The organism is Streptomyces sp. NPDC001920, from assembly GCF_053594495.1.
Map to the genome: position 1 here is coordinate 279,010 of NZ_JBSFEP010000007.1, position 53,276 is coordinate 332,285.

Genomic DNA, 53,276 nt, shown 5'->3' on the forward strand with positions numbered 1-53,276 from the left:
CCCCCTCTCCTCGACCAGGCCGGCCATGCGCGCCACGGCTGCGGGGGGATCCTCCGTCAGGCCGAACGTGAGGGCCAGGAAGAACATCAGCTCGGAGTCGGTGGAACCCTCGATGTCGGGATACAGGGACGGATCGACGGCCAACGCGAGGTCCCGCCGGAGCCGGTGGAACCCGCTGATCGCCCCGTTGTGCATCCACATCCAGCGACCGCTCCGGAAGGGGTGGCAGTTCGTCTGCTGCACGGCAGTCCCCGTCGAGGCCCTGATGTGCGCGAAGAACAGACCCGAGCGAACGTGGTGGGCGACCTCCAGCAGATTGCGGTTGTTCCAGGCGGGACCGATGTCCCGCAGCACCGCCGGAGTGTCCGCGTCCTGCCCGTACCAGCCGACACCGAAACCGTCGCCGTTGGTCGTCTCCACCCCCATGCGGGCGTGCAGGCTCTGGTCGATCAAGGAATGCTGCGGCTTGAACAGGACCTGGCTCAGAAGGACGGGCGTGCCCGAGTAGGCGATCCAGCGGCACATCGTGAGGCCCCGCTTCTTGTGTCGTGAGGCACCGAGACACCGAGAGCCGAGTCGTCCGGCCCGGGACAGGTCGAGAGCGCTAGCTCAGGGCTTGCTCCGGCTCCGGGCTTCCGCCTGGGCCATTGCCTCGGCTTCGGCCTCGGCCAAGGCGATGGTGATGCCGAGTGCCTCGGTGATGTGGGTCGCGGCCGACATGACCCGTGCCGTGCCGACGACCGGGGCGATGGCGACGAGAACGTCCTGAAGTTGCTCGACGGTCAGGTCGGCCTTGATGGCGGGGTCGACGTGCGCGAGGTACGAGATCGCTGGTGCGTCCATGGCCGCGAGCGCGGCCAGGCGGGTGAGTATGAGCGTTCTCTCGTCGAGGCCGCAGCGCTCGATCGAGTCCACCGTCATGGCGGCGAGCGTGTCGAGAACGGGGGTGTCCGACCGTGTGGCCATGTCCGGTCCGCCTTCCGGCACTGTGCGGAGCCGACACGCGTCCTCCCGTCGACCACGGGAACCCTTCACGCGTCGGCCGGTACTCATCCACGGTAGGAGCGACCGGATTCGAGCGCATGTCGGGCTGAGCAGGTGCTTCCGGCCTTCCCCGCAGGGCCGCAGCCTTCCTCGCCGTACCGTCCGTCGCCCGCCCTCGGGCGGCTCCTGACCGGCAACCCCTGGCCCTGGCCCCGGCTCGACAGCGTCGCCTGGCGGCGGCCCTGGTGGAACATCGTGGCCCGCAGCCCGTTCCGGGTGAGCGCGTCGAGCAGGGCCGGGGGTTGCCGGACGGGCCCCAGTCGCAGGTGAGCGGCCTACCTCACCGTGATGTTGGAGCTTCCGCTGCTCTGGTATCCCTCGGTGGCGAGGATCATGTAGTAGTTGAAGCTGCCCAGGCGCATTCCGGCGCGGGCCCAGGCGTCGAAGTGGTTGCCGGTGGTGATGGTGCCACCGGTCCGCCTCGACTGCCGGACGCTCCAGTACTGGTTGAAGGTGCGGATCCCTTCGACGGACGGGGCGTTGTAGCGCGTGGTCTGGTAGATGTCGTACGTACCGCCGTCGCTGGTGACAGTTCCCTTGTACGTTCCCGTGGGCCGGTAGGTGCCCCAGTTGTCGACGACGTAGTACTCGACGAGCGGGTTCGACGTCCACCCGTAGAGAGTCAGGTAGCCGTTGCCGGACGGGTTGAAGCTGCCGGAGTAGGTCACGGTCCGGCGTGAGCCGTTGCTCCAGCCTTTGCCCGCGACGAAGTTCCCGGTGTTCCTCCACGAAGTGCTGTAGTTGCCGCCGGAGTTCAGGGTCATGGACACCGTGCCCTGGCTGTCCGTCCAGAACGAGTAGTAGTACCCGTTGTCGGTTCCGGTCTGGTTCCTGGTGATGACCGTGGCCGCCTCGGCGGTGCCGGGCAGGGCCAACGTCGCTCCGGTGGCCAGCAGCAGGCCGCAGACGCTGCGGCGCGTCGGGTGTGCGGGTCCGTCGTTCATGAGCGTGCTTACCTCCTCGTCCTCGTAAGGCTGACGGGGGCTGGGCAACTTGTATCGACGGGTGGTTCGTGCCAGCCCGCATCGAATTGGTTGAACTCTGCCAACGGCGACAGTTTTGATATGGCCCTGCCAACTGTCAATAGTTTCGGCCTAAATTTCGAAACATTCGATCAGTCCGGAAGTCCTCTCCGGGAACAATTGACCTGGCCACAGGCATGATCCATGAAGTGAATCGATAAGCCCGACGCCGCCCGCGATTGCGAGATCAAACTCCGGGTCCGACTCTTCGAATGTTTCGGAGAGTCTTTCCTCTTACCCGCGATTACCCGCGAGAGGTGTGCAGGACCAGGGCAGGAGGCAGGAGGCATGAGGCATGAGCGGGATCGGATCCGTGCCGGGGGTGCCCGGCGGTGCCGCGCGGTGCCGCGCGGTGCCGCGCGGTGCCGTTCCCCTCGGTGAGAACCGCGCGCCGCGCCACCCGGTTCGGCACGTGCGGCGCTGTACCCCGCCCTCTGCTCACGCACCGCTCACGCACTGCCGGCTGATGAACAGCCTGGAAGCCCAGGTCGGCTCTCTCTGAGGCCGATCTCCACCAGGAAGGGGGCCGCTGCCCCGAGGGCACCGGTGAACACGAGAACGGCTCCCTTTCCCCTGTCCGTGTCCCCCTGGCCGCGCCAGGTGATCAGCTCGAATGGTGACTGGAACGGTCGGACGCTTCGTTCGCGGCACGGCGGTACTCGGCGTTGATGCGCTGAGCTTCCTCAAGCTGGTCCTCGAGGATGACGATGCGGCAAGCGGCCTCGATCGGGGTTCCCCTGTCGACGAGCTCGCGGGCGCGGGCGGCGATCCTCAGTTGGTAGCGGGAGTAGCGGCGATGTCCGCCCTCCGACCGCAGCGGAGTGATCAGACGAGCCTCACCGATGGCTCGTAGGAAGGCAGGGGTGGTGCCGAGCATTTCGGCGGCCCGGCCCATGGTGTACGCGGGGTAGTCGTCGTCGTCCAGACGACCGTTGAGCGGAGTATCTGCTGCCATGTCACCTCGTTGTTGCAACGCGTCGAGGGGCCCTGGTGCCGTACGGCACCAGGGCCCCGAAGGAAATTCAACACCATCCGTCGGCGCTGATGCTCTGCCGACCTACTGTTTCCGCTACCCGGCCCCGCGAGGGGAGGGGTGCGGGGATCGCGGCTGCGTGACCGGGGACCACCATCCATTCCGGGGTCTTGCGGTACCCGGACCGAGAGCTTCCCGGCCGGGCGATCCTGATGGCGTCTGCTCCTCCGTCCTTTCTCTTGACCGACCACTTTGGTGAACGGGTACTGCGGTACTGCTCGGTGATGCGTTCGGCAGCCCCTCGACCTGCGGGCTGCCCAGTGCGGCTCTCAGTCCCGTCACCGCTCTGCGAACACCTTGGCTTCGGAGCTCCAGAGCCGCACTGACCTGCGAACTTACGTACTGCGACCCGCCAGTTCGTGTCTGTCGGGTCTCGCTTGACCGTGTCAACAAGAAAAAGGCTAACCGCGCCAGAGGCCTATGTCTACTCTGGCAAGAGTAGATTTTGATACTCGCAGGACACAGGTCTCCTATGGCCTGCGATGACGGGTGCAACACGTCGCAGTGGGCGGCGAAAGCGCGGCCGGGAGCCCTGCGATCCCGCAGGCCGCGACCGTCTCGGCCCCTGCGGGTATGAGGCGCCGCTTCGTCCCTCCCTCTAGGCCAGGGGCTTCGCCCCGGGCGGCGGCGATACGACGGTGAGGGCCCTGCCGACGCGCGTCGGCAGGGCCCTCACCGGGTCCTTGATGGCGGTTTCCCGCCTGTGTTCACACCTACGGGGTGGCGGTGCCCCCGAGCAGCGCCGCAGCGGTCTGCAGCGGGGAGGGGGCACCCACCGGCGCGGTGCCGGGGCGGGCATGGCAGGTGAAACCGAGGCGGGTCATGGCCCGGACGACTTCGCCGCCGGTGAAATCGCGGTGGTCCTGTCGCGTGACGACCTGGCCCACTTGCTTGACCGGGTAGCGGCGGCGGCCGATGGTCACGGACTCACCCGTGACGAGTTCGGGAGTGATGCCCTTCATCGAGGCCAGCACCCCGTTCTTGGTGAGCTCGAACGGGTACCGGGCGATGACACAGCGCATGATGCCTCACACAGGAGAAGGGGAACGGCCGAACGGGTGAAGCGGATCAGCGGGCGAGGGTGAGAACGCCCGGGGTCCGGCCGTGCTCTCCGACGAGGGCATCAGGCCGAGCACGGGGCGCGGTGAACGGTCCGTCGAGGATGTCCCGTAGCCGGATCCGGTCCGTATAGGTGGGGCTGCCGCGGAGAACGGTGAGCCGGGCCAGGGTGATCAGGCCCGTGCTCTGGTCGTCCCCGTCGCACAGGACGAGGTGGTCGACGCGGGCTCCGGCCATGAGGGACAGAGCCACCTCGACCGTCATGTCGTCACGGACCCGAGGTCCGGACATGTCCCTGCCATCAGCGACGGGCCTGGGGGAGCGATCGACTGCCTGGTGCTGCGCCTGAACCATCGTCATAGGTGCCTCCTACCTAGCGGAAGAGATGGGCTGGTGATCACAGAGGCTCTAAGCGGCCGAGCCGAAGCCGGGCCGCCGCTGCGCCCCGCGGCGCGCCGCTTCGCCGACGGGCCGGACCTGCCCGGCGCGGCCCCTGCGGCCCCGACGGCCCCGGGACGAGGACGACGCGCCGCGGGGACGTTCCGCGTCCGGCGTGGTGATGACGACCGGGACACCGGAAGGGGCCTGGGCGCCTGTGATGCGGCTCAGCTCCGCCTCGCCCGACCGCACCCGGGCGATCCGGGGGGTGATGCCCGCCGCAGTCATCAGCCGGCTCATGCCGAGACGCTGATCAGGGGTCACCAGGGTGACGACGCTGCCGGACTCGCCCGCACGGGCCGTACGACCGCCGCGGTGCAGATAGTCCTTGTGGTCGCTGGGCGGATCCACGTTGACGACCAGGTCGAGGTTGTCGACGTGGATCCCGCGCGCCGCGACGTTGGTGGCCACCAGTACCGTCACATGCCCGCTCTTGAACTGGGCCAGGGTCCGCGTGCGCTGCGGCTGGGACTTGCCCCCGTGCAGGGCCGCGGCGCGGACACCGTTGTTCAGCAGGTGCTTGGTCAGCCGGTCCACCGCGTGCTTGGTGTCGAGGAACATGATCACTCGACCGTCTCGCGCCGCGATCTCGGTGGTCGTCCGATGCTTGTCCGCGTCGTGAACATGGAGGACGTGGTGCTCCATCGTGGTGACCGCGCCCGCCGACGGGTCGACGGAGTGGACGACCGGGTCCGTCAGGTAGCGGCGGACCAGCAGGTCGACGTTGCGGTCCAGGGTGGCCGAGAAGAGCATCCGCTGCCCGCCGGGACGTACCTGGTCGAGCAGGGCGGTGACCTGGGGCATGAAGCCCATGTCCGCCATCTGGTCGGCCTCGTCGAGGACCGTGACGGCGACATCGTCCAGCCGGCAGTCGCCCCGGTCGATGAGGTCCTTGAGCCGCCCGGGCGTCGCGACGACCACCTCGGCCCCGGCACGCAGCGCACCGGCCTGCCTGCCGATGGACATCCCGCCGACGACGGCGGCCATCCGCAGGCTCACGGAGCGGGCATAAGGAGTGAGCGCGTCGGTGACCTGCTGGGCCAGCTCGCGGGTGGGCACGAGGACGAGGGCGAGCGGCTGCCGCGGCTCGGCACGCCGCCCCGCCGTACGGGCCAGTACGGCGAGGCCGAAGGCGAGGGTCTTGCCCGAGCCGGTGCGGCCACGGCCGAGTACGTCACGGCCGGCCAGGGAGTTCGGCAGGGTCGCCGCCTGGATCGGGAACGGTACGGTCACGCCTTCGTGGCCGAGCGTGGCCACCAGCTGTGCGGGCATCGCGAGATCGGCGAACGAACCGACCGCGGGCAGTGCGGGCGTCATCGTCTTCGGCGGCGCGAACTCGCCTTGTACTCGTCCGGGCTGCCGATTTCCGTAGCTCTTGGAACGGCGCGGGCCACCGGAGCGGTTGGCGCCGACGCCTCCTTGGGAGCGGTCATATGTACGGGATGTGCGGGCACGCTGCATGCGGAACCTTCCTTGATGGGGCACGTGGCAAGGAATTCCCGCAGCAGATGAGCGGCGCAGAGAATACTCGAGACGAGCCGAATTCGATGTAGGGCGAGCCGGAGTGGCGGGGAATGTTTCACCGGTCGGTGACGCGACAAAGACTTCCCGTCGCGCGCCCTGAAAATGCAGCGAGCTGGGGCCCGCACCCCAGAGGTGCGGGCCCCAGCTGCGAAGTATGCGTCAGCGCTCGTGTCAGGCGGGAACGATGTTCTCGGCCGTCGGGCCCTTCTGGCCCTGAGCGATGTCGAACGACACCTTCTGGCCTTCCAGCAGCTCGCGGAAGCCCTGGGTGGCGATGTTCGAGTAGTGCGCGAAGACGTCGGCGCCGCCGCCGTCCTGCTCGATGAAGCCGAAGCCCTTTTCCGCGTTGAACCACTTCACGGTGCCAGTAGCCATTTCATTTCTCCTTCGGAGGCGGTATCAGGAATTCACTCTGTGTGCATTCCGTGTCGCCGTGATGATTACCCCGTCGGAAATGAACCTTCTGGCAACCACACCTGCAACTGAGATCGACAGTAGCACGCTGCGACCGGCCTTGCGCGGTCGATAATTCCGAGTCGGCCGAGGGCGGAGGAATACTCGCCGTGCCCGGCGTCTATTTCTCACGTCGCGGGCATAGATATTGCTCCCCGTGGAGCGGCCTTTCTGTCGTGCGCACTTCCGCCCGCAGCCCCATGACCTCCGCCGACGGGAGGTGTGCCGCTGCCACCCTCATCAGCGGATGGCACAGCGCCGACCGCGCCGAAACTCCACTACCGCGATGAAGGTCACATCCCCGCGAAGAGCGCGACGTCCGGTGGCCGGCAGGCGGTCGGACGGGACCGCCCCGCGCCCGCGCCGCACGTCGGTTCTCGAATGTCAGGGACCCTGAGTGGGTGCGGCCGACTCTTCCTCCTCCTCCATGAATCGGATGCCCTCATGGGTCAGCGAGGCAGTGGCGGGAGTCTTGTGCGATGTCCAGTCGACGGTGATCAGACCCGCGCCGGCCAGGTAGGCGCAGGCCGCGGAGAGGTCGTCGTCGGGAAGGTCGACCTCGTCGCGGAGTGTCGCTCCACTGACCTCGGGACGATTGCGTTCGACTGCCCCGTACAGGGCCCGGAGAATCGCTTTGCGGTACGTCTTGCGTTCGCGGAGTGTCGTCATGGCTGTCGCTCTCGGGCTCGTGGCCGACGGTGCGGGCGCTGACGGGGCGGCAGGCTTCGTAGCCGTCGAAGTCTGTGTCACACCTCGTACGCGTTGCGGCCGGGCTGATCCGCTTGATACCGGCCAGGGCTGGGCGGGCTGTGAGGCGTGCCTCCTCGGCGACGCCACGAGCGGCCACGGAACTGCCGCGCGACGAGGCCGACCTAGGTGTGGCCCGCGGAGGCCGACGGTTCGTCATCCATGCGTACCTCCTGCGGGCGGTGGCGCCGGGAGCAGGTGCAACCGGCGCTTGGAACGTCCGGTATCGGTGTCGCCGCGCTTCCGCACGCGCCCTTTCCTGAAGCGTAATGCCGTGAGTGTGGTTCCCGCCGTCGAAGCAGGCCACGCGGAGTAGCGAGGGACAAGGGTGAGGGGAGTCCCCGTTCTCGCGCCGGTTCCGGAAGATGGGCGGTCCCCTATGACCGGCTCGGATACGCCCTCTCCCCGGCGTCTGCCGAGTGGCCTTCACGCGGCCGTCCGGCCGGGGTGCGGAGTCCGGCCGGGGCGCGGAGCCTCGGACATCGCCAAGTGGTAGAGTCCCGCTCTTCGCCAGGCTCCCCTGCGCGGAGTCCCCTCGGCAGGTCGTACCATGTCCGATCCTCTTGACCCCGATCCGTACACGATGTGGCGGCACGCGCTGGCCGAGGCCGACCGGGTCTTCGCGTCACCTCCCGAGCTCGACGGCCCGGTGGACGGCTGCACTTACTGCACCCCGGAGTCGGAGCTGCGCATTCTCGGTGGCGATCCCGCTGACGTACCAGACGATCTCCTCGGGCATTTCATGCGTGAGGTCGTCAGCCACTGGGAGGCGGACCAGTACCCCGTCCTATGGCGGCGTCTCATGCCGCGTGCCCTGCGCTACTGGGGGCCGGAGGGCCATGGCACCGATCCGTCTGAAGAACTCGGTCATCTCGGCCGGCGCGGGGCCAAGTTCGTCGACTGGCCGGCGCCCGAACGTGCCGCTGTGGAACAAGCCTTCCGAGCACTGCTGGCGATCGCTCTGGTTGACGGCCGGTCCCCTTCGGATATCGCCGACCTCTTGGAAGGCATCGCCCACGCGACGAGTGATATGGAGCCGTGGCTGGAGCACATTGCTGGGCTTGCCGGCCCCGAGGCGGACGCCGGGCTTGTCCGCCTCGCCCTCGACTGGGCGACCGACCTGCTCTGGGAGGAACTCCGGTTCACGTGGTGGGACGACGGCGACCCCCAGGTGATCGCCGCCTGGCTGCCCACCCAGCGAGCCCGCATCGCCGCCTTTGCCGCGCGGCATCCGCGCTGCAAGACCGCGGCCGACGCGCTGATCGCGGTCGACCGACTCCAAGCCGGTGACCACAGCCCGTGGCTGTACCCGTACGGCCCCAAGGAACTCCTCAGGCTGGCCTCATGAGCAGCCTGAGGCAGCGTCCCGCGTCGGAGTCGTCGATCAGCTGCGGATTCCCGTCCGCGAGGCCCTCGCCGGGCAGGGGTACGAGCATCAGCTGGCCGTAGTCCTGCAGCAGCACCTGCGGGCGGCGGCCCCCAAGCGCTCCACCACGTCGGCGACCAAGGGCCCGATGAGATGGGGTGGGAGCTCGTGCGCGCGGTCGAGAACCGTTCCCAGCAGCGCTTCCCCGAAGCTCTCGGAGTGGTTCGTGGGTCGTCCGGGCGTCTTCCCGCTCACCCGCCCTGGGCCGCGCGCATCGCTCACGGCGGTGTGGGACGACGATGAGATCGCTCGTGCCATGGCTCCACCGGGCGTCGACAACCGGACCGGTCGGCCGGTCACGTGAGCCCGACCGCGTCGGGCCTCTCACCTGAGTCCGGGGCCTCCTTCCGACTCCCATGTGGCTTCTCCGCCGAGGCCGCTCTCGGCGAGTTCCAGGATGCGCGGAGCCGACAGCAAATTCTCGGGGTCGGCGGCGGCGGTGAGCAGCCGGGCGGCTGCTCCGGCCGGCTCGTCGGGTGGGATGACCAGTAGTTCCCAGTGTCCCGTTGTGCTGCAGTCCAGGGTGATGGCATGCGCTTCGGAGGCGAGGTCGCTCCGGGCCACCTCGATCACGTGGCCGGGCGCCATCACCTGCTGCGGGGCGTCGGGCCAGCACGCGGGGTCCACGGTGACCCGGGTGACGGTTCCGACGGCCGGGTCCAACGAGCCGACCAGAGCGGGCAGCTCCAGTTCCAGCGCGTCACAGCGCGGCCACCACGCTCCGTCCAGCGGGCCGTGGCTGACGCCGGGCGTGAGACTCAGACGGGGCAAGGGCATCCGGTAGGTGTGCGCGTCACCTGGTGGCGTGCCTTCGGCGGGCTTGGTGGTGGCTTCCATCGTGCGATCCCGTCCCGGGCACCCTGCGGCTGCCCGCGGTTGTCACTCGCCGGGAACGGCCTCGCCGCGGTCGTGCGGCCGAAAGCTCTCGGTGACTGCCAGAATACTCCCGGCCGTGGCGGTCGGAGCGGGGCGCAACCGCCGCGCGGCAGGCGCGTCCGTACCGCCGACGACGGGTGGCATGAGCACCGCGACCGGTACGGCCCGCCGGTTCATCGACCACAACAGCCGTCCCGATCAGCGGCCTGCCGGTGAGCGGCTCTCCACAGGCAGGATCAGCACGCGGGGGGCCACCGGGCCCGGCAGCCCGACGACCTCTCCCATGTTCTGCCAGCCCCAGGACTCGAACGCGGCATGCCCGGCCTGGTCGGCCGGATGGAGCAGGGCGACTCCGAGGGTGGTGTGCCGGTCGGTGAGCAGGCGCTGTTGCAGTCGGCGGGCGATGTCGCGGCGCTGAGCGTGCGGATGGGCGACGACCTGTGTGAGGACGACGAACCGTGCGCAGGTGGTGAGCCGTTGGATGCTCTCCCGCAGCAGTTGGTCGAACCCTCGCCGGCCGGAGCCGTCCGGACCCAGCGGAAAGCCGTAGGCACAACCGACCAGCACCGTCGTCTCGGCGACCAGCAGCGCGAAGCCGGGCCGCCTGGCACTGACGGCCAGGTGGCGCAGGAACTCGCCCCGGCCGTGGAACGCCGCACCGGGGGTGTTCGCGACGGACGCCATGGCCAGGTCCGCGATGTCCTGCTCCACTCCTTCGGTCTGCCAACGGGTCAGCCGGCGCAGGCGGATTCCGTCTTTGAGGACCGGTGTGCGGGCGGTGTCCTCACGCGTCCGCGTCCCGTCGGCCGACGGACCAGGGGAGGCCGCCTCCAAGAGGCCGCGGGGCAGCGCGGGCGGCACCGGATCCGTGGGGGCCGCGAGGAGCAGGGGGGTGGAGCCGGTGACAGCGAGGAGCCGGGTGATCTGCTCGCACGGATGGTGCAACCGCAGAGACGTGTGCACCCGGCCGGCGCGACGTGACATCGACAGGAAGACGTCCAGGCCCCTGGCGTCGCAGGAGCCGACCGTGGTCAGGTCGACGTCGATGACAGTGACGCCGTCGCGCAGACACTGCTCCAGCGCGGCCCGCAGCAACGGTGCCGTGGCCGGGCCGATCGCACCGGCGAGCGTGACGAGAGCCCCCTCCCCTCGGTTCCGCCGGTGGATGTCCAGCCGGGGAAGGACCATCACGCCTCCCCTCGGCGGCAGCGCGGGCCGGTGCCGGTACGCGGTACGCGGGCGGCCATGACGAGCGTGCCTTGCGTGCCTTGAGTTGCTTCGACCGCGGCGGACATGATGCCGACCCGTCTCCGCGCCGACCGCTGGGGTGGCTCGGGGTTCCTCACGCGCCGAGGACGACCCGGCGTGGCGGCCGGAGTACGTGATGCCCTCGGTATCTCAACCGTACGCCGCCCGCGACTGGAAGCGGCTGCGCCGGGGGTTGCCGGGAGTACGGTGGAACGAGTCGAGGGTACTTCGTACTCCGGTGACAGGGCTGGTCTCATCCTCGGCGCGCGGCACGGTAGGGCCGCGCGACACGACACGAGCCGTTACACGGCCCGGGGCAGGTGCCGATATGACCACCGAATCCCTGCAGGCGCACTCATCCTCGACCGAAGACCTTCCTGACGACGCTCCCGCCGAGGGCATGGTCGAGGTGCGCATCGTCTCCACGGACGCCGAAGCGGCCCGGCTCGTCGCGGACGCTCTCCGGCTGCTGTTCGCCGGGGGCGAGCAGCGCAGCTATCCGGCGTTCACGTCGGGGCGAGGGACGCGTCTGCACCTCACGCTCGACCCCGCGCGGGGCGCCGGCCCACTCCGCTCCTGGCTGGACGTCAGCAGACCGCCCGTCGACCGGACGCATCCGGGCGAGACCGTGTGACGCGTGCACCTTCCGGGCTGCGGTCGGCGCCCGCCGGACCGGCCACCGCCCGCCGCATCCCCGACCGTGGCGGGTCCACCGTCCGCACCAGCCCAGGAGCTCTCATGACGACCACCTCTTCGCTCCACCAGCCTTCCGCCCGGCTGCGGCTGGAAGCGGAGCGTCGCCCGGGCGGCTCGGCCCGTCGTATCGACGGGGCCTGGTGGCCGCGGTCGTACGACCTGACTGCCGAACTGCCCGGACTGCTCGCCGGGTTGCCGCACCACTGGGGACACATCAGCAGTGTCCTCGTGAACGGGACGATGTGGTCGCTGCCCGGGGACGGGATGCTGGTCGCGGACCGGATGGTGCACGTGCGTCGGACGGACTCGCCGCGAGTCGAACACACCGTCTGCCTGCTCGCTCCGGGACACGGCCGCTGGGACCTGCTCGTCGTGCCACCGGCCGCAACGGAGACGGAAGCCGAGCGATTCATGGATACGGCGACAGCGGCCGACCCGCTCGGGGAGCACACTGCCTGACCGTTGGACAGTTGCCGTGCGGCGGGCGCCGGCTGACGCCTCTCGCGCATGGGATCGCAGGCCGTAGGAGCGCACGCGCACTGTTTCAGGGTCCTCTGGCGGTGGCTGCTCGTGCTCGCCGAACCAGGCAGCGTCGGTAGTGCACCAAAGTGCCCGCGCAGGCGGAGCAGGCATCGAGTCGTTCCTGCCGGAGCTTCACGCGCCGCGTGAACCGATGACTCGGTAAGAGGGCGATTTCGCAGACGCCGGCGCGCGTGGCACCAGGAGTAGCGTGGCAGGTGCGAGGCGGTCCCGTTGTCGCACCTGCCCTACAGACGGGTGGTCCTCATGACCAGCTCGGACACACCTCCTGTTCCCGGGCGTCTGCCCAGCGGTGTCCACGAGGCCGTGCGGCCGGGTTGTGCGCTGCTCCGGCTGGAGACGACCGCATCACGTGAAGGTGTCCTCGATGGCGCGTGGTGGCCGCGCTCGCGCGACATGGGCGCCGAGCTGCCCGCGCTGCTGAGTGCCCTCATCGCCCACCTCGGCCCCGTGACCCGCGTGGGGCTGGACACCGCAGCTTGGGAAAGTCTCCCGACGCGCATCCTCGTGGACGACCGCGTGGTGCACATCGATTCCTTCTCGGTCGGTGACGACACGGTCCTGATCACCCGGGGCGACCGGGACGTCTTCTCGCTCCTGGTGGTCCCGCCGGACGCGGCACCGGAAGCCGCCCGCATCGCGATGGCCCAGGCGGTCCGGGCGGACAACACCAGCCGGGCGGAACAGATCCTCATCGACACCGGGAGCGGGCGCGGTTCGTCGGGCTGACCGGTCACCGCCGGGCTCGACCGGCGCAACGGTGTCGGACGGCGGGGGCGAGGTCAGCCGCGCCACTCGACCATGAGCAGGGTCGCGTCCTGACCCTGCTCGTCGCCGGAATCGCTCTGATCGCCATCGGGGCGGGCATCGACGGCATCCTCTGTCTGTCCTCCGCCGGCGTACTGCTCCTCATCGCCGATCTGCTCTACCTGGCGGCCCGCTCCCTGCGGGGCTCCCCTCGACGCCCGGCCCGCTGAGGCCGCGCCCCTCCCAGTCTCGTCGCACGGAGCAGACGGTCGGAGCCCGTATCCGCGAGCAGTTGTTCGGTCTGCGGGGAGGGGTGGTGCAGCCGCAGGGACGCGTGGGTCTCGGCGGCGTGCCGTGACACGTCGAGGAAGACGCGCAGGCCGCTGCGGTCACAGCGGTCGACGGTGGTCAGATCGACGTCGATGAGGGCGATGCCGTCCTGCAGGCACCGCTCCAGAGCGGCGCGCACCCGGGGCGCGGTGGCGGGGTCGATCACGCCGGCCAGGGTGACCAGTGCCCGCCTGTCCCGGTCGTGCCGGTAGATGGTCAACTGCGGAAGAGTCATGACGCCTCGGCTCAGATGTTGCTCAGCTGCCTCGGTCCACGGATCCCGGCCGCTCCTCGCGCTGCCCAGGGCCCGGGTGTACGCCCCGGGCAGCGTTCGCGTCGCCGCGGACTGAGCCGACGGTTCAGAGGCGCGGCCAGGTGGCTGGTGGGACGCCCGGATGATCACCAGTAGTGCGTGGTGTGTGGTGCGGCGCGCCATGGCCGCGGCGGCCGGGCCGGGGGGCGCTGTACCGGTACGCGGCGATCCTGTCGGCGTGCTGGAGGTTGAGCCGGTGGATCACGTACGCCGCCACTGCGATGAGGACCACGAAGGCGGCGACTGTCAGGAAGACGTCCATGGCGGCACCTCACATACCGATGATCAGCCGGCTGGCCCGGTCGGGCGGACCGCTCTGGTGGGGAACGGCTACGGACATCGCGGAGGCGCCGCCCTCGTACTCCCAGGCCTCGTCCGGGTCCAGTGGCCGGTCGGCCGCCAAGACGCCGTGCCGGGCCTTGTCCGCGGCGATGAGCGCGCTCGCGGTCAGGGGCGGGCCGTCGTGGTCGGACGCGGCAGCCATCAGCCGGGCCGCCGACTCAGCCCCGGTCTCCGGCGGGATGACCAGGAGATCCCAGCGGCCGGTGCCGTAGGAGAGCAGCAGCAGCTTGTGCGGGTCGATCTCCGGGGTGAACCAGCCGACCTTGACGATGTGGCCGTCCACGGGAACCTGGCGGGGGATGACCGGCCAGTGTTCCGGGTTGACGGCGATGCGGGTGACGCGGCCCCACAAGGAGTCCAACACGTCGGTGAGTGCCGGCAGTTCGCTCAGCAGATCACGGGAGCGGGGCCACCAGGCTCCGTCCAGGAGTCCGCGGGAGGTGCCGTCGGTCTTCAGCGCGAGACGCGCGGCCGGGGCTGCGACGGACTCGGGGTGCGGCAGGGCTGGGTAAAAGGTCGCGGACATGATGCGGACCCGTCTCCGGGCCGCCTCTGCGGCGGCCCGGGTTTCATCTTTCGCCGAGGACGACCTGGCGTGGAAGCCGGTGTGCGAGATGCCCTCGGTACTGTCCAAGCTACTCCGCGTTTCGCTGCGGCGTGGAGCAGCGGCCACATGGATTGGATACCGGCCGGATGATCTCCCGGCAAGTGCCTCAGCGCGTGCCGGGAGTCCCCGTCCTTCGGACGCGGCCGGCGCCACGGTGTCGGACGGCGGGGGCGAGAGGTCAGCCGCGCCACTCCACCATGTGCCGGAGTCGCCGATCAGGCAGAGCGGCTGCCCCTTCTTCGCCCATTCGCAGGTGGCCAGGGTGTGCACGACGGCGGCATCGATGTCGGCGTTGGCGTCGAAGTCGAACTCCCGCAACGACTTCTGCCTAGCGAAGGCCGCTGCCTTGATCCTGCGCTCGGAACGGCGCCGGGCCCGGTCGTCACCCCCGGCCAGCAGCAGCTCGGCGAGGCCCACCACGGCCGAGACGTACACGAGCCTGCTCCCCGAGGCCCACCTCGCCACAGCCGAGGCAGCGGCCCGGCTCGTACCGCGCGCCCGCGCCACCTCCGAGAACACCGCCCCCGAAGCGGAGCCCGAGCCCGACGACGCGGAGCATCCCGGCCCGGAGTCCGTGCCGGATGATGCTGATCCGTTGGGAGCAATTCCGGAGATCAACTCTCCGTCCGCTCACGCTCCGCTCACGCAAACGGCCCCGGACGAGGAGTCCAAGGCCGAATAGGAACCCTCCCTGGGGGAGAAACCCCAGGTCAGGGCTGTAAAGCGTTGTGTCCCCGGCAGGATTCGAACCTGCGACACCCGCTTTAGGAGTTTTCTCCGAACGGGCCTGCGACCTGCTGAAACGCTCGCTTCAGGCCGCCTGGCCTGGGAAAACACTCCTCTGTAGTTCTCGTGTGTTCACGGGGTTTCCCGGCCTCATGTGTGCTGGATCCGTTCCGGCTGGGGCCGGTCGGTAGAGGGCGATTTCGGAGACGTCGGCGCGCGTGGCACCAGGAGTAGCGTGGCAGGTGCGAGGCGGTCCCGTTGTCGCACCTGCCCTACAGACGGGTGGTCCTCATGACCAGCTCGGATACACCTCCTGTTCCCCGGCGTCTGCCCAGCGGTGTCCACGAGGCCGTGCGGCCGGGTTGTGCGCTTCTCCGGCTGGAGACGACCGCATCACGTGAAGGTGTCCTCGATGGTGCGTGGTGGCCGCGCTCGCGCGACATGGGCGCCGAGCTGCCCGCGCTGCTGAGTGCCCTCATCGCCCATCTCGGCCCTGTGGCCCGCGTGGGGTTGGACACCGCAGCTTGGGAAGGTCTCCCGACGCGCATCCTCGTGGACGACCGCGTGGTGCACATCGATTCCTTCCCGGTCGGTGACGACACGGTCCTGATCACCCGGGGCGACCGGGACATCTTCTCGCTCCTGGTGGTCCCGCCGGACGCGGCACCGGACGCCGCCCGCACCGCGATGGCCCAGGCGGTCCTGGCGGACAACATCAGCCAGGCGGAACAGATCCTCATCGACACCGGGAGCGGGCGCGGTTCGTCGGGCTGACGGATCACCGCCGGGCTCGACGGCGCAACGGTGTCGGACGGCGGGGCGAGGTCAGCCGCGCCACTGCAGCCGTCGTGCTCTTCGCGGTGCTCCGCGCGGACCGGGGCGTGTCGACGGTGGCCACATCACGGCCTCCGACGGCTCCGGCAGGGTCTCTCAGATGGGGACACGTGCCTGCCGGAGCGGTGCTCCGGCACGGTGGAGACTGGCGAGGGCCAACCGGTAGGAGGCGACCAACCCGGTTTCCACGTAGTCCACACCCAGTTCCTGGCAGTGGCGCCGCACGATGGTCCGGGCCCTGCGCAGGTTGGGGCTGGGCATGCTGGGGAACAGGTGGTGCTCGATCTGGTGGTTCAGCCCGCCCAGTGCGATGTCGGTGAGCATGCCGCCGCGCACGTTGCGTGAGGTGAGCACCTGGCGACGGAGGAAGTCCGGGCGGTCCTCGCCTGTCAGGATCGGCATGCCCTTGTGGTTGGGCGCGAAGAGGGAGCCCAGGTAGACGCCGAACAGGCACTGGTGGACGGCGAGGAAGGCGATCGCCATGCCGGGCGGCAGCAGCCACAGCAGCACGGTCAGGTAGAGCACGAAGTGCGTGAACAGCAGGACGCCGTCGAGCGTGCGGTGCTTCAGCGAACGATTGGCCAGTGCCTTCACGCTCGACACGTGCAGGTTGAAGCCCTCCAGGGTGAGGAGCGGGAAGAACAGGAACGCCTGCCAGCGGCCGATCAGGCGGGGGAGCCCCTTGGCCGCCCGCGCCTGGTCCTGGGACCAGACCAGCAGGTCGGGGTCGAGGTCGGGGTCGAGTTCCTCGTGGTTGGGGTTGGCGTGGTGGCGGGTGTGCTTGTCCTGCCACCAGCCGTAGCCCATCCCGATACCGGCACCGGCGATCCGTCCGGACACCTCGCTGGCCCGGCGTCGGCGGAACACCTGGCGGTGCGCCGCGTCATGGGCGAGCAGGGCGACCTGGCCGAAGACAACGCCAAGGAACGCGGCGACCGCCAGAGTCCACCAACTGTCGCCGATGAGCGCGACGGCGGCCCACCCACTGACGTAGAGCCCGGCCACCACCGTGGTCCGCAGCGCGTAGTAGCCGGGACGGCGCCCCAGCAGCCCGGCGGCGGCGATCTTTTTCGACAGGCGGGCGAAGTCACTTCCGGACGCCTCCGAGGGCGGGGGGCGGACCGCGGTGTTACTGCTCATGATGGTGAAACTCTCTCCGAAGAAGGGCCGAGTGGCCCGGCGCCGCCCCGGGAGCCGCTGGACCGGGCCGCAGGCAGGGCTTTTCGTCCTCCGTGGTTGCGGGACACATCACACGACCACGGAGCTGGGAGGCGTCTGCTTCGTCCGTCAGCGGCTGCTGCGCAGGCCCTCTGTTTCTAGCGGGTACCCCGCCGCAGGCGTCTCACACCGTGTCAGACGGGGCCTCCGGAGCGGTCCGCGTGCATGTCGGCAGACAGAACCGACTCCGGCCGGTGAAGCGGATCTGCTGATCGCTGATGAGTGCTCGACGCCTGTCCGGTCAAGCCGCGGTCTCGGTGATGAGGACGGCAACGGTGACCGGGCCCGGGGCGTCGGTGGTCGCCGCGTCGGCCACGGCGGCCCGGACGGTGCGCGCGACTTCCAGAGGATGGTGTCCAGGGGCGACCGCGAGGTGGACCTCGACACGCCGGCCGGGTGGGTCGGCATGGTCCTCCATCTTGACCGGGCGGCTCCCCAGCACGGTTGTGAGGCCGGCGACGCCCGGAACACCCGTTGCGACGTCCGCCAGATCCCCGGGCCTTCGCGGGGAGCCCGCTCCGGTCACGGGGAGCGAGCTCCGTGCGGCTGCGGTCCTTGCTGCGGCTGTGCTTTGCGGCGTGAGCGTCATGGATCTCACAACGGTCCGCGTCTCCGTAGCTGTCTGCGGGGCCTCATGGAGATCCGTGACGCGCAGGTCGGCTGCCACGGTGGCCAGGCCGAGCCGTCGAGCGGCCGTGTCCAGCAGTCTGCTCCTCAACTGGTCGGCGGTTTCGGGCAGTGGCTCCCCGAGTGATGCCGAAAAGGCGGCTTCGATCCTGAGCGGGCCCGGCGGCATCGCGCTGGCCGGCGGACGGACGGCCGGCTCGGATACGGATTCGAGCGGCGCCGGCCCGATGCGCAGAGACTCCAGCCGCACCCCGGGAATCTCGTTCGCGGCCCGCCTGAGGGTCTGGACGGCCGCTTGCTCGGTGATCCAAGCCCCGTCGGCGGGCCCGCCCAGCGGGAGCAGCCGGCCCAGGCCGAACTGGTGCCGTACCGCCTGCGTCCCTGCTTCGGTCTTCACCGGCCTCGCACCCTCTTTCAGGTGACTTGTCGGACCCTCGTGCCTCGCAGTGTTCAATTCCGGCAATGCGCCCTAATGTAAGTATAATTGTATAAAAGAGAGCCAGGTGGGCCTCTAAGGGAGGAATATCCCGATGACCGAGATCACCGCCGTAAGGCGCAGTGGCGCTCCCGCTTCTCGTGGCCGGACGACGGTCGCCGATGTGGTGGTGGAGAAGATCGCCGGAATGGCAGCACGGGACGTGCGCGGCGTGCATGCCCTGGGCAGCGGATTCGCGCGCTCAATGGGATCCATGCGGGAGCGGATGCCCGGCGCAGGCAGCGGCAAGTCCGTCACACGCGGGGTCAGCGTCGAGGTCGGAGAGAAGCAGGCGGCCATCGACCTGGAGATCGTCGTCGACTACGGCGTCTCCATCACGGACGTGGCCGGTGAGGTGCGGGAGAACGTGATCTCCGCGGTGGAGCGGATGGCGGATCGCGAAGTCGTCGAAGTCAACATCACGGTCAGCGATGTGAAGCTCCCCGACGAGGAGGACGAAGGGGAAGAGCGGCAGCGGATCCAGTAGCCGGGGCGCAGCAGCCCGCGTGAGCGAAGGAGCGCGTGATGAGCAGAGCCGTGGTGGGCCTGATGGCCGGGATGGCGCTGGGTTTCGCCGCGTATTTCGGTGACTTCTGGGCTTTCCTGCTGGTGCTGGGGCTGGGTGTCGTCGGACTCGTGGTCGGGCGGTTCATGGAAGGCGATCTCGAACCGGGCGACTTCGTCCGCCGCCGGGACCGGCAGGAGCGGATCCGAGATGACCGGCGACGGGCACGGGGAGACTGGCGGCAGTGACCGGTGAAGCCAATCGGCGTCCGGGCATTCCCCGTGGGGAGCGTGGTGCGATCACCATCGCCGACCGGGTCGTTGCGAAGATCGCTTCCCACGTGGCGCGCGAGGCGCTGAGCCGGTTCACCGACTCGGTCGACCACGTACCACCCGGCCGCCGGATGCCACGCGTGACCACTTCCGTGCGGCGGGCACCGGAGCGGGATACCGCAGGACGAGGCGCCGAGGCTGTCGGCGGACGGCAGGCGGCGCTCGGCGAGGCACGGATGCGCATCACCGTCGAGCTCGGCTATCCGTCCGACATCGGGGCGCAGTGCGCCGCAGTGCGCCGGGAGGTTACCGAACGGCTCAGGACATGGGCCGGCATGGAGGTGTCCGACCTTGCGGTGTCGGTCGAGAGGCTGCACTCGGTGCATACGCGCCACACGGACCAGGAGAGGGTGAGATGAGCGCGAACACCTGGCGGCAGCCGACCGGTGACAGCGACCTTCCCCCCGAACCCGGACAGGCAGCTCCGTCCGCCGACGGCACCCCGGGGGCGGGCTCGGGCGCGACGGCGGCGATCGATGAACCAGGCCGGTCGGCGCGCCGTTTCTGGTCAACGCGGCGGATTCCCGCGGCCGTGGTGGCCCTGCTGTCCGCCGCGGCCATCGGATTGCTCCTGTACGACGTGGTCTCGGTCCGGGCAGGTCGGTCTGCGATGCGCTGGCGGCTGCGGCTCGCCGAGGAACTGGCCACACGGCCACTGGATGACATCTGGGTGATCGTCGGGGCCGCAGTGGCGATGGCCCTCGGCCTGTGGCTGTTCCTGCTGGCGGTGACGCCGGGACTGCGCAGGCTGCTGCCCATGCGCCAGCCCACCGGTATCCCTGGGACAGGGGAGGTCCGCGCCGGGCTCGACCGCCGCGCGGCCGCCCTGGTTCTGCGCGACCGGGCCGTGCAGGTGCCCGGTGTCCAGTCGGCACGCGTCGCTGTCGGCCGCCGGAAGGTCAAAGCCCGGGCGCGCGCCCATTTCCGCGAACTCGAGGACGTCCGCGCGGACCTGGACAGCGAGCTGGGCCAAGCCGTGACGTCCTTGGGACTCGCCCGGCAACCCACGCTGACCGTGCGCGTCCGGCGTCCGAAGAAGGGCTGAGGTGATCCTGATGCTCAGGACGGTGAACCGGGTGCTGCTGGGGCTTCTCGGCCTTGGACTGTTCGCTCTGGGCGGCGGTGTGCTGCTGGGCGGGCTGGACCTGCCGCGCCGCTGGGACTTCGGCATGCCGGGCTGGTGGCCCTTCCGCGGGCCGGACGACGTGGTGCTGGGAACCGAGGGACGCACCCGGTGGCGGGAGGAAGGCTGGTGGTGGCCGACCGTCATCGCGGTGCTCGCGGTGCTGCTGGTCCTGCTGCTGTGGTGGCTCCTCGCACAGCGCAGGCGCCGCCTGGGCGGCGTCCTCGTCGACAGCGGGGACGGGGCGGCGGCCCGGCTCGACGGCGGCGCACTGGAGGACGTGATCGAGGAAGAGGCGCAGGCCCTGGACGGGGTCTCGGGGGCGCATGCACGGCTGACGGGCCGAAGCTCCGCTCCGGCTGCGCGCGTGCGGCTGTTGCTGGAGCCTCATGCGGATCCAGCGTGGACTCTGGGGCGACTGAGCCGGGAAACACTCACGCACGCGCGGGACTCGGCCGGCTTGGACCGCCTCCCCTCGAAGGTCCGACTCAAGGAAGTCCGCCACCGCGCACGACGCGTCGGCTGAGATCCACAGGGCCTGACTCCCAACGGGGGACCCGGTCTGGCTCGCAGGGCAGGTCTTCACGACTGCCCCAAAGTCAGCCACAAAGTCATCTACGCCGCGGTTCTCTCCAGAGAGGTATTCCGCATGGTCCTGTTCCTGACCCTGCTCGTCGCCGGAATCGCTCTGATCGCCATCGGGGCGGGCGTCGACGGCATGCTCTATCTGACCTCCGCCGGTGTACTGCTCCTCATCGCCGATCTGCTCTACCTGGCGGCCCGCTCCGTGTGGCGATCTCCTCGGCGCCCGGCCCGCTGAGGCCGCGCCCCTCCTGGCCTCGTCGTACGAAGCAGACGGTCGGAGCCCGTGTCCATGAGCAGTCGTTCGGTCTGCGGGGAGGGGTGGTGCAGCCGCAGGGACGCGTGAGTCTCGGCGGCGTGCCGTGACACGTCGAGGAAGACGCGCAGGCCGCTGCTGTCACAGCGGTCGACGGTGGTCAGATCGACGTCGATGAGGGTGATGCCGTCCTGCAGGCACCGCTCCAGAACGGCGCGCACCTGGGGCGCGGTGGCGGGGTCGATCACACCGGCCAGGGTGACCAGTGCCCGCCTGTCCCGGTCGTGCCGGTAGATGTTCAGCTGCGGAAGAGTCATGACGCCTCGGTTCGGATGCTCAGATGCCTCGGTCCACGGGTCCCGGCCGCTTCCCGCCCGGTCCGGGGCCCGGGTGTACACCCCGGGCACGCGTCGCCGCGGACTGAGCCGACGGTACCGAGGCGCGGCCGGGCGGCCGGTGGGGCGCCCGGATGCTCACTCGTGGTGCCCGGTACGGCTGCGGCAGGCAGCGGCCGCGGCGGCCGGGCCGGGGGGTGCTGTACCGGTACGCGGCGATCCTGTCGGCGTGCTGGAGGCCGAGCCGGTGGATCACGTACGCCGCCGCTGCGATGAGGACCACGAAAGCGGCGGCTGTCAGGAAGGCGTTCATGGCGGCCACCTCACATACCGATGATCAGCCGGCTGGCCCGGCCGGGCGGACCGGTCTGCGGGGGAACGGCTACGGACACCGCGGAGGCGCCGCCCTCGTACTCCCATGCCTCGCCCGGGTCCAGTGGCTGGTCGGCCGCCAAGACGCCGTGCCGGGCCTCGTCCGCGGCGATGAGCGCGCTCGCGGTCAGGGGCGGGCCGTCGTGGTCCAACGCGGCAGCCATCAGCCGGGCCGCAGACTCCGCCCCGGTCTCGGGCGGGATGACCAGGAGATCCCAGCGGCCGGTGCCGTAGGAGAGCAGCAGCAGCTTGTGCGGGTCGATCTCCGGGGTGAACCAGCCGACCTTGACGATGTGGCCGTCCACGGGAACCGTGCGGGGGATGACCGGCCAGTGTTCCGGGTTGACGGCGATGCGGGTGATGCGGCCCCACAGGGGATCCAACACGTCGGTGAGTGCCGGCAGTTCGCTCAGCAGATCACGGGAGCGGGGCCACCAGGCTCCGTCCAGGAGTCCGCGGGAGGGGCTCTCGGTCTTCAGTGCGAGACGCGCGGCCGGGGCTGCGACGGACTCGGGGTGCGGCAGAGTGGAGTACAAGGTCGCCGACATGATGCGGACCCGTCTCCGGGCCGCCTCTGCGGCGGCCCGGGTTTCATCTTTCGCCGGGGACGACCCGGCGTGGAAGCCGGTGTGCGAAATGCCCTCGGTACCGTCCACACTACTCCGCGTTTCGCTGCGGCGCGGAGCAGTGGCCACATGGAGTGGAGTACCGGCCGGGTGATCTCCCGGCAGTGTCAGCGCGTGCCGGGAGCTCCCGTCCTTCGGCTGAAGGGCCGTCGCCGCCGGGCGCGGCCGGCACAACGGTGTCGGACGGCGGGAGTGAGAGGTCAGCCGCGCCACTCCACCATGAGCAGGGTCGCGTCATCGCTGGTCCGCCCGCCCCTCGCCTGCTTGAGCGTGTGGGACAGGGATCGCGTCACCGCCCGGATGCCGCGCCCGGTCCTCTCCAGTTGATTCACGCAGTCGATCAGCTGGTGCTCCCCGAACTCCTCCCCACCGCTCTTGTGCTCCTCGACCACTCCGTCGGTGAAACAGAGGACGCGGTCCCCGCGCACCAGCCCCAGCTCGCTGATCCGGGGCACCGAACCACCCAGGCCGACGGGAAGGGTCGTCGGGGCGACCAGACGCTGTGCGACGCGGTGGTCGCGGACGAGGATCGGCGACGGGTGCCCGGCGTTGATCCACTGCACCCGTCCCGTCGTCGTGTCCAGCTGCATCATCTGTGCGGTGACGAAGTGCTCGGGACCGAACTGCTCTGCCACGGCGCGGTCCATGAAGTCGTAGATCTCCGGCAGTCCGATGCCGGCCCGGCGGGCGTGGCGGTAGGCGCCGATGGCCACGGTGGCCATCGTGGCCGCGTCCAGTCCGTGGCCCATCGCGTCGATCATGGCCACGTGGAGGACGTCGTCGTTGAGCGCGTAATCGAAGCTGTCACCGCCCACGTCGTAGGCGGGTTCCAGGATCCCGGCCACGGCGACCCGGGGCATGATCATCGCCAGCGGTGGCAGCAGCGACCACTGGATCTCCGCGGCGACGCTCATCGCCTCGCCGCGTCGGACGCCGAAGAACAGGTCGGAGTAGCCGTGCTTGGTCACCAGCAGGTCGGCCACCAGGCCGGAGATCCTGTGCAGCAGGCGGCGGTCGTGGTCGTCGATGCCGTCCAGCGTCACCGCCATGACCCCCACCTGGTCACCGCCGTCCAGCAGCGGCAGATGAACCCGGACGCCGTCCTCCCGGGGCACCTCCACGGGGACCGCGTCGAGGAAGCAACGGCCCGCCTCGGAGTCGTCGATCACCTGAGGTTCCCCGCCCGTGAGGCCCTCACCGGGCAGCGGTACGAGCAGCTGCTGGCCGTAGTCCTGCAACAGCACCTGTGGTCGGCGGCCACCGAGCCGTTCCACCACGTCGGCGACCAGGGGTCCGATGAGATGGGGCGGCAATTCGTGCGCGCTGTCGAGGATCTCTCCGAGGAGAGCTTCCCCGAAGCTCTCGGAGCGGTCCGCGCGCCGTCCTGCCGTCATCCCCTCACCCGCCATGGTCAGGGCGGGCCGGTATGACAAAGGATCTGTCGGTGCCATGGTTCCATCAAGGGGTCGTGGACGCCCGGGTCCGCCGGGCACGCGTGGCAGGCCGGGGCGGGCTGCTTACCTGGGTCCGGCTCCTCCTTCCGACTCCCATGTGTCCTGTCCGTCGAGGCCGCTCTCGGCGAGTGCCAGCAGGCGCGGGGCGGACAAGGGGTTCTCGGGGTCGGAGGCGGCGGTCAGCAGCAGGGCTGCCGTTCCGGCCGGTTCGTCCGGTGGGACCACGAGCAGTTCCCAGCGCCCCACGGTGCCGCAGTCCACGGTGATGGCATGCATCTCGGCCGCCCCGTTGCTCAGGGCCACCTCGATCACATGCCCCGGTGCCATCACCTCCTGCGGGGCATCTGGCCAGGCGGCGGTACCCACGGTCACGCGCGTGACGGTGCCGATGCTCGGATCCAAGGAGCCGACCAGCGCGGGCAGCTCCAGTTCCAGTGCGTCGCAGCGCGGCCACCATGCGCCGTCCAGCGGGCCATGGCTGACATCCGGCGTGAGGCGCAGCCGGGGCAAGGGCATCCGGTAGGAGTGTCCGTCACCTGGGGCCGTACCTTTGGCGGACTTGGTGATGGCGTTCATCGTGCGATCCCGATCCGGGCGGTTTCCGGCTGCCCGTGTCTGTCACTCGCCGGGAACGGCGCCGCCGTGGTCGTGCGCCCGACAGTTCTCGGTACCTGTCAGGCTACTCCCGGCTGTGGCGGGCGGCGTGGCGCGCAGCCATCGCGTCGAGACACGTCCGTATGGCGGACGACGGGTGGCGTGGCGGCCCGGGCCGCGTACGACCGCCGGCTCATCGCTCCTCTGCCGAATCATCGGCGTGCCGAGGGCTGCCCTTCGGAAGACAGGGTCAACACACAGGGGGCGACGGGGCCGGGCAGCCCGACCACCTCGCCCATGTTCTGCCAGCCCCAGGACGAGAAGGCGGCTTGTCCTGCCTGGTCGGCAGGATGCAGCAGGGTGACCCCGAGGGAGGACCGCAGGTCTGTGAGCAGACGCTGTTGCAGGCGGCGGGCGATATCGCGGTGCTGAGCGTGCGGATGGGCCACGACCTGGGTGAGGACGACGAACCGTGCGCGGGAGGTGAGCCGCTGGATGATCTCCTGGAGCGTTCCGTCGAACCACCGGCGGTCGGAGCCGTCAGGGTCCACCGGATAACCGAAGGCGCAACCGATCAGCACCGTCGTTTCTGCGACCAGCAGGGCGAAGCCAGGGCGGTGGGCGGTGACCGCCAAGCGGTGCAGGAAGTCTCCACGGTCGTGGTACGCCTCGCCGGCGGTGCCCGCGACGGACTCCGCAGCCAGGTCCGCGATGTCCTCGCGCATGTCTTCTGCCTGCCAGCGGGTCAGCCGTCGAAGGCGGATCCCGTCCCTGAGGACCGGCTGATCCGGCCGACGAGCGGGGTCCTCGGGCGCCCGCGTCGCGGTAGTCATGAGGTCGCCGGATGCGGCGGGCGGCACGGGACTCACGGGGGCCGTAAGGAGCAGCGAAGTCGATCCGGTGGTATCGAGGAGCCGGGTGATCTGCGCGCACGGATGGTGCAGCCGCAGGCGAGCGTGGACCCGGCTCGCGCGCCGTGATGCCGACAGGAGGACGTCCAAGCCCCTGGCGTCGCAGGAGCCGACCGTGGTCATATCGATGTCGATCACGGTGACACCGTCCAGCAGACACTGCTCCACTGCGGCCCGCAGCAGCGGCGTCGTGGCCGGCCCGATGTCGCCGGCAAGCGTGACGAGCGTCCGCTCTCCTCGGTTCCGCCGATGGATGTCCAGCCGGGCAAAGGCCATCACGCCTCCCCTCGGCGGGGTTGCGGACCTGCACGGGTGTTCAGCGCGGCCCCTGCCATGATGAGCTTGCGCGGAGTTGCTTCGACCGCGGCGGACATGATGCCGACCCGTCTCCGCGCCGACCACTGGGGCGGCCCGGGGTTCGTCTCTCGCCGAGGACGACCCGGCGGGGCGGCCGGAGTGCGTGGTGCCCTCGGTACTTCAACCGTACGTCGGCCGCAACCGGAAGCGGCTGCTTCGACGGGCGCGCGGCACGGTAAAGGCCGCATCACCTCACGGGCCGTCCCCACGGTCCGGGCTCTGCCGCGAGTACGAGCGCATGGGTTCGCGCCAGGCCCGGCTTGCCAAGGCCACCTCCAGCGTGTCCCCTCCCGTAAGGCAGCCTGCAGCGCGGGCGGACTTGCCCCGACGACACGGCGTCTGAAGATCAGGTTTTGAGACGGCGAAGCCTGCTGCTCAAACAGCACGACCAGGGCAACGCATGGCTCGCCGTCGGCCGGGCGATGGCCGAAGCAGAACGCTCGGGCGACCCGGTGGTCCTCGCCTCCAGCGTCCGTGTCCAGGCCCACGTCCTGGTGCGCGAGAAGCACGCCACCGAAGCCGTCACTCTGGTCAGGCACACCGCCGACCAGCTCACCGGTTCGTACGACCGGCGCTCTCCGAAGTACCTCGCTGCTGTAGGACTGCTACTCCTGCGCGGCGTGACCGCGGCCAGCAGCCGCGGTGATCGCGCGGCCACGAAGGAATTCCTCACAGAGGCCAAGGAAGTCTCCCGGTACGTGACCCTGGACCGGCCTGACGCTTGGGCCACCTTCAGCCCGACCAATGTCGCCCTGCACGAGCTGAGCGCCCTGGTGGCCTTCGGTGACGCCGGCCTCGCCCTCCAGGCGGCCCGACCCCTCATGCGCCGACACATCCCGGTCCCCGAGCGCCGCGCCGCCCTATGGGTGGAGGCGGCTCGTGCCTACAGCCAGCAGGGCCGCCTCGCCGACGGCTACCAGGCCCTGCGCATCGCCGAGACCTGCGCCGCCCAGGACATCCGCCGTCCCGACGTCCGCAACCTGGTCGCCGACATGGCCGCCCGCGACCGCCGTCGTACCCTGCCGGAACTGCACCACTTCAGCCGCCAACTGGGAGTCCCCGCGTGACCGAGCCGACCGCTCCGGACAAGAAGCTCTTCCTGTACGTCGTCGTGTGCGCGGCAGGTGTTGCCCGTGACGTCGGCAAGCTCATCACCACCGCCCAGGAGGCGCACTGGGACGTCGGCGCCATCGCCACACCGCAGGGACTCGGCTTCATCGACGCCAAGGCGATCGAGGCACAGACCGGCTACCCGATCCGCTCCGCCTGGCGATCACCGGGAGACCCGCGCCCCCTGCCTCCGGCGGACGCGATCGCCGTCGCTCCCGCCACGTTCAACACGATCAACAAGTGGGCCGCCGGTATCTCAGACACCCTCGCCCTGGGCATCCTGTGCGAGGCGTACGGCATGGGCATCCCGACCGTGGCACTGCCCTACCTGAACTCAGCCCAGGCCGCCCACCCTGCCTATCAGCAGAGCCTGGACCGTCTGCAGGGTATGGGCGTCCTGATCGGCTCGTGCGAACCGCACCGGCCGAGGGCCGGTGGCGCGGCGGATCGCTTCCGCTGGGAGGAAGCGCTGGAGTTGCTGGAGCCTCTGGTCGGCACGGTGCGGTGACGCGGTTCCTTCACCGGGGAGGACCGCAGTGATCATCGTCGACGCCCGTTCGCCAGGCTGCCGACGAGGTCACCGGGGAGCGAGGCAATCACTCCTCCTCGTGCGGACGTGCTGGGCTGCTGCCGAGGCGAGGTGATCCGGAAGTAGGAGGGGGTCCCCCGGGCAAAGACCGTTCACTCAGGAAACACCAGAGCGTTCACTCAGGAAACGCGCGAATGTTCACTCAGGAAACCCGCGCCCGTCGTGGACCGGCCAAGCGCCCGTTGTGTGGTGTCAGCGGTGTGGGAGCCTGGGGGTGAACGGGACAGGTGCCTTCCTCCTGCTGACGGCCTCGCGCGCGAGGCCGTCAGTGCCGGAATTACCGGTGTCGAGAAGGTGCCGCAGGCCCAGGCTGCGAAGGGCTCGGTGGGGTCTGGCCACGCTGTGCCGTTCGTGCTGCAACGCTCGTGCGGGCTTGGGCGGCTCGTGCTCGGGCGCTGGGGGCCTGCCGGGCGGCGAGGCGTTGGATGCGCCAGGTGAGGGTCCTGGCGGTGGAGCGGGCGTCGTCCAGGGTGCGCTGGCGGGCGGCATGCTGGAGGAGCAGCTCGGGATCGTGGCCGGCGGTCTCGGCTTCGGTCAGGGCGGCGGCGAGTGCCGGCCAGGCGGGGTCGTCGAGGATCTGCTGAGCGTGTTCGGGCACGATCACGAGGATCCGCTGGGCGTGCCGTTCCATGGTGCGAGCCGGTGGTTGGCGCTGGGCCAGGGCGGCCAGTGGCTCGGCAGCAGCCTGTTGGTAGACGGCCTGCAGGTGGACCAGGGCCTGGTGGGCGGCGGCGACCTGCTGGTCGTGCTGGCGAGCCTGGTGCCAGCGGGCTGTGGCGAAGATGACGAGCACGGCGATGTCGAGGAACATCGCCAGCCCGGACCCGTCACCGGTGACCGGCACGGTGCGCAGCGCGCGGACGGCGCCCCGGAGGGCGCGTGCCTGGTCCTGATGGGCGCGGACGCGGGAGCGGGTGGCGCGTTCGAACGCTGTGGCGGCCTGTTGCAGCTGTGGCCGCAGGTGGCTGGGGGCGAGCAGCGGCAGGACATCGATGGCTTCGCCAAAGGCTGCGATGTGGGCCTGGGCTGCCGCGTCGTCACCGTGGTCGAGGTGGTGGGGGATGCGCTCGGCCGCGGCGGTGGCCTGGTACCAGGGGTTGGGCCTGCGCCGGCTGCCCGGCTCCGCTGCGGGCGGAGCCTCGATGGCGGTGAGGCGTTCGCGGATCTTGGGGAAGGACAGGTCGGGGGCGAGTTTGGCGCCGGAGAACCAGATCGGCTCGCCGGCGGCGTTGGTGTCGCCTGCCACGGCGACCTTGTACCCGCGTACGTCGCCGGAGGGAAAGTGCTGAACATCGACGAGGACACCTTCGACGCCGTCGAGCAGGTGGAGGAATTCCTCCGGGCTGGTGGCGATGGACACCAGCTGGCGGACGGTGGTGCGCAGGCGCTCGCGGGAGGTCCGAGTCGTGCCGGCGCGGCGGGCTTTCTCCATCTCGGCGCGGGTGGGGCGCTTGGTGGCGGTGCGGTCGCCGCGCACGACCTGCAGGAGTCCGTATTCCTTCTCGATGGCGGCGAGTTCCTTGTCGGCCTTCAGGTAGTCGTTCCAGTGGCGGGCGGTGCTCAGGTCTCCTCGGACCTTGGTGGCGGCGATGTGGATGTGGTCGTCGGCGTGGCGTACGGCGACCCAACGGCACCCGTCGGGGTCGCCTTGTGGCGCGATCCCGGTGGCCGCCACAATGCGGCGCGCGATGTCCGCCCACTCGGCGTCGGTGAGGTGCCGGTCGCCGGGGGCGGCACGTACCGAGCAGTGCCACACGTGCCGCTCGGGTACCCGGCCCAGTCGGCGGGCTTGCTTGACCCGCAGGTCGAGGTCGGCCACGAGGCGCTTCTTTGTGGCGTCGAAGTCGTCGGCGCGGCCTGGGTCGGGTGCGAAGCCGTCCCAGGAGGCGATCAGGTGCGGGTCGGTGTGGTCCTTGGCCTTCTTCGTGTCGAACAGGTACCGGATCAGGCCGGCGGTGTCCTTGCCGCTGCCGATCTTGGCGATCACTGGGCCGCCTTCGCGGAGACAGCGTGGTTCATGGTCTGCGCGATGTCGCCGATCGCGGCGCGGACTGCGTCCAGGGTGCGCTCGGTCTGCGCGAGGACGGCGGTGTCCACAGGGTGTGGATCCCCTCCGGCGTTGAGGCGGTGGGCGATCTGGTTGACGTTGTTGCCGATGCGGGCGACCTCGGCCCGCAGGGCGTCGAGCTTGTCGAGGCAATCATCGAGCTGGGTGCGCTGCCCGGCCAGGCCCACGGTGAGATCGCCATCGAGGTAGGCCATGATCACGGCGCCGACGAGGTGGGCGCCGGCGATGCCCATCTCACGGGCCCGGGTGAGGATCCGGGTCTTCTCGTCGACGCTGTAGCGGACGTCGACACGCTTTTTGCGCTGGACGTCCTCGCGGGAACGGCGGCGAGCGAGACGACGCAAGGTGACTTCGTCGGCGCTGGTGGCGGGCGACTGCTCGGCTGCGTCGGCGGGTGCCTCCTCCTCGGGCACCCCCTGGTGCCCGAAGTCCTCCGCCACCCCCGGGGCGGAGGTGTCCGCGTTGGACCGGCCCTTGGACGGTCCAACGTCATACCTTGCTGGCTGGGTGACGGCGGTGGTCACCTCCTGCTGGCTGGTGGGGAGTTCATTGTGGAGGTCGGGCATAGAGCGGTTCTCCATGTGGTGTTGCGGTGCGACGGTGACGCGATTCGACGGCTGGCTCGTCCCCGTACTGGTCAGCGCGGGGACGAGCGAGAGAAGTCGAGTTCGCAGGGTGGTGGGTGCTGCTGGGAGCCTCAGAGGGCGTTGGCGGGTTCCTTGTCGGGCTCGGCCCGCCACTGGCTGGCGGCCTGGTCGAGTTCGGCCTGCACCCAGTCCTTGATCCGGGTCAGGCGGTCCTTGCCGATGCGGTAGCCGGCGTCTCGTATCGCCGCCTCGATGTTGCGGCGTGACGCGCGGCCTCCGCGTCCCAGCGGTGCCGTGCGGGCGAGGGCGAGGAGTTCGTCGAAGGTGACGTCGCGTTCGTGGCCCTCTGCCGTGGCGAGCGGTTTCCGAGCCTGCGGCACATTGGCGGCGTCCCGCACCACGTCGCGGGGGCGACCGGCCACATCGGGCATCTCTGCTTGCTCTGGCAGACCGGCGTTGCCCTCGGATGACGGAGTCGGCTCGGCGTAGTCGGTGTGGTTGTGGCCGTAGCCAGGGGCGTTGTGGCTCTTTGTGGTGGCGACCTCTTGAACGTGGCGTGTGGGGTGGCGGCGGATGACCAGGTCAAGGTGGACGGCTCCGGCCAGTGCCAGCGGGGCGATGGCTGACAGGGCGCCGACGGTGACGTCGTCCAGGTGGAGCCCGGTGGTGTGAGCCTGCTGGTTGAGGCGGACGGCATGCAGGGCGTTGGCCCAGATGCTGGTGATCGTGGCGATGCCGACGAGTGCCCAGACGTACAGCCGGGAGCGCCAGGGTGCGGTGCGCAGGATGAGCAGGGCGGCGACGCCGATGGCGATGAAACCGTCGATCACCAGGGGGAAGGCGTACGTGAGGATTCCGCGGACGTGGATGGCGACGGCCATCTGCCGCAGAGCGTCGTAGGAGAGGGCGAAGCCGATCGTGCCGACCAGGGCGACCCCGAGGCGGATCGCTGCGGTCAGTACCGGCGCGAGAGCTTGGGCGGTGCGTGAAGGCAAGCGGGGTACTCCAGGCGGGGAGCGGGTGCCATGGGCACCGAGTGAGGCTGGTGGGAGGGGGTGCGCACTCGTCGCACTCGTCGCGTGCCTGGTCACAGCAGGTACGGAAGGTTGGCGTGATACGAGTGGACTCGTCACGGCGACGACACTCGTCGCGGGGCTGACCTGCGACGCGACGAGTGCGACGAGTCTTTACGAGTGCAGGCCCGGGCCGGGGGCGGTGCTCTCGTCGCCGCTGTCGGGCGTCGGCTCCTCGGGGCAGTAGCGGGCCCAGGCGTCGGCGAAGCGGAGGCGGGCGAAGCCCTTGGCCTGCCGGCCGCCTTCAAAGCGGTGAGTGGCGGCCTTGATATCGAAGTCCTTGAGGAGGATGCCCAGGTGGCGTGGGCTCAGGCCGGCGGTGCCGTACTCGGCCCACGGCGCCTCCTGGTCCTTGAGGAGTTCGTCCAGCAGGTCCCGGGTGCGCATGATGTCGGGATCACCGCAGCGTGCGAAGGCGCGCCGGATGTCCTGCAGCAGGCGGGTCTTCAGGTTCGACTCGTCGTCCTTGCCTGCCTCGGCCGCGCACATGGACGCACACGCGGCACGGGCCTCCTCGGGCCAGGTGCCGCCCGCCAGTTCCGCGACGATTACGAGCGGTTCCCAGGTGTCTGCCGCCCGGTCCTGCACCGGCATCGGCGGTACCAAGTCCGCTGCGGTGTCCATCAGGGGGCGCAGCCAGGCGGTCAGCCGGTCGCGCAGGCCGTGCAGGGTCGGGATGTCGCGGCGGGAGCGGAACTGCTCGACCCGCTCACCATCCTTGCGGCGCTGCATGCGGATCACCACCGCCCGGTCCATGACCGTGTCCGGTAGATCCCCGATGCCGGCGAGCGCTGCCATGGCGAAGGTGGGGAACGCCTGAGGCTTGTGCTCGGGCCCGGAGATGCGCAGGGCGGGTCGGTTGCGCTGGTGGCCGGCATTGAGCAGGCCGCGCAGCTCCTCGTTCTTCTCGGCGGCCTTGATGCTGCCGAAGATGGTGTCGGCCTCGTCCACCAGCAGGGTGGGCGGGTCATCGCCGATGGCGCGGAAGACGACCGCCGGGCTGGTGTTGACCGTGATCAGCGGCTCGCGCACGGTCTCCGTGATCACATCCAGCAGGCGGGACTTGCCGCACCGTTTCGCCGGTCCGACCACCGCGAGACGAGGCGCGTGCTGGAGGGCGGGCTGGATGTGCGTGGCCGCGACCCACAGTGTGACGGCGGTCAGCGCCTCGCTGCTGGGCAGGATCACGTACCGGGCGATGGCTTCCCGCAGCTCGTCCAGCAAGGCGGCGCCCTCTGGAGCCTGGGGCGGCTTCTCGTCCTCGGCGGGCGAGGGTTCGGGTATTGCGGGAGCTGCCTGGCCGGGGACGGCGACGGGCGGCCAGGTGGGCGTCGGGGATGCGGTAGGGGTGGTGGAGGACGTAGGTTCGTCCACAGGCGTTCCTCCCTGGTGGGCCGGACGGGCAAGGCCCGGCCCACCGGATCGGTCAATTCAGGGGCGATGGGGCAGGGACTGTGCGGCTCTCGGCGGTGGCTCGCCGAGAGCCGTTTCGCTGTCCCTGAAAGGGCGGCGTCAGACCACGAGGTCGTACGTGGCCTGGGCGTTCAGCCAGGCGTCCACCTCGTGCCAGCGGTAGCGCAGGTGGCGGCCGACCTTGTGCACGTTGGGGCCGACGCCCCGGTACTTCCACTGGTAGAGGGTCTTCACCGGCACCCCGAGGTAGGTGGCGACCTCCGCAGGGGTGGCCAGCGGGCCGCGCTGGGCAGCTGCGGTGGCGACAGGGACGTTGGTACCGCGGGGAGAGGTCTTCGGCACAGGGCTCCTTTTCGGTGTTGAACAACGGGCCTGGACAACACAGCCACACCGCCCAGGGAAAAGTCCAGAGTTAGTTCTGAAACTCTGTACTAGTTCCCTCGGCGTGGCCGGGGGAGACCAAACAGTAAGGGTGGATCCCCGGTTGCCGAAATCGCTCCCGCAGAGCCTGAAATTTTTCTGTGGCGCAACGGCTGGCAGAGGGGTCGGAATCCGATACCTCCGCAGCTCAGAGATAGCGCCCAGCAGTCATCAGTGGCGCGGTCAGCCTATCGGACACTATGGCTGATAGTCGCTCAAATCGCCCATCTCCATGACGCGGAGGGAAGATAGCACGGCCTCTCCGCTGAAAAGGCTCGTGATGTACCGGAATTCGGCGAGACGAACACCACTTCGCCCCCGGGCGACTTTTATAGAGTTTAAGAACCAACTCTTGCCATGACGGCCGGATGCAAGTTACAGCTACCTGTCATGGCAACCCGACCTGTCGAAATAGGCCCCGCCGGCCTCCACACCGCCCGCGCCATCGAGCACCTACGCCTCGTGCGCAGCCTGACTCAGCACCAGCTCGCCGCCCGCTGCACCGCGCTGGGCCGCCCGATGTCCAACACCGCCCTCAGCCGAACCGAACGCGCCCACCGACGCTGCGATATCGACGACCTCGTCGCCATCGCCACCGCGCTCGGTGTTCCTCCCATGGCCCTGCTCCTGCCGCTCCCGTCGGTGTCCAGTAATGACCGGAGGGGGTGCTAGTTGGCGCGGGTCTGGATTGAGGACCGCATCGGGCACGGGACGTACGTACGGGCCGTGGCGGAAGCCAAGCGGGCGGGCCGTACGCCGCCGGGGCGGTACCGCGTGCGCTGGTACGACCCCGATGGCAAGCCGAAGATGAAGACCTTCGCTCGCAAGGTCGACGCCGAGGCGGAGCGGACGAGGATGGAGTCCCGTCTCAACGACGGCTCCTACCGTGATCCGGCCGCCGCGCGCGTGAAGTTCGCAGAGGTGGCGGAGTCCTGGCTGGCCGCGCAGATCCATCTCAAGCGTTCGACCCGGGGTCGCTATCGCGGCGTTCTCGACGTCCACGTGATCCCCAGGTGGGGCACCACTCCGCTGGACCGCATCCTGTTCGAGGACATCGCCGAGTGGCTCGCGGATCTGCTGTCCGGCGAGGCGGCAGGCGGCAGGAAGCTCAGCCCTCGGTCGGTCCGCAAGGCGTACGTCGTCCTCAGCCGCGTTCTCGGCTACGCGGTCAAGGCTCGTCGTCTGGCGGTCAACCCGGCTGTCGGCGTGCCCTTGCCGAAGGCGGCGCCGGCCGACCACGTGTACCTCGATGACATGCAGGTCGACGCGCTGGCCAACGTGTCGGGCGCCTACCGGGTGTTCATCCTGCTGCTGGCCTACACCGGCCTGCGCTGGGGCGAGGCGTCCGCGCTGAAGGTGGGTCGCGTGGACCTGGACGCCTGCCGAGCGCACATCGTCGAGGCGTACGCCGAGGACAACGGCAAGCTCTACCTCGACACCCCCAAGAACCACGAGCGCCGGTCGGTACCGATCCCGCGGTTCCTGGCAGAGGAGTTGAAGCCCCACCTCCAGGGCCGGGGAGATGAGGAGTTGCTCTTCACCGCCCCTCAGGGAGGCCCGCTGCGTGCCCGTAACTTCCGTCAGCGGTTCTTCGCGCCGGCGGTCGTGAAGGCCGGGCTGGGGCACCTCAAGGTCACCCCGCACAAGCTGCGTCACACGGCGGCCTCGCTCGCCATCGCCAGCGGCGCGGACGTCAACGTCGTACAGACGATGCTGGGCCACAAGTCCGCGACCCTGACGTTGGACACGTACGGCCACCTCTTCCCGGACCGTCTGGACGAGGTGTCGAAGAAGATGCACAAGCGCCGCGCCAAGCAGTTGGCCAAGGCGAAGGCCAAGCTGGAGAAGGCGGAGAGGAAGGCTCGCGAGGCCGCCGAGACGGTGGCCGCCCTGGAGGAAGACGCCGCATGATGTGTGCGTAACCCGTGCCGGGCAGTCGTAATCGAAGGGGCCACCCCACCGCGCTGAGGCGGTGGGGTGGCCCCTTGTGCCTGCCCCTTGGATCAGGTCAGTCGCGGCCGGCGGCCTTCCTCCCGGGCCCGGTCAATCGCAACAGCGGCCGCATCCCCGGCCAGCCGCTCGATCTCCTCGGGCACCTCCCGCTCGTCGCGCACGAAGAGTCGGCCGCCGACGAGCTGGGTGGTCGTCTTCCAGCCGAGACGACGACCTGCCTCGCGCGCGGCACGCCGGACGTCCTTGAGCTCGCCCATCTCCGCAAGATCGTCCGCGCCGAGGACCAGCTGCCCGTAGTAGCCCTGGTACTCCGGCTTCAAAGCGCCCTGCATCAGCGACTCAAGCCGCTCCACCAGCTTCTCGTACCGGTGCCGGGCCAGCTCATCCTTCGCGGGCATATCGCACAGCTCCCCACCTCTGCCCGCAGCCCGTGTGTGCCATATGTGTGCTGCGAGTACGAAGGCCCTCCCGTCCGACGGACGGAAGGGCCTCTGACCAGGTGTTTCTCTGTGCCCCCGGCAGGATTCGAACCTGCGACACCCGCTTTAGGAGAGCGGTGCTCTATCCCCTGAGCTACGAAGGCGAAGGTGCCCTGACAGCGTAGCGGATGCGTCCCTCGTCGTTCGCCCCGGTCGGCCGGGACCGGGTTGTGCCGCGTGAGTCCGTTCGGTCGCGCTTGACCTCAAGTTCGCTTGAGATTTTACGTTCCTTGCGTGCCCCCGCTCGGGGCGCATCGCGATCAGAGGCGCGTACCTCCCGACTCACGAATCGAGGCACACCCATGTCTTCGACCCCGCACAGCCCGGTGATCCCCGCAACCACCGACCCTGCCCTCCAGAGGCACCAGCCCACGCCCCCGCTGAAGATCGGCGTCCTCATCGGCAGCGTTCGCCCCGGCCGCTTCGCCGACAAGGTGGCCCGTTGGTTTCTGACGGAGATCGAGCAGCGGGACGACATGGAGACGCATGTCATCGATCTGTCCGAGCCCGCACTCGCCGACGAGCTCAAGCTCACCCTTGAGCGGTCCACCGATCCGGACGCCACCCCGGACGCCCCTCCGACCCTGGCCGAGCGCATCGGCGGGCTCGACGGGTTCGTCGTCGTGACGCCCGAGTACAACCACGGCTACCCGGCCGCCCTGAAGCTGGCCATCGACTACGTCTACCGGGAGTGGCGGGCCAAGCCGGTGGGCTTCGTCTCCTACGGCGGTATGGCCGGGGGACAGCGGGCCGTGGAGCAGCTGCGGCAGGTCTTCGCCGAGCTGCACGCCGTCACCCTGCGGGACACGGTCAGTTTCCACATGGCCTGGGAGCGGTTCGACGACGAGGGCCGCCCCCACGACCAGGACGGCACCGCCAAGGCCGCCGCCGTGCTGCTGGACCAGCTCGCCTGGTGGGGGCTGACCCTGCGGGAGGGGCGTGCCGTCCGGCCGTACGAGGGGTGAGAAGGCAGAGGGCAGAGGGCAGAGGGCCGAGGGCAGAGGGCAAGGGGCCTGTGCCGCGGACCTCTGTCACGGGCCCCAGGTCCACGGACCTCCGTCACCGGCCCCAGTCACGGACCTCCACCGCGGGCCCCAGCCATGGGCCCCAGCCACGGCCCTTCGTCCCAGACCTCCTCCTGGGCGGCCGCTCGCCTCAGGACATCGCCACGCCCGCGAACCGCCCCGCCACCCCCAGGTCCCCCTCCACCCGGCTCGCCGTCTCCATCAGTTCCGGGAGCACGTCCCGTACGCACTCCTGCACCGAACGTCGAGCCGCGTGCATCGCCACGTTCACCGCGGCGACCGCCCGGCCGGTCCGGTCGCGCACCGGGACCGACACCGACCGCACGCCCTCCTCCAACTCCTCGTCGACCAGGGCGTACCCGCGCGCTCGCACGTCCTCCAGCTCGGCCGTCAGGGCCGCGGGGTCCGTGATCGTACGAGGGGTGAGCGGGCGCAGATCCGTAGGGCCGGGCCACCCTCCTGCCGTCGTGGCCCGGTCCGGTACGTCCGCCAGCAGCACCCGGCCCGAAGACGTCGCGTAGGCCGGCAGCCGCGTGCCCACCGCTACATTGACGCTCATCACACGGCCGGTGGCGGCCCGGGCCAAGTACTGGATCTCCTCGCCCGACTCGGTGAGCACCGCCAGTGACGCCGACTCGTGGACCCGGTCGGCGAGTTCGGCCAGGTGGGGGGCGGCGATCTCGGCGAGGGACGTACGGGACAGGGGCGGGAAGCCCAGGGACAGCACGCGCGGCGTCAGCACGAAACCGCGGCTGCCCGAGGGGCGGACCAGGCCGAGATGCCCGTACGTGATGAGTGCCCTGCGTGCCGTCGCCCGCGACAGCCCCGTCGCCCGTGCCACGTCCGTGAGCGTCAGCTCGGCCCGTCCCTCGCCGAAGGCGGTCAGCACGGTCAGCCCGCGCGCCAGCGACTCGACGAACTCCCGGCCCAACTCCTGCTTGGAGGCCCCCGTCCAGATCGCCAGGCCCTCGGGAGCCGTCCCGGACCGCGGCTGCGGCGCCTCGCGCAGTTCGCGTTCCATCTCCGCGACCGCCGCGCGCAGCCGGGGCAGGAGCGTGTCGCGCAGGTCGTCGGCCGTGTGGCGGCTCGTGTGGCTCACCACGCTCGCCACGCATGCGATACGTCCGTTCGCATGCGGCTCCCGCACGGGTACGGACACGGCGACCAGGCCAGGCTCGATCAACTGGTCGTCCAGTGCCCAGCCGTCCCGGCGTGCCCGCGCCGCCCGGCGTTCGAAGTCGGCGTCGGGTGCCGCGTGCTCGCGGGGCGGTACGGCGGGGAAGCCCCGGTCCTGCGGGTCCGTCGCCCGGCGCTCGCGCCAGGCCTGCCACTGCGCGTCCGTCCACTGCGTCGCGAACAGCGGGCCCGGTGCGGTGCGTTCGGCCGGCAGCAGGTCGCCGATGCGGAAGCTGAGGGACATCGCCCGGCGGCGGGTCGCCTGGTGGATGAAGCGGATGCCGTCCAGGTCACCGACCGCCAGCGACACCGACTCGTCCAACTCGTCGGCGAGCGCGTCCGCGTGGGAGGAGAGGAGGGCGGGCAGGCGGAGGGCGGCCAGATAGGAGTTGCCCAGTTCCATCACGCGGGGTGCGAGCAGCACGTCGCGGCCGTCGAGGCGGACGTACCCCATGCGGGCGAGCGTGGAGGTGATCCGGTCCACCGTGGAGCGCGCGAGGCCGGTGGCACGCTCCAGCCCGCTCGCGCTCAGCGTCCCGCCGGCCTCCGTCAGCCTCCACAGCACCGCGACGCCCCGGATCAACGGCGTCACCGCCTCCGCCGGCACAGCACGGTCGTCCAGGGTCGTCTTCGCGGGCATCGGCTCTCCGTACGGCGTCGCAGCAGCCCTAACGGTAATCCCGCCCCGGGCGCGCGTACGCCTGCGTCACCGTCCGGCGCCGTACGTCTACGTAACCCCACGCGCACGTACGTCTCACCCCAACACCCGCTCCCGCTACCCCCTCGTGACCCGCACCCGGTACACCCCCGCCAGGTCCACCGCCACCACCTCCACGCGCACCGCCCGCTTCGCGTCCCGGAACTCCTCGCCCGGTGCGAAGGTCGCGTCGGACAGTTCGGCGTGGACGTTCGGGCTGCGGGTGCAGCCCCCGCTGTCCTGCCGGGAGTCGTGGACCAGTACCGGTCCCATCCCGGTGTCCACCTCCGCGTCGACCTTGTAGACCAGGACGCCGGGGCGGCACACCGCCTCGTCGTTGCCTTCCTTGGTGCGCACCTCGACGGCGTAGCCGCTGCGGCGGTCCAGGGGGATGAAGAGCAGCTTCGGGCCGCCCCTGCGGGCCAGCGGGGTCAGGGCGTGCTCGGTCGTCCCGGAGATGGCCGCGCAGCGTATCTGGGACGTGTCCAGCCAGCCCAGCTTCCACTTGTGCCAGCCGAGCAGGTCGTTGTTGGCCCCCCAGTCCTCGCTCATGATGTCCCAGTGGCCGACCGCGCCCCCGCCCTCCGCGGTGTAGAGGTCGGGCAGGCCGAAGACATGGCCGTTCTCGTGGGGGAGGACCCGGTAGCCGGTGCGGCGGTAGGAGCCGGAGCCGTCGTCCTGGCGGGAGTAGACGAAGGACGCGTTGGCGACGGAGACACCGTCGGCCACCGGGGCCTCGGTGTTGCCCGCGAACGACACCGACAGGACCGTGTCCAGGGCGGAGGGGCCGGCGTTCGGCGTGACCAGCACGTTCAGGAAGTCGTACGAGCGGAAGTCCACCCGGGGATCGGCCGCGGCCACGATGTCCTGGACCAGCTGCCGGTATCCGGGCTCGAAGGGCGCGCCGCGCTCTATGCCGTACGCCCTGAAGGACTTCGGCATGCGCAGCCAGTCGCGGATCGGGGTCTTCGGGCGGTAGTCGAGGCGGCCGTAGGAACTGGTGCGGAACCACTTCTGGGTCTGTGGGAAGAACTCCGCGAAACGGTCGAGCGCGGGGCCCGGGCCGGGCGCGTCGGGGAAGTCGATCATCAGGGTCAGGGCGTGGACCGTGCCCGTGGAGCGGGAGTAGCCGCGTGCCGTCGGTACCCCCTCGGACATCTGGACCGTCGGCCGTCCGGCGATCATGCAGGGGCCGAGGGGAGAGGAGCGGGCCGGTGCTATCGGTCCACCTCCGGCCGCTGTCGGGAGGCCCGCCGTGTGGCCACCGGTGCCTGCCGAGGTGCTGACCGCCAGGGTCAGGGCGGTCACGGAGGCGAGGGCGGCCCCACGGCGGGGGCGTATCCGACGGCGTGGCTGCATGCAGGGGCCCTTCCGTCCATGGCAGCCGCCTGACCGCGCGCTGCACCCTCTCGATCACCCTGTGTCGAGGGATGAGCGGGCGCGCGCTGAAAGAGACCGAACGTGGGTTCTTGCGCGGAGAGATCGTGACCCGGATCACATGAAATCCCTGGCGCAGCGGGAAATAAGCGGGGAGCCCTTCCCCGTTTAGTCAGGTGTCCGAGCGAAACGGGGAAACCCTCCCCGGATCGCCTCACCGGGAGCCCGATCGCTCCCACCTGGAACTCAGGAGTACGCCGTGCAGACCGCACCCCCCGTATCGCGCAAGGCGACCCGGCCGCGCGCCGACGCCCTGCGTAACCGGGAGCGGATCGTCACCGCCGCCCGAGAGTTGTTCGTCGAGTTCGGCCCCGACGTGCCGCTGGACGACATCGCCCGCCGGGCCGGCGTCGGCAACGCCACGGTGTACCGCAACTTCCCCGACCGGGACGCGCTGGTCCGCGAGGTCGTCTGCTCCGTCATGAACCGTACGGTGGCGGCGGCCGAACTCGCGCTCGCCGAGACCGGGGACGCCTTCGAGGCTCTGGAGCGGTTCGTGCACACCGCGGCCGACGAGCGGATCAGCGCGCTGTGCCCGATGATCCAGAGCACGTTCGACCAGCACCACCCGGATCTGGTGGCCGCACGTGAGCGGGTCGAGCAGCTCGTCGGGGAGATCATGGGCCGCGCCAAGGCGGCCGGCCAACTCCGCCCCGACGTGGACGTCGGCGACCTGCTGCTCGCCGCGGCCCAGCTCAGCCGGCCCCCGGCCGGAACCGGGTGCCACATCGCCGACCGCTATGTCCACCGCCATCTCCAGCTGTTCCTGGACGGACTGCGGGCCCCGGCCCGTTCGGTCCTTCCGGGCACGCCGATGACCATGGAGGACCTGCGCCAGGCCTGACCGATCAATTCAGGGCACCACAGCAGTCACCACAACAGTGACCGCAGCAGTCATCGCGGGAGCCGCCACAGCGGTGACCGCAGCAGTGACCCAGCAGGCATTGCGGCAGTCGCCACAACAGGCACCGCAGCAGAACTCAAAAAGTCACAGTCGACGAGTCGTCCCTCTCCTTTCGCTTTCCTTCGTTCTCCTTAGCTTTCTTTCACTTTCCGTCACGAAGTCCCGAAGTGGGTACCCCCATGTCTGAAACGGCCGCAAAGGCTCCAAGAAGCACCCTCGGTGCCGCCGACCCCAACCGCTGGAAAGCGCTCGTCTTCATCGCGCTGGCCCAGCTCATGGTCGTCCTCGACGCGACCATCGTGAACATCGCCCTGCCCTCCGCCCAGCAGGACCTCGGCATCTCCGACGGCAACCGGCAGTGGGTCGTCACGGCCTACGCCCTCGCCTTCGGCGGTCTGCTGCTGTTCGGCGGCCGGATAGCCGACCTGTGGGGCCGCAAGCGGGCCTTCGTCGTCGGTCTGGGCGGTTTCGCCGCCGCCTCCGCGCTGGGCGGCGCGGCCACCAACGAGGCCATGATGTTCGGCGCCCGCGCCCTCCAGGGCGTCTTCGGCGCGCTGCTCGCCCCGGCCGCGCTCTCCCTGCTCGCCGTGATGTTCACGGACGCCAAGGAGCGCGCCAAGGCGTTCGGCATCTACGGTGCGATCGCCGGCGGTGGCGGTGCCGTGGGTCTGATCCTCGGCGGTTTCCTGACCGAGTACCTGGACTGGCGCTGGACCTTCTTCGTCAACATCCCGTTCGCCGTCGTCGCGGCGGCCGGTGCCTGGTTCGTCATCCGTGAGCCGGAGGGCGGCCGCAACCGCTCCCCGCTCGACATCCCCGGCGTGATCCTGTCCACCTTCGGTCTGGTCGCGCTGGTCTACGGCTTCACCCGCGCCGAGTCCGACGGCTGGGGCGACGCGGTGACGGTCGGCATGTTCGTCGCCTCCGGCGTGCTGCTGCTGGCCTTCGTCCTGGTCGAGGCGAAGGTCAAGGCCCCGCTGCTGCCGCTGCGCGTGGTCACCGAGCGCAACCGCGGCGGTGTCTACCTCTCGCTCGGCCTCGCGATCATCGCGATGTTCGGCCTGTTCCTGTTCCTCACGTACTACCTGCAGATCGTCAAGGGCTACTCGCCGGTGGAGACCGGCTTCGCCTTCCTGCCGATGATCGCGGGCATGATCATCGGCTCCACCCAGATCGGCACCCGTCTGATGACCCGGGTCGCCCCGCGCCTGCTGATGGGCCCCGGCTTCCTGGTCGCCGCCCTCGGGATGCTGCTGCTGACCCAGCTGGAGATCGGCTCCTCCTACGCCGCGCTCCTGTTGCCGGCGATGGTGCTGCTCGGCCTCGGTATGGGTACCGCGTTCATGCCGGCCATGTCCCTGGCCACCCAGGGGGTCGAGCCGCAGGACTCCGGTGTCGCCTCCGCGATGGTCAACACCTCTCAGCAGGTGGGCGGCGCGATCGGTACGGCGCTGCTGAACACCATCGCCGCCTCGGCGACCACGGCGTACGTGGCCGACCACATCGCCGGTGCCACCAGCCGGTCCCAGCAGCAGCTGGTCCAGCTGGAAGGCATGGTGCAGGGCTACACCAGCGCGATCTGGTTCGCCGTCGGCATCCTCGTGGTGGCCGCGGCCATCGCCCTGACCTTCGTCAACGCCGGCCGCCCGGGCGGCGCGACGGTGGCGTCCTCGGAGGAGGGCGCCGAGGCCGAGGTGCCGGTGCCGGTCGTCGCGCACTGAGCCCGACGACGGCCGTCCGGTCGTACCCCATGGGACCAGGCGTACGTACGGGGATGGGGACGCTCCGTACGTACCGCCTCCAGGACCTGCCCCGGCTTCGCTGAACGATCCGTCAGCGCAGCCAGGGCAGGTCCGCCCCCGCTTCGCTGGGCTGCAGGCCCTCGGCGACGATCCGCATGATCTCGCCGAGGGCCTTCTGCTGTTCGGGGGTGAGCCGGTCGAACAGCGCCTGGCGCACGGCCTCCACATGGCCCGGCGCGGTCTGCTCCAGCACGCGCAGGCCCTCCTCGGTCAGCACCGCGAACTGGCCCCGCTTGTCGTCGGGGCAGTCCTCGCGCCGCACCCAGCCGTTCTTCTCCAGCCGGGCAACGGCGTGCGAGAGCCGGGAGCGGGTGATCTTCGCGAACATCGCCAGCTCGGTCATGCGCAGCCTGCGCTGCGGGGACTCGGCGAGCTTGACCAGGAGGCTGTAGTAGATGTGCGGCATGCCGGCGTCCCGCTGGAGCTGACGGTCCAGGAAGTCGTCGAGCAGGATGGTCGCGTCGATGTAGGCGCGCCAGACGCGCTGCTCCTCGTCGGTGAGCCAGCGCGGCTGCCCCGCCGCCCCGGACGAGGGCGCGGACGTGGGCGGCTCGGAAGTCGATGCCGTGTTCATGTACTCCACTGTACGAGAGCGCTCCTTGAAAATTTAACTACTTGGTCGTACGGTCGTAGGCGAGGGAAGCTTTAGATTTGAAGCAAGTGGAGCTTCGGCCCCTCGGAAGGAGTGACCGCCATGTCCGCCGCCCTGCAGGAGCGCATGCCCGCTCTGTACCTCAGCCACGGCGCCCCTCCGCTCGCGGACGACCCGGTCTGGCCCGGTGAGCTCGCCGCCTGGGCCGAGCGGCTGCCGCGCCCCAAGGCGATCCTCATCGTCTCCGCCCACTGGGAAGAAGCCCCCCTCGCGATCGGCGCCATCGAGACGGTCCCCCTGGTCTACGACTTCTGGGGGTTCCCCGAGCACTACTACCAGGTGAGGTATGCCGCCCCCGGCGCGCCGGAGCTCGCCGCGTCCGTACGGAAGCTGCTGCGCGCCCCCGGTACACCCGTCCAGGACATCCCGGACCGCGGCCTCGACCACGGCGCCTACGTCCCGCTCGTCGAGATGTACCCCGACGCCGACATCCCCGTCCTGCAGATCTCCATGCCGACCCTCGACCCCGTGCGGCTCATGGACATCGGCCGCAAGCTGGCCCCGCTGCGCGAGGAGGGCGTCCTGATCGTCGGCTCCGGCTTCTTCACCCACAACCTCGCCGCCCTGCGGCAGGGCGGCATCCCCGCCTGGTCGGTGGAGTTCGACGACTGGGGCCGCCGGGCGCTGGAGAACCGCGACTGGGACGGCCTGCTGGACTTCCTCCACAAGGCCCCGGCCGGCCGCTACGCCCACCCGCGCACCGAGCACTTCGCCCCGCTCTTCGTGACCATGGGCGCGGCGGACGCCGCCGGTGAGCTGGACGGGCAGAAGTCGGTGATCGACGGGTTCTGGATGGGGCTCGCCAAGCGCTCGGTGCAGTTCGGCTGAAAGGGCCGACGGGCAACCTTCGGCCGGTGCGGGCCGTCTTCAGGTCCACAGGGGCGGTCAAGGGCGACGCTCCTCCGGCGAGAAGACCTCGGTGACGCATGTGACGGGAATCTCACATACCTGGGTACAGGGGCTGTGGAGGACCTTGAGGTCGCTCGCGGGTGCCCGCCTGACCAGCACCTTTGTGCGTGTCTAGGGCACCTTGTCCGTCGTGCGGCCGGACAGGGTACTGCAAGATCAGAAAAATAGAGGGGCGGGTTGGGAATTCTGTCCTGATTCCAGTCGTTGTTTCCATCGGATGCCGGGCACTCGACAAGAGTCCCAAGCGTTCACAGGACCACCCGCCAGCCCACATCGCAAGGGAGCACGCATGGCAACCCGTGCCGTCGCCCGTCGTCAGTCCGCCACCGGCGAGGCCGTCGACGCGGCAAGCAGTGTTCGCGCCCATGGCGGCGAGATCGCGGACCGCGACCTGGTCGGCATGTACCTAGACGAGATCGCGCGTACGCCGCTTCTCGACGCAGCCAAAGAGGTCGAGCTGTCGCAGATCATCGAGGCGGGTGTGTTCGCAAGGCAGGTCCTCGACGGATACGAGGAGTCCAAGGCGGACGCCACCCGCGAGGAGCTGGAAGCCCTCGTCGCCGACGGCGAGCGGGCCAAGGACATCTTCATCCGCTCCAACCTCCGCCTGGTCGTCGCGGTGGCCCGCCGCTACCCCCGCAGCGGCCTGCCCCTCCTCGACCTGATCCAGGAGGGCAACGCCGGCCTGGTGCGCGCGGTGGAGAAGTTCGACTACCGCAAGGGCTTCAAGTTCTCGACGTACGCGACGTGGTGGATCCGACAGGCCATCACCCGCTCGATAGCCGACCAGTCCCGCACCATCCGGCTCCCCGTCCACCTGGTGGAGGAGCTGGGCCGTATCCGCCGCGTCCAGCGCGAGTTCAACCGGGAGAACGGCCGGGACCCGGAGCCCGCCGAGATCGCCGCCGAACTCGGCTCGACCCCGGAGCGCGTCTCGGACGTCCTGGACTGGGCCCGCGACCCGGTCTCCCTCAACATGTCGGTGGACGACGAGGGCGAGACGCAGTTCGGCGACCTCCTGGAGGACACCTCGGCGGTCTCCCCGGAGCAGTCGGTCCTCACGCTCCTGCGCAGTGAGGAGCTGGACGACCTGATCGGCCGCCTGGACCAGCGCACGGCGTCCATCATCAAGATGCGCTACGGCATCGAGGACGGCCGCGAGCGCACCCTGACCGAGGTCGGCAAGGAACACGGTCTGACGCGCGAACGCATCCGCCAGATCGAGAAGCACGCCCTGCTGGAGCTGAAGAAGCTGGCCCGCAGCACCGGGTTCGACGCCGCGGCGTGACCTTCGCCGAAGGGCGGCCCGGACGGGCCGCCCGCCGACACCCTCCGGGGCGTGCGATCGGCGTCGGCCGCGTACGCCGGGTGGCGAAAGACCGCGCAAACATGGCGATGTAACGCCGCTTCAAGCAGTGGGGCCCAGGGAACAAGACCTCAGGGCAAAGGAGTTCGGGTACCGAGTTGCCCGTTCCGAGACGACCGGTCCTGCCCCGCCCGCACCACGACCTTCGGACCAAGTCCCGACGCACTCCCCCCGGCGCCGGGACTTCCTCAGAGCCGGGCTTCGGCGCCCGTCCCCCCTGGGCGCCGGGGCCCGGCTCCATCTCTCCCGCGTATGAAGAATGGGCCACCCCGTACCTGAACCACGGGGTGGCCCACCCGAATGGCAGATTGTGCCACATGGGCATAGCGTGCCGAACGTGAGCAGCCCCGCACGCCCCTCCACCGCCTCTGGCTCCCTGACGGAGCGCCGCAAGGCGGCGACCCGTATGGAGATCGCACGCGCCGCGGCCGGTCTCTTCGTGAAACAGGGCCTACGAGCCACCCGGGCCGAGGACATCGCCCAGGCCGCCGGTATCGCGCCGCGCACCTTCTACCGCTACTTCGCCACCAAGGAGGAGGCGGTGGCGCCCCTCTACGCGGCCGGCGCCGACCGCTGGTACGAGGCCGTCCGCGGCGCCCCGCCCGAACTCCCCGTGCCCGAAGCCCTGGAGCACGCCGTCCGCCACACCCTGCAGCCCGGCACCGCGGTGTCGGCCGCCTCCTGGGAGTGGGTCCGCACCCTGGTCAACCTGGCCACTTCCAGCCCGGCCCTGCGCAAGGTCTGGGCCGAGGTCTGCCGTGAGGCGGAGACGAGCCTGGCGGCGGTGCTGGCGGACAGGGGTACGCGAAGCGCGGGCGCCGAGCCCGCCGACAACGTTGCCGAGCCGGGCCGGCCGCCCTCCCCGCAGCTCCGCTTCGCGGCCGCGGTGGCCGCGGCGGCCGTACGGGTGGCGGTGGAGACCTGGGCCGCCGGATCGGCCCCCGCCCAGGGCCCGCACGGCCCGGCCGCCCTGGCGCTGCGCAACCTGGAGGCACTGCGCGACTTCCCCTGGGAGAACTCCGCGGGGTGAAGCGCGGCGATACGGGGTGAAGCGCGGCGATGCCGCGCAGCGCCTCCCTCACCCGGCCGCGCGGCTCAACCGTCCCCCCAACTCCGCCACGCACCGCACCAGTTCCTCGGGGGACTCCACCACGAACTCGCAGTCCACCATCGCCAGCCGCACCGCCATCCACTCCACGGCGTCCCCCACGGCCCCCCGCAACCGGCACCGCCGCCCCTCGTCGATCGCCTCCGGCGTTCCCAGCCACCTCGGCAGCCGGGCGGTGACGAACTCCACGGGCGCACCGAACGTCACTGAGAACTCGTACGTCTCCTGCCGCCGCCGCATCGACTGCCGCAGATACTCCGCCGCACTCCCGGCCGGCAACTCCCGCGGGGCGAACCGCGCGCCCGTGGCGAACGGCTCGCTCACCCGGTCGACGCGGAACGTCCGCCAGTCCTCCCGGTCCAGGTCGTACGCCACGAGATACCAGCGCCGCCCCGTCGACACCAGCCGGTACGGCTCGACCGAGCGACGCGACTTCGTGCCGTCCCCCGCCTGGTACGCGAACCGCAGCCGCTCGCGCCCCGCCACGCTCGACGCCATCACCGTCAGCGTCTCGGGCGCGATGCTCGCCCCGTCCCCGCTGATGAGCGGCATCGTCGCCGCCTGCAACGTGGACACCCGATGCCGCAGCCGCGCCGGCAGCACCTGCTCCAGCTTCGCCAGCGCCCGTACCGACGCCTCCTCCACTCCCTCGACCGCGTGCCCGGCACCGGCCCGCAGGCCGACCGCGATCGCCACGGCCTCCTCGTCGTCGAGCACCAGAGGCGGCATCGCCTTGCCCGCGACGAGCCGGTAGCCCCCGTCGGCCCCCTTGGTCGCCTGCACCGGATATCCCAGTTCCCGCAGTCGGTCGATGTCCCGTCGCACCGTGCGCCGCGACACCCCGAGCCGGTCGGCGAGCTCGCCACCGGGCCACTCGCGAGGCGTCTGAAGGAGGGACAGGAGCGTCAGCAGCCTTGCCGGAGTATCCGTCGTCATACATTCGAGAATGCCGCACAAGTAGGACACGATCTGACCTAGTGCGGGAATAGCTTTCTTGCCATGACCTCAGCCGAGACGCAGCGCGCGACCGCGACACAGACAGAACCCGCCCCTCCCACCGCCGACCGCCGACGCTGGTTCGCGCTCGCGATCGTGATGACCGCGGCCTTCATGGACCTCGTCGACGTCACGATCGTCAACATCGCCATCCCGTCGATCCAGCGCGACGCCGGCGCGACCTTCGGCCAGATCCAGTGGATCACCGCCGGTTACGCCCTCGCCTTCGCCGCCGGCCTGATCACGGGCGGCCGTCTCGGTGACATACACGGCCGCAAGCGGGTGTTCCTCATCGGCATCGGCGGCTTCACCGTCGCCTCGGCGCTGTGCGGCTTCGCCGCGAACCCGGAGATGCTGGTCGCCTCCCGCCTCCTGCAGGGCGCGATGGCGGCGCTGATGGTCCCGCAGGTCCTGTCGATCGTGCACGCCACCTTCCCGGCCCACGAACGCGGCAAGGTCTTCGGCCTGTTCGGCGCGGTCGTCGGCCTCGGTGCGGTCACCGGACCGCTGCTGGGCGCGCTGCTCACGGAGTGGAACCTGTTCGGCCTCGAATGGCGCCCGATCTTCCTCATCAACCTCCCGGTGGGCATCGCGGGCCTGATCCTCGGCAGCCGCTTCATCACCGAGTCCAAGGCCCCGAAGGCCCTGAAGCTGGACCTCGTCGGCGTCGCCCTGGTCACCCTCGGCCTGCTGATGCTGCTGTACCCGCTGACCCGCGGCCGCGAGCTGGGCTGGCCGCTGTGGGGGTACGTGTCGATGGCGGGCGCGGTCGTGGTCCTCGCGGCGCTGGTGGCGTACGAGAAGCGGAAGGCCGCCCGCGACGGCTCCCCGCTGGTCGAACTGTCGCTGTTCAAGGTGAAGAGCTTCGCGGCCGGCATCGCCGTCCAGACGGTCTTCGGCGTGGCGCTCGGCATCTTCTTCCTGGTCTGGACGATGTACATGCAGTTCGGCCTGGGCTGGAGCCCGCTGAAGGCCGGCCTGACCGGGATCCCGTTCTCGATCGCCGTCTCGACGGCGGCCGGCATGTCCGTCCAGAAACTGGTCCCGCGCTTCGGCCGCAAGGTGCTCCAGGCGGGCGCGCTGGTGATGGCGGTCGGCGTTCTGCTCTACATCTGGGAGTCCGCCCACTACGGCCTGTCCATCGAGCCCTGGCAGATGGCGCTGCCCCTGGTCGTCATGGGTGTCGGCATGGGCCTGATCGTGGCCCCGCTGACGGACGCGATCCTGTCCGAGGTGCCGCGTGAGCACTCGGGCTCGGCGTCCGGCCTCATCAGCACCGTCCAGCAGATGGGCAACGCGCTCGGCCTCGGCCTGGTCTCGGTGGTCTTCTTCGGCGTCATCGACGACCGGCTGTCCGAGGGCGCCCGGGGCCCGGCGGTGGGCGCGGCCTTCGCGGACGGCTTCCAGCACGCGCTGGGCTGGGTGGCCGCGGTGATGGGCGCCATCTTCCTGCTGATGTTCGCGCTGCCCAGGCGCCCGGCACAGCATGTCGAGGGAGCGGCCGACGTCCCGTCGCCGACGGGGGAGAAGGAGCCGGCGCTGGTGTCCTGAGCGGGCACGGCGGTCCAGGAGCGGGGGAGTGGCCCGGCACTTCGGTGCCGGGCCACTCGTGTGTCCGGGGGCGGGGGGTGTCGGGCCGGCGGACGACGGGTGTGTCTTGTTCGGGGGCCGGCGGACGGCGGGTGTGCCTCGTGTGGGGGCCGGCGGACGGCGGGTGCACCCCGTGGGGGCACTGCCCCGGCGGCGGGTGCTCGCTGCTTGGTGCGCGTTCGTTCGCTTCCGTTCCCGCCCGTCAACCGCCAACAGGGAAGCCCGATCATGCCTGATTGGGCCCGTATCTGTTTACTTTCCGGAAATCTGGGCGTAGCCTCCCAAGCGAAACCACAAGTTCGGGCATGGTTCGGAGGCAAGCGGACATGTATGCACCGGAGCGGCAGCAGGAGATCCTCCGACTCGCTCGTGAGGGCGGCAGAGTGGACGTCCTGTCGCTGGCCGAGGAGTTCCAGGTGACGGCGGAGACGATCCGCCGCGATCTGAAGGCCCTCGACCGCGCCGGGCTCGTGCGCCGTGTGCACGGTGGCGCGATCCCGGCCGGGCGCCTGGACTTCGAGCCGGACATCGCCGAGCGCGAGTCGACGGCCGCCGACGAGAAGGACCGGATCGCCAAGGCGGCCCTCGTCGAGCTTCCCACCGAGGGCACGATGATCCTCGACGCCGGTACGACGGTGGCCCGCCTGGCCGCAGCCCTTCCGCTGGACGCGTCCCTGACCGTCGTCACCCACAGCCTGCCCATCGCGGCCCGCCTCGCGGACCACCCCGGCATCCAGCTCCACCTCATCGGAGGGCGCGTACGGCACCGTACGCGCGCCGCCGTGGACGCCTGGGCGCTGCGCGCGTACGGCGAGATCCGCGCCGACGTCCTGTTCGTCGCGGCCAACGGCTTCTCTGACGACCACGGTCTGACCACCCCCGACCTCGCCGAGGCGGCGGTCAAGCGCGCGGCCGTGGCCGCCGCCCGCCGGGTGGTGCTGCTGGCCGACTCCTCCAAGTACGGCCAGGAGCACTTCGCCCGCTTCGGCGACCTGAGCGACGTGGACCTGCTGATCACCGACAGCGGGCTGAGCTCCGAAGACGCCACCGCCATCGAGCGCGGCGGCACGGAAGTGGTGCGTGCATGATCCTCACCGTCACCCCCAACCCCTCCCTGGACCGCACCTACGAGGTCCCCTCACTCGACCGCGGCGAGGTCATCCGCGCCACCGGCGAGCGCATGGACCCGGGCGGCAAGGGTGTGAACGTCTCACGGGCGGTCACGGCCGCCGGGCGGCGCACCATCGCGGTCCTGCCCCTGGGAGGTGCGCCCGGCGCGCTCGTCGCCGACCTGCTCGACGCGCAGGGCATCGAGGTCACGGCGGTGCGGATCGCCGGGGCCACCCGCTCGAACATCGCCCTCGCCGAGTCGGACGGCGTGCTGACGAAGATCAACGCTCCGGGTCCCGAGCTGTCGCCGGCCGAGCAGGAGCTGCTGCTGGAGACGGTGCGCGAGCACTCGCGCGACGCGGACTGGATCGCCTGCTGCGGGAGCCTGCCGCGGGGGCTCGCACCGTCCTGGTACGCCGATGTGGTCGCGCGGGCGCACGCCGGGGGTGCGCGGATCGCGCTGGACACCTCCGGGCGTGCCCTCCTCGAAGCCCTGCGGGCCCGGCCGGACGTGGTGAAGCCGAACGCCGAGGAACTCGCCGAAGCCGTCGGGCGCCCCCTGACCACCGTGGGTGACGCCCTGAAGGCGGCCGAGGAGGTGCGCGAGATGGGTGCGCAGGCCGTGCTCGCGAGTCTGGGCGCCGACGGGCAGCTGCTGGTCGACGGCTCGGGTGCCTGGTTCGGCAGCGCGCGCGTCGACGTCGTGCGCAGCAATGTCGGCGCCGGCGACTCCTCCCTAGCTGGCTTCCTCATCGCCGGTGGCAGCGGACCGCAGGCCCTCGCCTCGGCGGTCGCCCACGGCGCGGCGGCCGTACAGCTGCCCGGCAGCGTGATGCCGTCCCCGGACGACCTGGACCTGTCGGCGGTCACGGTCACGTCCGAGGTGCCGGAGGGCCGCGTACTCAAGGAGCCGGTGTCATGACGAATGCCGCGATTGTCACAGTTCTTGCGGATCCGCCGGGTGAGCGGCGAAGCTCGCCCTTACTCACGGCCGCGGACGGACGGCAGCGCCCCCTGAGCCGCTCTGCCGCCCCGGGGAGGCGGGGTTTCCCCGGCCTCGCCTCCCCCTCCACCCCCCACCGCGTTCCCGCCACCCCCTCTCGCACCCCCGTCCCCCTCCCCGCCCAGCAGACTCCCCGGGCGATACGCGTGCTAAGGAGCCCGCGATGAGCGACATGATCACCGCGGACCTGGTCGATCTCGACCTGTCCGCCGACACGAAGGAAGCGGCGGCGCGTGCCCTCGCCGAGCGCATGGTGGCTCTGGGCCGGGTCATCGACCTGGACGGCTTCCTCGCCGACGTGGCCGCCCGCGAGGCGCAGATGCCGACCGGCCTCGACGGCGGCATCGGTATCCCGCACTGCCGCAGCGAGCACGTCACCGAGCCGACGCTCGCCTTCGGACGCAGCGCCGCCGGTATCGACTTCGGCGCGGCGGACGGTCCCGCGGACCTGATCTTCCTGATCGCCGCTCCGGCCGGCGCGGACGACGCCCATCTGACGATCCTTTCGTCGCTGGCCAGGCAGCTGATGAACGCCGAGTTCACGGACGCGCTCCGGTCGGCCGGCGACCCGGCGACGGCGGCGGCGCTGATCCGGGGCGAGGAGCCCCCGGCGGCCGAGGCCGCCGACGCCCGTTCCGAAGACTCCGTGGCGTCGTCGGCGGCGGCCTCCGCCGACGACGCCACGGGCACCACCCCCGACGCCCTGACGAAGCCGTCCGAGGACCGCCCCTTCCGGATCGTCGCCGTCACCTCCTGCCCGACCGGCATCGCCCACACCTACATGGCGGCCGAGTCCCTGGAGAACGCGGGCCGCGACGCGGGCGTGGAGATCGTCGTCGAGACGCAGGGCTCGGCCGGCTTCACCCGGCTCGACCCGGCCGTCATCGCGGCGGCGGACGGCGTGATCTTCGCCCATGACGTGGCCGTACGGGAGAAGGACCGGTTCGCCGGCAAGCCCACCGTGGACACCGGCGTGAAGGCGGGCATCAACCGCCCCGCCGAACTCATCGCCGAGGTGCGCGAGAAGGCGGCCCGCGGCGAGGTCACGGCCGCGGCCCGGCCCGGCACCCCGGTCGAGCGCGCCGGCGAGCCCGGCGAGGGCTACGGCACCAAGCTGCGCAAGTGGCTGATGTCCGGGGTCAGTTACATGGTCCCGTTCGTCGCGGCCGGCGGTCTGCTGATCGCCCTCGGCTTCGCGATCGGCGGCTGGGAGATCAACAAGGCCAAGCCGGTCACCGAGCAGTTCGACTGGCTCCAGGTCGACAGCTGGGCGGCGCTGCTGTTCCAGATCGGCGTCGTCGCCTTCGGCTTCCTGATCCCCGTCCTGGCCGGCTACATCGCCTACGGCATGGCGGACCGGCCCGGTCTCGTGCCCGGCTTCGTCGGCGGCATGATCGCGGCCGACATCAACGCGGGCTTCCTCGGTGGCCTGGCCGCCGGTCTGATCGCCGGTGCCGTCGTCCTCGGCATCCAGCGGATCAAGATCCCGCCGGTGCTGCGCGGCATCATGCCGGTGGTCGTGATCCCGCTGATCTCCTCCATGGTCGTCGGCTTCCTGATGCTGGTCGTGATCGGCAAGCCCATCGCCGAGGCCCAGAAGGCCATGACGGACTGGCTGGGCGGCCTCTCCGGCACCAACGCCGTCCTGCTCGGCATCCTGCTCGGCCTGATGATGTGCTTCGACCTGGGCGGCCCGGTCAACAAGGTCGCCTACGCCTTCGCCACCGCCGGCATCACCGCGCAGGACCCGAGCGACTCCGCGATGAAGGTGATGGCCGCCGTGATGGCCGCGGGCATGGTCCCGCCGCTGGGCATGGCCCTGGCCACCACGGTCCGCAAGAAGCTGTTCACCACCGCCGAGCGTGAGAACGGCAAGGCGGCCTGGGTGCTGGGAGGTTCCTTCATCACCGAGGGCGCGATCCCGTTCGCCGCGGCCGACCCGCTGCGCGTGATCCCGGCCTCCATGGCGGGCGGTGCGGTCACCGGCGCGCTGACCATGTCCTTCGGCTCGACCCTGCGCGCCCCGCACGGCGGTGT

General features: G+C 70.4%; 56 protein-coding genes, 1 tRNA gene and 3 pseudogenes (2 of these 60 only partly in view). 25 read left to right on the forward strand and 35 right to left on the reverse strand.

Features of this window, described 5'->3' with window-relative positions; all coding sequences use genetic code 11:
* The 9 genes from ACWCPI_RS14635 to ACWCPI_RS14675 form a co-directional block, all read right to left on the reverse strand.
* Positions 1-525: the 5' portion of a class II glutamine amidotransferase gene (locus ACWCPI_RS14635; protein ID WP_451038455.1), read on the reverse strand. 327 nt of this gene lie to the left of the window's left edge; the window shows 525 of its 852 coding nt (coding positions 1-525); the start codon lies at positions 523-525; its stop codon lies off the left edge, out of view.
* An 84-nt stretch (positions 526-609) separates the two neighbouring features.
* Positions 610-966 carry a carboxymuconolactone decarboxylase family protein gene (locus ACWCPI_RS14640; protein WP_451038456.1) on the reverse strand — a complete coding sequence of 119 codons (357 nt, stop codon included), beginning with the start codon at positions 964-966 and terminating at the stop codon, positions 610-612.
* 353 nt (positions 967-1,319) lie between these two features.
* Complete coding sequence (locus tag ACWCPI_RS14645) at positions 1,320-1,988, reverse strand: glycoside hydrolase family 11 protein (RefSeq protein ID WP_451038457.1); 669 nt, start codon at positions 1,986-1,988, stop codon at positions 1,320-1,322.
* Between the two features lie 682 nt (positions 1,989-2,670).
* Positions 2,671-3,021, reverse strand: coding sequence for a MerR family transcriptional regulator (locus tag ACWCPI_RS14650; RefSeq protein WP_451038458.1), 351 nt, complete (start codon positions 3,019-3,021; stop codon positions 2,671-2,673).
* 791 nt (positions 3,022-3,812) lie between these two features.
* A complete protein-coding gene (locus tag ACWCPI_RS14655) occupies positions 3,813-4,121 on the reverse strand; it encodes an SCO5918 family protein (RefSeq protein WP_451038459.1) in 309 nt (102 codons plus the stop codon).
* A 46-nt stretch (positions 4,122-4,167) separates the two neighbouring features.
* Complete coding sequence (locus tag ACWCPI_RS14660; RefSeq protein ID WP_451038460.1) at positions 4,168-4,518, reverse strand: CBS domain-containing protein; 351 nt, start codon at positions 4,516-4,518, stop codon at positions 4,168-4,170.
* 48 nt (positions 4,519-4,566) lie between these two features.
* Positions 4,567-6,057, reverse strand: a complete 1,491-nt coding sequence (locus ACWCPI_RS14665; RefSeq protein WP_451038461.1) for a DEAD/DEAH box helicase — start codon at positions 6,055-6,057, stop codon at positions 4,567-4,569.
* 234 nt (positions 6,058-6,291) lie between these two features.
* The gene (locus ACWCPI_RS14670; protein WP_028799214.1) at positions 6,292-6,495 is read right to left on the reverse strand and encodes a cold-shock protein; all 204 of its coding nucleotides are present in this window, start codon (positions 6,493-6,495) and stop codon (positions 6,292-6,294) included.
* Between the two features lie 462 nt (positions 6,496-6,957).
* Positions 6,958-7,242 (reverse strand): hypothetical protein, encoded by a 285-nt coding sequence (locus tag ACWCPI_RS14675; RefSeq protein ID WP_451038462.1) that lies wholly within the window; start codon positions 7,240-7,242, stop codon positions 6,958-6,960.
* Between the two features lie 628 nt (positions 7,243-7,870).
* Between ACWCPI_RS14675 and ACWCPI_RS14680 the strand changes: the two genes are divergently transcribed.
* Positions 7,871-8,668, forward strand: a complete 798-nt coding sequence (locus ACWCPI_RS14680; RefSeq protein ID WP_451038463.1) for a hypothetical protein — start codon at positions 7,871-7,873, stop codon at positions 8,666-8,668.
* 10 nt (positions 8,669-8,678) lie between these two features.
* Here ACWCPI_RS14680 and ACWCPI_RS14685 read toward each other — a convergent pair.
* The 3 genes and pseudogenes from ACWCPI_RS14685 to ACWCPI_RS14695 form a co-directional block, all read right to left on the reverse strand.
* Positions 8,679-8,941: pseudogene (locus ACWCPI_RS14685) on the reverse strand (serine/threonine-protein phosphatase); the annotation flags it as partial.
* 129 nt (positions 8,942-9,070) lie between these two features.
* Positions 9,071-9,583, reverse strand: coding sequence for a DUF5994 family protein (locus ACWCPI_RS14690; protein ID WP_451038464.1), 513 nt, complete (start codon positions 9,581-9,583; stop codon positions 9,071-9,073).
* A 237-nt stretch (positions 9,584-9,820) separates the two neighbouring features.
* Positions 9,821-10,810 carry an STAS domain-containing protein gene (locus ACWCPI_RS14695; RefSeq protein ID WP_451038465.1) on the reverse strand — a complete coding sequence of 330 codons (990 nt, stop codon included), beginning with the start codon at positions 10,808-10,810 and terminating at the stop codon, positions 9,821-9,823.
* A gap of 388 nt (positions 10,811-11,198) precedes the next feature.
* On the opposite strand from ACWCPI_RS14695, the gene ACWCPI_RS14700 reads away from it, so the two are divergent.
* From ACWCPI_RS14700 to ACWCPI_RS14710, 3 genes are all read left to right on the forward strand, one after another.
* Positions 11,199-11,504 (forward strand): hypothetical protein, encoded by a 306-nt coding sequence (locus ACWCPI_RS14700; protein ID WP_451038466.1) that lies wholly within the window; start codon positions 11,199-11,201, stop codon positions 11,502-11,504.
* 104 nt (positions 11,505-11,608) lie between these two features.
* Entirely contained in the window at positions 11,609-12,025 is a 417-nt protein-coding gene (locus ACWCPI_RS14705; RefSeq protein ID WP_451038467.1) for a DUF5994 family protein, read from the forward strand.
* 327 nt (positions 12,026-12,352) lie between these two features.
* On the forward strand, positions 12,353-12,835 hold the full coding sequence (locus ACWCPI_RS14710; RefSeq protein ID WP_451038468.1) for a DUF5994 family protein: 483 nt from the start codon (positions 12,353-12,355) through the stop codon (positions 12,833-12,835).
* Between the two features lie 196 nt (positions 12,836-13,031).
* Here ACWCPI_RS14710 and ACWCPI_RS14715 read toward each other — a convergent pair whose 3' ends face one another.
* The 4 genes and pseudogenes from ACWCPI_RS14715 to ACWCPI_RS14730 all read right to left on the reverse strand — a co-directional run.
* On the reverse strand, positions 13,032-13,418 hold the full coding sequence (locus ACWCPI_RS14715) for an STAS domain-containing protein (protein ID WP_451038469.1): 387 nt from the start codon (positions 13,416-13,418) through the stop codon (positions 13,032-13,034).
* A 124-nt stretch (positions 13,419-13,542) separates the two neighbouring features.
* Positions 13,543-13,758 (reverse strand): hypothetical protein, encoded by a 216-nt coding sequence (locus ACWCPI_RS14720; RefSeq protein ID WP_451038470.1) that lies wholly within the window; start codon positions 13,756-13,758, stop codon positions 13,543-13,545.
* 9 nt (positions 13,759-13,767) lie between these two features.
* The gene (locus ACWCPI_RS14725; RefSeq protein ID WP_451038532.1) at positions 13,768-14,472 is read right to left on the reverse strand and encodes a DUF5994 family protein; all 705 of its coding nucleotides are present in this window, start codon (positions 14,470-14,472) and stop codon (positions 13,768-13,770) included.
* A gap of 171 nt (positions 14,473-14,643) precedes the next feature.
* Positions 14,644-14,856: pseudogene (locus ACWCPI_RS14730) on the reverse strand (ATP-binding protein); the annotation flags it as partial.
* Positions 14,857-15,462: 606 nt separating this feature from the next.
* On the opposite strand from ACWCPI_RS14730, the gene ACWCPI_RS14735 reads away from it, so the two are divergent.
* Positions 15,463-15,945 (forward strand): DUF5994 family protein, encoded by a 483-nt coding sequence (locus ACWCPI_RS14735; RefSeq protein WP_086698444.1) that lies wholly within the window; start codon positions 15,463-15,465, stop codon positions 15,943-15,945.
* Between the two features lie 156 nt (positions 15,946-16,101).
* Here ACWCPI_RS14735 and ACWCPI_RS14740 read toward each other — a convergent pair whose 3' ends face one another.
* Together ACWCPI_RS14740 and ACWCPI_RS14745 are read right to left on the reverse strand one after the other, a co-directional pair.
* On the reverse strand, positions 16,102-17,145 hold the full coding sequence (locus ACWCPI_RS14740) for a fatty acid desaturase family protein (protein WP_126392891.1): 1,044 nt from the start codon (positions 17,143-17,145) through the stop codon (positions 16,102-16,104).
* A 319-nt stretch (positions 17,146-17,464) separates the two neighbouring features.
* Positions 17,465-18,247 carry a hypothetical protein gene (locus ACWCPI_RS14745; protein WP_451038471.1) on the reverse strand — a complete coding sequence of 261 codons (783 nt, stop codon included), beginning with the start codon at positions 18,245-18,247 and terminating at the stop codon, positions 17,465-17,467.
* 133 nt (positions 18,248-18,380) lie between these two features.
* Between ACWCPI_RS14745 and ACWCPI_RS14750 the strand changes: the two genes are divergently transcribed.
* From ACWCPI_RS14750 to ACWCPI_RS14775, 6 genes are all read left to right on the forward strand, one after another.
* Positions 18,381-18,812, forward strand: a complete 432-nt coding sequence (locus tag ACWCPI_RS14750) for an Asp23/Gls24 family envelope stress response protein (protein WP_451038472.1) — start codon at positions 18,381-18,383, stop codon at positions 18,810-18,812.
* Positions 18,813-18,850: 38 nt separating this feature from the next.
* Positions 18,851-19,078, forward strand: coding sequence for a hypothetical protein (locus ACWCPI_RS14755; RefSeq protein ID WP_055539113.1), 228 nt, complete (start codon positions 18,851-18,853; stop codon positions 19,076-19,078).
* The gene (locus tag ACWCPI_RS14760) at positions 19,075-19,521 is read left to right on the forward strand and encodes an Asp23/Gls24 family envelope stress response protein (protein WP_242782221.1); all 447 of its coding nucleotides are present in this window, start codon (positions 19,075-19,077) and stop codon (positions 19,519-19,521) included. Before ACWCPI_RS14755 ends, ACWCPI_RS14760 begins: the two co-directional genes overlap by 4 nt.
* A complete protein-coding gene (locus ACWCPI_RS14765; RefSeq protein WP_055539111.1) occupies positions 19,518-20,207 on the forward strand; it encodes a DUF6286 domain-containing protein in 690 nt (229 codons plus the stop codon). Before ACWCPI_RS14760 ends, ACWCPI_RS14765 begins: the two co-directional genes overlap by 4 nt.
* A 10-nt stretch (positions 20,208-20,217) precedes the next feature.
* The gene (gene amaP / locus ACWCPI_RS14770) at positions 20,218-20,811 is read left to right on the forward strand and encodes an alkaline shock response membrane anchor protein AmaP (protein ID WP_055539127.1); all 594 of its coding nucleotides are present in this window, start codon (positions 20,218-20,220) and stop codon (positions 20,809-20,811) included.
* 123 nt (positions 20,812-20,934) lie between these two features.
* The gene (locus ACWCPI_RS14775) at positions 20,935-21,105 is read left to right on the forward strand and encodes a hypothetical protein (RefSeq protein WP_167404007.1); all 171 of its coding nucleotides are present in this window, start codon (positions 20,935-20,937) and stop codon (positions 21,103-21,105) included.
* Here ACWCPI_RS14775 and ACWCPI_RS14780 read toward each other — a convergent pair.
* The 6 genes from ACWCPI_RS14780 to ACWCPI_RS14805 all read right to left on the reverse strand — a co-directional run bounded on the left by ACWCPI_RS14780 (position 21,054) and on the right by ACWCPI_RS14805 (position 25,691).
* Positions 21,054-21,440: an STAS domain-containing protein gene (locus ACWCPI_RS14780; RefSeq protein WP_386528639.1), complete on the reverse strand. Its 387-nt coding sequence runs from the start codon at positions 21,438-21,440 to the stop codon at positions 21,054-21,056. The genes ACWCPI_RS14775 and ACWCPI_RS14780 overlap by 52 nt on opposite strands.
* Positions 21,441-21,459: 19 nt before the next feature.
* Entirely contained in the window at positions 21,460-21,771 is a 312-nt protein-coding gene (locus tag ACWCPI_RS14785) for a hypothetical protein (RefSeq protein ID WP_086698428.1), read from the reverse strand.
* A 10-nt stretch (positions 21,772-21,781) separates the two neighbouring features.
* The gene (locus ACWCPI_RS14790) at positions 21,782-22,486 is read right to left on the reverse strand and encodes a DUF5994 family protein (RefSeq protein WP_451038473.1); all 705 of its coding nucleotides are present in this window, start codon (positions 22,484-22,486) and stop codon (positions 21,782-21,784) included.
* A gap of 170 nt (positions 22,487-22,656) precedes the next feature.
* Positions 22,657-23,850 carry a PP2C family protein-serine/threonine phosphatase gene (locus ACWCPI_RS14795; protein WP_451038474.1) on the reverse strand — a complete coding sequence of 398 codons (1,194 nt, stop codon included), beginning with the start codon at positions 23,848-23,850 and terminating at the stop codon, positions 22,657-22,659.
* 123 nt (positions 23,851-23,973) lie between these two features.
* A complete protein-coding gene (locus tag ACWCPI_RS14800; protein ID WP_236043887.1) occupies positions 23,974-24,486 on the reverse strand; it encodes a DUF5994 family protein in 513 nt (170 codons plus the stop codon).
* Positions 24,487-24,716: 230 nt separating this feature from the next.
* Complete coding sequence (locus ACWCPI_RS14805; protein WP_451038475.1) at positions 24,717-25,691, reverse strand: STAS domain-containing protein; 975 nt, start codon at positions 25,689-25,691, stop codon at positions 24,717-24,719.
* A gap of 446 nt (positions 25,692-26,137) precedes the next feature.
* On the opposite strand from ACWCPI_RS14805, the pseudogene ACWCPI_RS14810 reads away from it, so the two are divergent.
* Together ACWCPI_RS14810 and ACWCPI_RS14815 are read left to right on the forward strand one after the other, a co-directional pair.
* Positions 26,138-26,839: pseudogene (locus ACWCPI_RS14810) on the forward strand (helix-turn-helix domain-containing protein); the annotation flags it as partial.
* The gene (locus tag ACWCPI_RS14815) at positions 26,836-27,390 is read left to right on the forward strand and encodes a flavoprotein (RefSeq protein WP_451038476.1); all 555 of its coding nucleotides are present in this window, start codon (positions 26,836-26,838) and stop codon (positions 27,388-27,390) included. The pseudogene ACWCPI_RS14810 and the gene ACWCPI_RS14815, both read left to right, overlap by 4 nt.
* 358 nt (positions 27,391-27,748) lie before the next feature.
* Here ACWCPI_RS14815 and ACWCPI_RS14820 read toward each other — a convergent pair whose 3' ends face one another.
* The 5 genes from ACWCPI_RS14820 to ACWCPI_RS14840 all read right to left on the reverse strand — a co-directional run bounded on the left by ACWCPI_RS14820 (position 27,749) and on the right by ACWCPI_RS14840 (position 32,954).
* Entirely contained in the window at positions 27,749-29,458 is a 1,710-nt protein-coding gene (locus ACWCPI_RS14820) for a relaxase/mobilization nuclease domain-containing protein (RefSeq protein ID WP_451038477.1), read from the reverse strand.
* Positions 29,455-30,105 carry a MobC family plasmid mobilization relaxosome protein gene (locus ACWCPI_RS14825; protein WP_451038478.1) on the reverse strand — a complete coding sequence of 217 codons (651 nt, stop codon included), beginning with the start codon at positions 30,103-30,105 and terminating at the stop codon, positions 29,455-29,457. Before ACWCPI_RS14825 ends, ACWCPI_RS14820 begins: the two co-directional genes overlap by 4 nt.
* A gap of 131 nt (positions 30,106-30,236) precedes the next feature.
* Positions 30,237-31,121, reverse strand: coding sequence for a DUF2637 domain-containing protein (locus tag ACWCPI_RS14830; RefSeq protein ID WP_451038479.1), 885 nt, complete (start codon positions 31,119-31,121; stop codon positions 30,237-30,239).
* Between the two features lie 192 nt (positions 31,122-31,313).
* The gene (locus ACWCPI_RS14835) at positions 31,314-32,573 is read right to left on the reverse strand and encodes a DUF3631 domain-containing protein (protein WP_085571755.1); all 1,260 of its coding nucleotides are present in this window, start codon (positions 32,571-32,573) and stop codon (positions 31,314-31,316) included.
* A 138-nt stretch (positions 32,574-32,711) separates the two neighbouring features.
* The gene (locus ACWCPI_RS14840) at positions 32,712-32,954 is read right to left on the reverse strand and encodes a helix-turn-helix transcriptional regulator (protein WP_179167084.1); all 243 of its coding nucleotides are present in this window, start codon (positions 32,952-32,954) and stop codon (positions 32,712-32,714) included.
* A gap of 468 nt (positions 32,955-33,422) precedes the next feature.
* Between ACWCPI_RS14840 and ACWCPI_RS14845 the strand changes: the two genes are divergently transcribed.
* Positions 33,423-33,704, forward strand: a complete 282-nt coding sequence (locus ACWCPI_RS14845; protein ID WP_009321502.1) for a helix-turn-helix domain-containing protein — start codon at positions 33,423-33,425, stop codon at positions 33,702-33,704.
* Positions 33,705-33,758: 54 nt separating this feature from the next.
* Entirely contained in the window at positions 33,759-34,943 is a 1,185-nt protein-coding gene (locus ACWCPI_RS14850) for a tyrosine-type recombinase/integrase (RefSeq protein WP_451038480.1), read from the forward strand.
* A 92-nt stretch (positions 34,944-35,035) separates the two neighbouring features.
* Here ACWCPI_RS14850 and ACWCPI_RS14855 read toward each other — a convergent pair whose 3' ends face one another.
* Positions 35,036-35,383 (reverse strand): hypothetical protein, encoded by a 348-nt coding sequence (locus ACWCPI_RS14855; protein ID WP_451038481.1) that lies wholly within the window; start codon positions 35,381-35,383, stop codon positions 35,036-35,038.
* A 112-nt stretch (positions 35,384-35,495) separates the two neighbouring features.
* Positions 35,496-35,568 (reverse strand) — tRNA-Arg (locus ACWCPI_RS14860).
* Between the two features lie 198 nt (positions 35,569-35,766).
* On the opposite strand from ACWCPI_RS14860, the gene ACWCPI_RS14865 reads away from it, so the two are divergent.
* On the forward strand, positions 35,767-36,429 hold the full coding sequence (locus tag ACWCPI_RS14865; RefSeq protein ID WP_451038482.1) for an NADPH-dependent FMN reductase: 663 nt from the start codon (positions 35,767-35,769) through the stop codon (positions 36,427-36,429).
* 190 nt (positions 36,430-36,619) lie between these two features.
* Here ACWCPI_RS14865 and ACWCPI_RS14870 read toward each other — a convergent pair whose 3' ends face one another.
* Positions 36,620-38,305, reverse strand: a complete 1,686-nt coding sequence (locus tag ACWCPI_RS14870; RefSeq protein WP_451038483.1) for an IclR family transcriptional regulator domain-containing protein — start codon at positions 38,303-38,305, stop codon at positions 36,620-36,622.
* A 135-nt stretch (positions 38,306-38,440) separates the two neighbouring features.
* Positions 38,441-39,721: a M6 family metalloprotease domain-containing protein gene (locus tag ACWCPI_RS14875; protein ID WP_451038484.1), complete on the reverse strand. Its 1,281-nt coding sequence runs from the start codon at positions 39,719-39,721 to the stop codon at positions 38,441-38,443.
* Positions 39,722-39,998: 277 nt separating this feature from the next.
* Here ACWCPI_RS14875 and ACWCPI_RS14880 point away from each other — a divergent pair, with 277 nt between their 5' ends.
* Together ACWCPI_RS14880 and ACWCPI_RS14885 are read left to right on the forward strand one after the other, a co-directional pair.
* Complete coding sequence (locus ACWCPI_RS14880) at positions 39,999-40,643, forward strand: TetR/AcrR family transcriptional regulator (protein WP_451038485.1); 645 nt, start codon at positions 39,999-40,001, stop codon at positions 40,641-40,643.
* A 239-nt stretch (positions 40,644-40,882) separates the two neighbouring features.
* Positions 40,883-42,424, forward strand: a complete 1,542-nt coding sequence (locus tag ACWCPI_RS14885) for an MFS transporter (protein ID WP_451038486.1) — start codon at positions 40,883-40,885, stop codon at positions 42,422-42,424.
* A 112-nt stretch (positions 42,425-42,536) separates the two neighbouring features.
* Here ACWCPI_RS14885 and ACWCPI_RS14890 read toward each other — a convergent pair whose 3' ends face one another.
* The gene (locus tag ACWCPI_RS14890) at positions 42,537-43,079 is read right to left on the reverse strand and encodes a MarR family winged helix-turn-helix transcriptional regulator (protein WP_451038487.1); all 543 of its coding nucleotides are present in this window, start codon (positions 43,077-43,079) and stop codon (positions 42,537-42,539) included.
* Between the two features lie 120 nt (positions 43,080-43,199).
* Between ACWCPI_RS14890 and ACWCPI_RS14895 the strand changes: the two genes are divergently transcribed.
* The 3 genes from ACWCPI_RS14895 to ACWCPI_RS14905 all read left to right on the forward strand — a co-directional run bounded on the left by ACWCPI_RS14895 (position 43,200) and on the right by ACWCPI_RS14905 (position 46,462).
* A complete protein-coding gene (locus tag ACWCPI_RS14895) occupies positions 43,200-43,985 on the forward strand; it encodes a dioxygenase family protein (RefSeq protein ID WP_451038488.1) in 786 nt (261 codons plus the stop codon).
* A 370-nt stretch (positions 43,986-44,355) separates the two neighbouring features.
* Positions 44,356-45,354, forward strand: coding sequence for a sigma-70 family RNA polymerase sigma factor (locus tag ACWCPI_RS14900; protein WP_019758035.1), 999 nt, complete (start codon positions 44,356-44,358; stop codon positions 45,352-45,354).
* Positions 45,355-45,838: 484 nt separating this feature from the next.
* Positions 45,839-46,462 carry a TetR/AcrR family transcriptional regulator gene (locus ACWCPI_RS14905; protein WP_451038533.1) on the forward strand — a complete coding sequence of 208 codons (624 nt, stop codon included), beginning with the start codon at positions 45,839-45,841 and terminating at the stop codon, positions 46,460-46,462.
* A gap of 48 nt (positions 46,463-46,510) precedes the next feature.
* Here ACWCPI_RS14905 and ACWCPI_RS14910 read toward each other — a convergent pair whose 3' ends face one another.
* Positions 46,511-47,476 (reverse strand): helix-turn-helix transcriptional regulator, encoded by a 966-nt coding sequence (locus ACWCPI_RS14910; protein WP_451038489.1) that lies wholly within the window; start codon positions 47,474-47,476, stop codon positions 46,511-46,513.
* Between the two features lie 63 nt (positions 47,477-47,539).
* On the opposite strand from ACWCPI_RS14910, the gene ACWCPI_RS14915 reads away from it, so the two are divergent.
* From ACWCPI_RS14915 to ACWCPI_RS14930, 4 genes are all read left to right on the forward strand, one after another.
* The gene (locus ACWCPI_RS14915) at positions 47,540-49,087 is read left to right on the forward strand and encodes an MFS transporter (RefSeq protein WP_451038490.1); all 1,548 of its coding nucleotides are present in this window, start codon (positions 47,540-47,542) and stop codon (positions 49,085-49,087) included.
* Between the two features lie 365 nt (positions 49,088-49,452).
* The gene (locus ACWCPI_RS14920) at positions 49,453-50,214 is read left to right on the forward strand and encodes a DeoR/GlpR family DNA-binding transcription regulator (RefSeq protein WP_451038491.1); all 762 of its coding nucleotides are present in this window, start codon (positions 49,453-49,455) and stop codon (positions 50,212-50,214) included.
* Complete coding sequence (pfkB, locus tag ACWCPI_RS14925) at positions 50,211-51,158, forward strand: 1-phosphofructokinase (RefSeq protein ID WP_451038492.1); 948 nt, start codon at positions 50,211-50,213, stop codon at positions 51,156-51,158. The genes ACWCPI_RS14920 and pfkB overlap by 4 nt, the downstream gene beginning before the upstream one ends.
* Positions 51,159-51,402: 244 nt before the next feature.
* Positions 51,403-53,276: the 5' portion of a PTS fructose transporter subunit IIABC gene (locus ACWCPI_RS14930; RefSeq protein ID WP_451038493.1), read on the forward strand. 184 nt of this gene lie beyond the right edge of the window; only the first 1,874 of its 2,058 coding nucleotides appear in the window; it begins with the start codon at positions 51,403-51,405; its stop codon lies off the right edge, out of view.

Excerpts from the sequence above, each read along its gene's own strand:
- ACWCPI_RS14905 (WP_451038533.1), top strand. The coding sequence starts at position 45,839 with ATGGAGATCGCACGCGCCGCGGCCGGTCTCTTCGTGAAACAGGGCCTA.
- ACWCPI_RS14695 (WP_451038465.1), bottom strand. The coding sequence starts at position 10,810 with ATGGTCCTTCCCCGGCTGGACATCCACCGGCGGAACCGAGGGGAGGGG.
- ACWCPI_RS14650 (WP_451038458.1), bottom strand. The coding sequence starts at position 3,021 with ATGGCAGCAGATACTCCGCTCAACGGTCGTCTGGACGACGACGACTAC.
- ACWCPI_RS14740 (WP_126392891.1), bottom strand. The coding sequence starts at position 17,145 with ATGAGCAGTAACACCGCGGTCCGCCCCCCGCCCTCGGAGGCGTCCGGA.
- ACWCPI_RS14895 (WP_451038488.1), top strand. The coding sequence starts at position 43,200 with ATGTCCGCCGCCCTGCAGGAGCGCATGCCCGCTCTGTACCTCAGCCAC.
- ACWCPI_RS14900 (WP_019758035.1), top strand. The coding sequence starts at position 44,356 with ATGGCAACCCGTGCCGTCGCCCGTCGTCAGTCCGCCACCGGCGAGGCC.
- ACWCPI_RS14680 (WP_451038463.1), top strand. The coding sequence starts at position 7,871 with ATGTCCGATCCTCTTGACCCCGATCCGTACACGATGTGGCGGCACGCG.
- ACWCPI_RS14670 (WP_028799214.1), bottom strand. The coding sequence starts at position 6,495 with ATGGCTACTGGCACCGTGAAGTGGTTCAACGCGGAAAAGGGCTTCGGC.
- ACWCPI_RS14845 (WP_009321502.1), top strand. The coding sequence starts at position 33,423 with ATGGCAACCCGACCTGTCGAAATAGGCCCCGCCGGCCTCCACACCGCC.
- ACWCPI_RS14710 (WP_451038468.1), top strand. The coding sequence starts at position 12,353 with ATGACCAGCTCGGACACACCTCCTGTTCCCGGGCGTCTGCCCAGCGGT.
- ACWCPI_RS14665 (WP_451038461.1), bottom strand. The coding sequence starts at position 6,057 with ATGCAGCGTGCCCGCACATCCCGTACATATGACCGCTCCCAAGGAGGC.
- ACWCPI_RS14735 (WP_086698444.1), top strand. The coding sequence starts at position 15,463 with ATGACCAGCTCGGATACACCTCCTGTTCCCCGGCGTCTGCCCAGCGGT.
- ACWCPI_RS14910 (WP_451038489.1), bottom strand. The coding sequence starts at position 47,476 with ATGACGACGGATACTCCGGCAAGGCTGCTGACGCTCCTGTCCCTCCTT.
- ACWCPI_RS14890 (WP_451038487.1), bottom strand. The coding sequence starts at position 43,079 with ATGAACACGGCATCGACTTCCGAGCCGCCCACGTCCGCGCCCTCGTCC.
- ACWCPI_RS14870 (WP_451038483.1), bottom strand. The coding sequence starts at position 38,305 with ATGCCCGCGAAGACGACCCTGGACGACCGTGCTGTGCCGGCGGAGGCG.
- ACWCPI_RS14885 (WP_451038486.1), top strand. The coding sequence starts at position 40,883 with ATGTCTGAAACGGCCGCAAAGGCTCCAAGAAGCACCCTCGGTGCCGCC.
- ACWCPI_RS14645 (WP_451038457.1), bottom strand. The coding sequence starts at position 1,988 with ATGAACGACGGACCCGCACACCCGACGCGCCGCAGCGTCTGCGGCCTG.
- ACWCPI_RS14690 (WP_451038464.1), bottom strand. The coding sequence starts at position 9,583 with ATGGAAGCCACCACCAAGCCCGCCGAAGGCACGCCACCAGGTGACGCG.
- ACWCPI_RS14920 (WP_451038491.1), top strand. The coding sequence starts at position 49,453 with ATGTATGCACCGGAGCGGCAGCAGGAGATCCTCCGACTCGCTCGTGAG.
- pfkB (WP_451038492.1), top strand. The coding sequence starts at position 50,211 with ATGATCCTCACCGTCACCCCCAACCCCTCCCTGGACCGCACCTACGAG.
- ACWCPI_RS14785 (WP_086698428.1), bottom strand. The coding sequence starts at position 21,771 with ATGAACGCCTTCCTGACAGCCGCCGCTTTCGTGGTCCTCATCGCAGCG.
- ACWCPI_RS14805 (WP_451038475.1), bottom strand. The coding sequence starts at position 25,691 with ATGGCCTTTGCCCGGCTGGACATCCATCGGCGGAACCGAGGAGAGCGG.
- ACWCPI_RS14775 (WP_167404007.1), top strand. The coding sequence starts at position 20,935 with ATGGTCCTGTTCCTGACCCTGCTCGTCGCCGGAATCGCTCTGATCGCC.
- ACWCPI_RS14780 (WP_386528639.1), bottom strand. The coding sequence starts at position 21,440 with ATGACTCTTCCGCAGCTGAACATCTACCGGCACGACCGGGACAGGCGG.
- ACWCPI_RS14700 (WP_451038466.1), top strand. The coding sequence starts at position 11,199 with ATGACCACCGAATCCCTGCAGGCGCACTCATCCTCGACCGAAGACCTT.
- amaP (WP_055539127.1), top strand. The coding sequence starts at position 20,218 with ATGCTCAGGACGGTGAACCGGGTGCTGCTGGGGCTTCTCGGCCTTGGA.
- ACWCPI_RS14800 (WP_236043887.1), bottom strand. The coding sequence starts at position 24,486 with ATGAACGCCATCACCAAGTCCGCCAAAGGTACGGCCCCAGGTGACGGA.
- ACWCPI_RS14705 (WP_451038467.1), top strand. The coding sequence starts at position 11,609 with ATGACGACCACCTCTTCGCTCCACCAGCCTTCCGCCCGGCTGCGGCTG.
- ACWCPI_RS14865 (WP_451038482.1), top strand. The coding sequence starts at position 35,767 with ATGTCTTCGACCCCGCACAGCCCGGTGATCCCCGCAACCACCGACCCT.
- ACWCPI_RS14655 (WP_451038459.1), bottom strand. The coding sequence starts at position 4,121 with ATGCGCTGTGTCATCGCCCGGTACCCGTTCGAGCTCACCAAGAACGGG.
- ACWCPI_RS14660 (WP_451038460.1), bottom strand. The coding sequence starts at position 4,518 with ATGACGATGGTTCAGGCGCAGCACCAGGCAGTCGATCGCTCCCCCAGG.
- ACWCPI_RS14795 (WP_451038474.1), bottom strand. The coding sequence starts at position 23,850 with ATGACGGCAGGACGGCGCGCGGACCGCTCCGAGAGCTTCGGGGAAGCT.
- ACWCPI_RS14875 (WP_451038484.1), bottom strand. The coding sequence starts at position 39,721 with ATGCAGCCACGCCGTCGGATACGCCCCCGCCGTGGGGCCGCCCTCGCC.
- ACWCPI_RS14765 (WP_055539111.1), top strand. The coding sequence starts at position 19,518 with ATGAGCGCGAACACCTGGCGGCAGCCGACCGGTGACAGCGACCTTCCC.
- ACWCPI_RS14750 (WP_451038472.1), top strand. The coding sequence starts at position 18,381 with ATGACCGAGATCACCGCCGTAAGGCGCAGTGGCGCTCCCGCTTCTCGT.
- ACWCPI_RS14915 (WP_451038490.1), top strand. The coding sequence starts at position 47,540 with ATGACCTCAGCCGAGACGCAGCGCGCGACCGCGACACAGACAGAACCC.
- ACWCPI_RS14755 (WP_055539113.1), top strand. The coding sequence starts at position 18,851 with ATGAGCAGAGCCGTGGTGGGCCTGATGGCCGGGATGGCGCTGGGTTTC.
- ACWCPI_RS14855 (WP_451038481.1), bottom strand. The coding sequence starts at position 35,383 with ATGCCCGCGAAGGATGAGCTGGCCCGGCACCGGTACGAGAAGCTGGTG.
- ACWCPI_RS14715 (WP_451038469.1), bottom strand. The coding sequence starts at position 13,418 with ATGACTCTTCCGCAGTTGACCATCTACCGGCACGACCGGGACAGGCGG.
- ACWCPI_RS14675 (WP_451038462.1), bottom strand. The coding sequence starts at position 7,242 with ATGACGACACTCCGCGAACGCAAGACGTACCGCAAAGCGATTCTCCGG.
- ACWCPI_RS14825 (WP_451038478.1), bottom strand. The coding sequence starts at position 30,105 with ATGCCCGACCTCCACAATGAACTCCCCACCAGCCAGCAGGAGGTGACC.
- ACWCPI_RS14640 (WP_451038456.1), bottom strand. The coding sequence starts at position 966 with ATGGCCACACGGTCGGACACCCCCGTTCTCGACACGCTCGCCGCCATG.
- ACWCPI_RS14720 (WP_451038470.1), bottom strand. The coding sequence starts at position 13,758 with ATGGACGTCTTCCTGACAGTCGCCGCCTTCGTGGTCCTCATCGCAGTG.